General features: G+C 58.6%; 58 protein-coding genes and 2 riboswitches (2 of these 60 cut by a window edge). Of the genes, 30 read left to right on the forward strand and 28 right to left on the reverse strand.

Annotated features, from left to right (window positions below):
- Positions 1–11 carry the 3' end of a hypothetical protein gene (locus WNY39_RS09640; protein WP_342845326.1) on the forward strand. Its footprint begins 997 nt before the window's first position, so 11 of the gene's 1,008 nt are visible here — the last part of the coding sequence; its start codon lies off the left edge, out of view; the stop codon is at positions 9–11.
- 16 nt (positions 12–27) lie between these two features.
- On the forward strand, positions 28–1,590 hold the full coding sequence (locus WNY39_RS09645) for a phosphate ABC transporter substrate-binding/OmpA family protein (protein WP_342845327.1): 1,563 nt from the start codon (positions 28–30) through the stop codon (positions 1,588–1,590).
- Here the strand turns inward: WNY39_RS09645 and WNY39_RS09650 are convergent.
- From WNY39_RS09650 to dnaK, 4 genes are all read right to left on the reverse strand, one after another.
- Positions 1,587–2,174, reverse strand: coding sequence for a hemerythrin domain-containing protein (locus WNY39_RS09650; RefSeq protein ID WP_342845328.1), 588 nt, complete (start codon positions 2,172–2,174; stop codon positions 1,587–1,589). The genes WNY39_RS09645 and WNY39_RS09650 overlap by 4 nt on opposite strands.
- A 66-nt stretch (positions 2,175–2,240) precedes the next feature.
- Complete coding sequence (gene radC / locus WNY39_RS09655) at positions 2,241–3,002, reverse strand: DNA repair protein RadC (protein WP_342845329.1); 762 nt, start codon at positions 3,000–3,002, stop codon at positions 2,241–2,243.
- Between the two features lie 100 nt (positions 3,003–3,102).
- Positions 3,103–4,263 (reverse strand): molecular chaperone DnaJ, encoded by a 1,161-nt coding sequence (dnaJ, locus tag WNY39_RS09660; protein ID WP_342845330.1) that lies wholly within the window; start codon positions 4,261–4,263, stop codon positions 3,103–3,105.
- A 77-nt stretch (positions 4,264–4,340) separates the two neighbouring features.
- Positions 4,341–6,248, reverse strand: coding sequence for a molecular chaperone DnaK (gene dnaK, locus WNY39_RS09665; RefSeq protein ID WP_341232898.1), 1,908 nt, complete (start codon positions 6,246–6,248; stop codon positions 4,341–4,343).
- Between the two features lie 232 nt (positions 6,249–6,480).
- Between dnaK and WNY39_RS09670 the strand changes: the two genes are divergently transcribed.
- Positions 6,481–7,083 (forward strand): alpha-ketoglutarate-dependent dioxygenase AlkB, encoded by a 603-nt coding sequence (locus WNY39_RS09670; RefSeq protein ID WP_342845332.1) that lies wholly within the window; start codon positions 6,481–6,483, stop codon positions 7,081–7,083.
- A 1-nt stretch (position 7,084) separates the two neighbouring features.
- Here the strand turns inward: WNY39_RS09670 and WNY39_RS09675 are convergent, their stop codons facing one another.
- Entirely contained in the window at positions 7,085–7,909 is an 825-nt protein-coding gene (locus WNY39_RS09675; protein ID WP_341232900.1) for an ABC transporter permease, read from the reverse strand.
- 113 nt (positions 7,910–8,022) lie between these two features.
- Between WNY39_RS09675 and cysQ the strand changes: the two genes are divergently transcribed.
- The 9 genes from cysQ to WNY39_RS09720 all read left to right on the forward strand — a co-directional run bounded on the left by cysQ (position 8,023) and on the right by WNY39_RS09720 (position 18,255).
- Entirely contained in the window at positions 8,023–8,820 is a 798-nt protein-coding gene (gene cysQ, locus WNY39_RS09680) for a 3'(2'),5'-bisphosphate nucleotidase CysQ (RefSeq protein WP_342845333.1), read from the forward strand.
- Positions 8,820–9,620 (forward strand): manno-octulosonate cytidylyltransferase, encoded by an 801-nt coding sequence (locus WNY39_RS09685; protein ID WP_342845334.1) that lies wholly within the window; start codon positions 8,820–8,822, stop codon positions 9,618–9,620. The genes cysQ and WNY39_RS09685 overlap by 1 nt, the downstream gene beginning before the upstream one ends.
- Positions 9,617–10,849, forward strand: a complete 1,233-nt coding sequence (locus WNY39_RS09690; protein WP_342845335.1) for a glycosyltransferase — start codon at positions 9,617–9,619, stop codon at positions 10,847–10,849. Before WNY39_RS09685 ends, WNY39_RS09690 begins: the two co-directional genes overlap by 4 nt.
- Positions 10,850–10,959: 110 nt before the next feature.
- The gene (gene galU, locus WNY39_RS09695) at positions 10,960–11,853 is read left to right on the forward strand and encodes a UTP--glucose-1-phosphate uridylyltransferase GalU (protein ID WP_342845336.1); all 894 of its coding nucleotides are present in this window, start codon (positions 10,960–10,962) and stop codon (positions 11,851–11,853) included.
- Positions 11,854–11,874: 21 nt separating this feature from the next.
- Complete coding sequence (gene galE / locus WNY39_RS09700; protein WP_342845338.1) at positions 11,875–12,858, forward strand: UDP-glucose 4-epimerase GalE; 984 nt, start codon at positions 11,875–11,877, stop codon at positions 12,856–12,858.
- A gap of 1 nt (position 12,859) precedes the next feature.
- Positions 12,860–14,056, forward strand: coding sequence for a glycosyltransferase family 1 protein (locus WNY39_RS09705; RefSeq protein ID WP_342845339.1), 1,197 nt, complete (start codon positions 12,860–12,862; stop codon positions 14,054–14,056).
- Between the two features lie 64 nt (positions 14,057–14,120).
- Entirely contained in the window at positions 14,121–15,131 is a 1,011-nt protein-coding gene (locus tag WNY39_RS09710; protein ID WP_341232907.1) for a glycosyltransferase family 2 protein, read from the forward strand.
- Complete coding sequence (locus WNY39_RS09715) at positions 15,128–16,825, forward strand: beta-1,6-N-acetylglucosaminyltransferase (protein ID WP_342845340.1); 1,698 nt, start codon at positions 15,128–15,130, stop codon at positions 16,823–16,825. Before WNY39_RS09710 ends, WNY39_RS09715 begins: the two co-directional genes overlap by 4 nt.
- Before the next feature lie 2 nt (positions 16,826–16,827).
- The gene (locus WNY39_RS09720) at positions 16,828–18,255 is read left to right on the forward strand and encodes a nodulation protein NodH (protein WP_342845341.1); all 1,428 of its coding nucleotides are present in this window, start codon (positions 16,828–16,830) and stop codon (positions 18,253–18,255) included.
- Positions 18,256–18,262: 7 nt separating this feature from the next.
- Here the strand turns inward: WNY39_RS09720 and WNY39_RS09725 are convergent, their stop codons facing one another.
- The 16 genes from WNY39_RS09725 to cobO form a co-directional block, all read right to left on the reverse strand.
- The gene (locus WNY39_RS09725; RefSeq protein WP_341232910.1) at positions 18,263–18,727 is read right to left on the reverse strand and encodes a PTS sugar transporter subunit IIA; all 465 of its coding nucleotides are present in this window, start codon (positions 18,725–18,727) and stop codon (positions 18,263–18,265) included.
- 43 nt (positions 18,728–18,770) lie between these two features.
- Positions 18,771–19,337, reverse strand: coding sequence for a ribosome-associated translation inhibitor RaiA (gene raiA, locus WNY39_RS09730; protein WP_341232911.1), 567 nt, complete (start codon positions 19,335–19,337; stop codon positions 18,771–18,773).
- Positions 19,338–19,588: 251 nt separating this feature from the next.
- On the reverse strand, positions 19,589–20,347 hold the full coding sequence (gene lptB, locus WNY39_RS09735) for an LPS export ABC transporter ATP-binding protein (protein WP_341232912.1): 759 nt from the start codon (positions 20,345–20,347) through the stop codon (positions 19,589–19,591).
- Complete coding sequence (lptA, locus tag WNY39_RS09740) at positions 20,347–20,790, reverse strand: lipopolysaccharide transport periplasmic protein LptA (RefSeq protein WP_342845404.1); 444 nt, start codon at positions 20,788–20,790, stop codon at positions 20,347–20,349. The genes lptB and lptA overlap by 1 nt, the downstream gene beginning before the upstream one ends.
- Before the next feature lie 47 nt (positions 20,791–20,837).
- A complete protein-coding gene (gene lptC / locus WNY39_RS09745; protein WP_342845342.1) occupies positions 20,838–21,389 on the reverse strand; it encodes an LPS export ABC transporter periplasmic protein LptC in 552 nt (183 codons plus the stop codon).
- Between the two features lie 62 nt (positions 21,390–21,451).
- A complete protein-coding gene (locus WNY39_RS09750) occupies positions 21,452–22,414 on the reverse strand; it encodes a KpsF/GutQ family sugar-phosphate isomerase (protein WP_342845343.1) in 963 nt (320 codons plus the stop codon).
- Positions 22,411–23,025, reverse strand: coding sequence for a ribonuclease D (locus tag WNY39_RS09755; protein WP_341232915.1), 615 nt, complete (start codon positions 23,023–23,025; stop codon positions 22,411–22,413). Before WNY39_RS09755 ends, WNY39_RS09750 begins: the two co-directional genes overlap by 4 nt.
- Positions 23,026–23,080: 55 nt before the next feature.
- On the reverse strand, positions 23,081–23,851 hold the full coding sequence (locus tag WNY39_RS09760; RefSeq protein ID WP_342845344.1) for a PaaX family transcriptional regulator C-terminal domain-containing protein: 771 nt from the start codon (positions 23,849–23,851) through the stop codon (positions 23,081–23,083).
- A complete protein-coding gene (paaZ, locus tag WNY39_RS09765) occupies positions 23,841–25,865 on the reverse strand; it encodes a phenylacetic acid degradation bifunctional protein PaaZ (protein ID WP_342845345.1) in 2,025 nt (674 codons plus the stop codon). Before paaZ ends, WNY39_RS09760 begins: the two co-directional genes overlap by 11 nt.
- Positions 25,866–25,875: 10 nt before the next feature.
- A complete protein-coding gene (locus tag WNY39_RS09770; RefSeq protein ID WP_342845346.1) occupies positions 25,876–26,940 on the reverse strand; it encodes a ferredoxin--NADP reductase in 1,065 nt (354 codons plus the stop codon).
- Between the two features lie 3 nt (positions 26,941–26,943).
- Positions 26,944–27,411, reverse strand: coding sequence for a 1,2-phenylacetyl-CoA epoxidase subunit PaaD (paaD, locus tag WNY39_RS09775; protein WP_342845347.1), 468 nt, complete (start codon positions 27,409–27,411; stop codon positions 26,944–26,946).
- On the reverse strand, positions 27,405–28,127 hold the full coding sequence (gene paaC, locus WNY39_RS09780; protein WP_342845405.1) for a 1,2-phenylacetyl-CoA epoxidase subunit PaaC: 723 nt from the start codon (positions 28,125–28,127) through the stop codon (positions 27,405–27,407). Before paaC ends, paaD begins: the two co-directional genes overlap by 7 nt.
- 29 nt (positions 28,128–28,156) lie before the next feature.
- Positions 28,157–28,450, reverse strand: coding sequence for a 1,2-phenylacetyl-CoA epoxidase subunit PaaB (gene paaB, locus WNY39_RS09785; protein ID WP_342845348.1), 294 nt, complete (start codon positions 28,448–28,450; stop codon positions 28,157–28,159).
- Between the two features lie 5 nt (positions 28,451–28,455).
- Positions 28,456–29,448, reverse strand: a complete 993-nt coding sequence (gene paaA, locus WNY39_RS09790; RefSeq protein WP_342845349.1) for a 1,2-phenylacetyl-CoA epoxidase subunit PaaA — start codon at positions 29,446–29,448, stop codon at positions 28,456–28,458.
- Between the two features lie 30 nt (positions 29,449–29,478).
- Positions 29,479–30,684, reverse strand: coding sequence for a 3-oxoadipyl-CoA thiolase (gene pcaF / locus WNY39_RS09795; protein ID WP_342845350.1), 1,206 nt, complete (start codon positions 30,682–30,684; stop codon positions 29,479–29,481).
- 224 nt (positions 30,685–30,908) lie between these two features.
- Positions 30,909–31,520: a cob(I)yrinic acid a,c-diamide adenosyltransferase gene (cobO, locus tag WNY39_RS09800; protein WP_342845351.1), complete on the reverse strand. Its 612-nt coding sequence runs from the start codon at positions 31,518–31,520 to the stop codon at positions 30,909–30,911.
- Positions 31,521–31,557: 37 nt separating this feature from the next.
- A riboswitch (cobalamin riboswitch) is annotated at positions 31,558–31,765 on the forward strand.
- A gap of 93 nt (positions 31,766–31,858) precedes the next feature.
- Between cobO and WNY39_RS09805 the strand changes: the two genes are divergently transcribed.
- From WNY39_RS09805 to cobJ, 7 genes are read left to right on the forward strand one after another with little or no spacing between them, the layout of a single operon-like run.
- Entirely contained in the window at positions 31,859–32,269 is a 411-nt protein-coding gene (locus WNY39_RS09805; RefSeq protein ID WP_245764234.1) for a DUF1636 domain-containing protein, read from the forward strand.
- A gap of 1 nt (position 32,270) precedes the next feature.
- Positions 32,271–33,329 (forward strand): cobalamin biosynthesis protein CobW, encoded by a 1,059-nt coding sequence (gene cobW / locus WNY39_RS09810; RefSeq protein WP_339762060.1) that lies wholly within the window; start codon positions 32,271–32,273, stop codon positions 33,327–33,329.
- Between the two features lie 6 nt (positions 33,330–33,335).
- Positions 33,336–36,644 carry a cobaltochelatase subunit CobN gene (cobN, locus tag WNY39_RS09815; RefSeq protein ID WP_342845352.1) on the forward strand — a complete coding sequence of 1,103 codons (3,309 nt, stop codon included), beginning with the start codon at positions 33,336–33,338 and terminating at the stop codon, positions 36,642–36,644.
- A complete protein-coding gene (locus WNY39_RS09820) occupies positions 36,593–37,765 on the forward strand; it encodes a cobalamin biosynthesis protein CobG (RefSeq protein WP_342845353.1) in 1,173 nt (390 codons plus the stop codon). The genes cobN and WNY39_RS09820 overlap by 52 nt, the downstream gene beginning before the upstream one ends.
- A gap of 6 nt (positions 37,766–37,771) precedes the next feature.
- Positions 37,772–38,401, forward strand: a complete 630-nt coding sequence (locus tag WNY39_RS09825; protein WP_339762066.1) for a precorrin-8X methylmutase — start codon at positions 37,772–37,774, stop codon at positions 38,399–38,401.
- Positions 38,398–39,126 carry a precorrin-2 C(20)-methyltransferase gene (gene cobI, locus WNY39_RS09830; RefSeq protein WP_342845354.1) on the forward strand — a complete coding sequence of 243 codons (729 nt, stop codon included), beginning with the start codon at positions 38,398–38,400 and terminating at the stop codon, positions 39,124–39,126. Before WNY39_RS09825 ends, cobI begins: the two co-directional genes overlap by 4 nt.
- Positions 39,123–39,875 carry a precorrin-3B C(17)-methyltransferase gene (gene cobJ, locus WNY39_RS09835; protein WP_342845355.1) on the forward strand — a complete coding sequence of 251 codons (753 nt, stop codon included), beginning with the start codon at positions 39,123–39,125 and terminating at the stop codon, positions 39,873–39,875. The genes cobI and cobJ overlap by 4 nt, the downstream gene beginning before the upstream one ends.
- Here the strand turns inward: cobJ and WNY39_RS09840 are convergent.
- Positions 39,848–40,603, reverse strand: coding sequence for a cobalt-precorrin-6A reductase (locus WNY39_RS09840; protein ID WP_342845356.1), 756 nt, complete (start codon positions 40,601–40,603; stop codon positions 39,848–39,850). The two genes, cobJ and WNY39_RS09840, sit on opposite strands and share 28 nt — an antisense overlap.
- Between WNY39_RS09840 and cbiE the strand changes: the two genes are divergently transcribed.
- The 11 genes from cbiE to WNY39_RS09895 all read left to right on the forward strand — a co-directional run bounded on the left by cbiE (position 40,602) and on the right by WNY39_RS09895 (position 49,595).
- Positions 40,602–41,801 (forward strand): precorrin-6y C5,15-methyltransferase (decarboxylating) subunit CbiE, encoded by a 1,200-nt coding sequence (gene cbiE / locus WNY39_RS09845; RefSeq protein ID WP_342845358.1) that lies wholly within the window; start codon positions 40,602–40,604, stop codon positions 41,799–41,801. The genes WNY39_RS09840 and cbiE overlap by 2 nt on opposite strands.
- Positions 41,798–42,160: a cobalamin biosynthesis protein gene (locus tag WNY39_RS09850; protein ID WP_342845359.1), complete on the forward strand. Its 363-nt coding sequence runs from the start codon at positions 41,798–41,800 to the stop codon at positions 42,158–42,160. The genes cbiE and WNY39_RS09850 overlap by 4 nt, the downstream gene beginning before the upstream one ends.
- Complete coding sequence (gene cobM, locus WNY39_RS09855; RefSeq protein WP_342845360.1) at positions 42,157–42,951, forward strand: precorrin-4 C(11)-methyltransferase; 795 nt, start codon at positions 42,157–42,159, stop codon at positions 42,949–42,951. The genes WNY39_RS09850 and cobM overlap by 4 nt, the downstream gene beginning before the upstream one ends.
- Entirely contained in the window at positions 42,944–44,278 is a 1,335-nt protein-coding gene (locus WNY39_RS09860) for a cobyrinate a,c-diamide synthase (protein ID WP_342845361.1), read from the forward strand. The genes cobM and WNY39_RS09860 overlap by 8 nt, the downstream gene beginning before the upstream one ends.
- Positions 44,275–45,000 carry a uroporphyrinogen-III C-methyltransferase gene (gene cobA / locus WNY39_RS09865; RefSeq protein ID WP_342845362.1) on the forward strand — a complete coding sequence of 242 codons (726 nt, stop codon included), beginning with the start codon at positions 44,275–44,277 and terminating at the stop codon, positions 44,998–45,000. The genes WNY39_RS09860 and cobA overlap by 4 nt, the downstream gene beginning before the upstream one ends.
- Positions 44,997–45,770, forward strand: a complete 774-nt coding sequence (gene cobF / locus WNY39_RS09870; RefSeq protein ID WP_342845363.1) for a precorrin-6A synthase (deacetylating) — start codon at positions 44,997–44,999, stop codon at positions 45,768–45,770. Before cobA ends, cobF begins: the two co-directional genes overlap by 4 nt.
- 57 nt (positions 45,771–45,827) lie before the next feature.
- A riboswitch (cobalamin riboswitch) is annotated at positions 45,828–46,027 on the forward strand.
- A 143-nt stretch (positions 46,028–46,170) separates the two neighbouring features.
- On the forward strand, positions 46,171–46,956 hold the full coding sequence (locus WNY39_RS09875; protein ID WP_342845364.1) for a DUF4198 domain-containing protein: 786 nt from the start codon (positions 46,171–46,173) through the stop codon (positions 46,954–46,956).
- A 7-nt stretch (positions 46,957–46,963) separates the two neighbouring features.
- The gene (gene cbiM / locus WNY39_RS09880; RefSeq protein ID WP_342845365.1) at positions 46,964–47,581 is read left to right on the forward strand and encodes a cobalt transporter CbiM; all 618 of its coding nucleotides are present in this window, start codon (positions 46,964–46,966) and stop codon (positions 47,579–47,581) included.
- Complete coding sequence (locus WNY39_RS09885) at positions 47,578–48,162, forward strand: cobalt ABC transporter permease (protein WP_342845366.1); 585 nt, start codon at positions 47,578–47,580, stop codon at positions 48,160–48,162. The genes cbiM and WNY39_RS09885 overlap by 4 nt, the downstream gene beginning before the upstream one ends.
- Before the next feature lie 3 nt (positions 48,163–48,165).
- Complete coding sequence (gene cbiQ, locus WNY39_RS09890; protein ID WP_342845367.1) at positions 48,166–48,954, forward strand: cobalt ECF transporter T component CbiQ; 789 nt, start codon at positions 48,166–48,168, stop codon at positions 48,952–48,954.
- Complete coding sequence (locus WNY39_RS09895; RefSeq protein WP_342845368.1) at positions 48,945–49,595, forward strand: ABC transporter ATP-binding protein; 651 nt, start codon at positions 48,945–48,947, stop codon at positions 49,593–49,595. The genes cbiQ and WNY39_RS09895 overlap by 10 nt, the downstream gene beginning before the upstream one ends.
- A gap of 31 nt (positions 49,596–49,626) precedes the next feature.
- Here WNY39_RS09895 and cobS read toward each other — a convergent pair whose 3' ends face one another.
- The 6 genes from cobS to pqqD form a co-directional block, all read right to left on the reverse strand.
- Positions 49,627–50,376, reverse strand: a complete 750-nt coding sequence (gene cobS, locus WNY39_RS09900; protein ID WP_342845369.1) for an adenosylcobinamide-GDP ribazoletransferase — start codon at positions 50,374–50,376, stop codon at positions 49,627–49,629.
- Positions 50,373–51,383 (reverse strand): nicotinate-nucleotide--dimethylbenzimidazole phosphoribosyltransferase, encoded by a 1,011-nt coding sequence (gene cobT / locus WNY39_RS09905; RefSeq protein ID WP_342845370.1) that lies wholly within the window; start codon positions 51,381–51,383, stop codon positions 50,373–50,375. Before cobT ends, cobS begins: the two co-directional genes overlap by 4 nt.
- Positions 51,383–51,892, reverse strand: coding sequence for a bifunctional adenosylcobinamide kinase/adenosylcobinamide-phosphate guanylyltransferase (cobU, locus tag WNY39_RS09910; protein WP_342845371.1), 510 nt, complete (start codon positions 51,890–51,892; stop codon positions 51,383–51,385). Before cobU ends, cobT begins: the two co-directional genes overlap by 1 nt.
- 80 nt (positions 51,893–51,972) lie before the next feature.
- A complete protein-coding gene (locus WNY39_RS09915) occupies positions 51,973–53,907 on the reverse strand; it encodes an ATP-binding protein (RefSeq protein WP_342845372.1) in 1,935 nt (644 codons plus the stop codon).
- A gap of 437 nt (positions 53,908–54,344) precedes the next feature.
- Positions 54,345–55,451: a pyrroloquinoline quinone biosynthesis protein PqqE gene (gene pqqE / locus WNY39_RS09920; protein ID WP_342845373.1), complete on the reverse strand. Its 1,107-nt coding sequence runs from the start codon at positions 55,449–55,451 to the stop codon at positions 54,345–54,347.
- Positions 55,448–55,686, reverse strand: the 3' portion of a protein-coding gene (gene pqqD / locus WNY39_RS09925) for a pyrroloquinoline quinone biosynthesis peptide chaperone PqqD (protein ID WP_342845374.1). The gene runs 37 nt beyond the window's last position; the window shows 239 of its 276 coding nt (coding positions 38–276); its start codon lies off the right edge, out of view — the gene reads right to left on this strand; the stop codon is at positions 55,448–55,450. The genes pqqE and pqqD overlap by 4 nt, the downstream gene beginning before the upstream one ends.

The raw sequence follows: 55,686 nt of genomic DNA on the forward strand, positions 1-55,686 counted from the left end.
CCAGCAACTAAATAAAGCTGAGGTCACATGCTCACTTCTCTACGTGCGGCGGCTTTCGCCGCACTCTTCTTGTCTGGCTGGGCGATACAACTGGCGGCGCAAGATGTTGCGCTTACCTCACGTGATGGCAAGATCGAGCTGAGCGGTACCTTGCTCGGCTTTGACGGTGAGTTTTATCGGGTTGAGACGGAATATGGCGAACTGACCATCGATGGGTCGGGTGTTCAATGCGCGGGGCCAGGCTGCCCGAACCTAGATAAATACGTGGCAGAGCTGCGATTGTCCGGATCAGCGACCATGGGGCAGGTGTTGATGCCCGCGTTGATCGATGCCTTTGCAAAGCGCAGCGGGTACCGCGCGCTGCGCCAGGACGGTGAAGGCACCCATTTTACCTATAAGCTGAGAGACCAGAAAACCGACGATCTGGTCGGCCGCTTTAGCTTTCATGCCAGCAATTCTGACGAAGGTTTCGCGGATTTATTGGCAGATGAGGCCGATATCGTGATGTCGCTACGCGAGATGCGTCCGCAAGAACGGCAGCGTGCTCGGGAGGCAGGGCTTGGCGATATGACGGGTCTGAACCGCAGCCGTGTGCTGGCCTTGGATGCGGTTGTGCCTGTCGTGTCGCCCTCTAACCCGATCACATCAATTTCGCCGGCTATATTGGCGCAGGTGTTCGCGGGCGAGATTACAAACTGGGAAAAGCTGGGCGGGCCGGATGCGCCGATTGATCTGCATCTGCCCAGCGACAGCAGCGGGTTGGCGCAGGCGATTACAGATCAGGTTTTGCGCCCCGCCGGATTGGAACTGACAGCTGATATCACGCGACATGCCCTGCCCGAAGATCTGGCGAAGGCGGTGACCGCCGATACTTTTGCCTTGGGGATCACCAGCTATGCCGAGCGGCGCAACACCGATGTGCTGACGCTTACGGGAAGCTGCGGTTTTGCGCTGGACGTGTCCCGCCGCACAGTCAAAACCGAGGATTACCCCCTGACCGCGCCGATGTTTTTATACTTTCCGGCACGGCGCTTGCCACAGTTGGCGCGGGATTTTCTATCTTTCACCCGCAGCCCCACGGCGCAGATCGTGATCCGCCGGGCCGGATTTGTGGACCAAACCCCCGAAGAAATCGCGATTGATGATCAGGGCAACCGTTTTGCCAATGCCATCAGCGTGGCGGGGCCGGAAACCTCGTTAGAGGAATTGCAGCGCATGACCACGACGTTGACCCCGATGGCGCGGCTTTCCACCACGTTCCGATTTGAGGCGGGATCGGTGCGGTTGGATGCGCAATCGCGGTCAAATGTGCAGCAACTGGCCCGTGCGCTGGAGCTGGGCCAATATGATGCGCGGCGTTTGCTGTTTGTCGGGTTCAGCGATGGCGAAGGGGTCGCGCGCGGAAACCGTGAAATCGCCCTGCGCCGCGCAGAGGCAGTGCGCCGTGCTGTCACAACTGCCGCGGTTACGGTTAATCTGGAACGCGTCACACTGGATGTTGATGCCTTTGGTGAGGCGATGCCAATGGCCTGTGATGACAGTTCTTGGGGCCGTCAGTCAAACCGGCGGGTCGAGGTGTGGGTGCGTTAGCGGAATTGTGGCGGATCGTATTTCAGCAGAACCGGCACAACCAATTCTTCCTCGTCCGTCAGATGACGGTTCAGCATCGGACGAAAAGCATCAAGCTGCCCCTTTAGCGCCGCCGTCGCATCGATAAACCCATCCGTCGCGCCGTCATGTTGCAAGACAGCATTCGCACTGTTTGCGAGGTCTGACAGGATACCATCAAGGCTGTGATGGTCGGCATCTAGAATATCAAATCCCCGCTCTGCCGTTTTCTCGAGCTTTGCCATGATGGGGAAATACTGGGCGTCTTCGATCTGGTGATGCCCGTGCAGTTCGTTGATCAGCATCCCGCCAAATCGGTGCAGCTTGCGCTTGTATTGGTCTGGCGCTTCAAGCCCGTCTAGCGCCGATTTTGCATCGCCGTCCAATTGATCCAACAGGCGGCGGAACATGAGGTGCCGGTCCAGCCAAAAGGCGATCAACTGCGAATAATTGGGATTCTGGACCCATCCGGCGCGGGGATATGCCTCGATCAGGCTGCGCAGTGCATCGGGCAGGCCGCTGCGTTGCGACAGGGACAAGTCATCGGGAATGGGCATATCAATCATGGTTAACGTCATATCCGGCGCAGGCTATGCCGTAAATTCCACAATTCCGAACAGGTCAGCCGCAGTCTACAGATACCCTTCGGATCGAAAACTAAGCTCGGTTGATTTTCCGATGATCAAATGGTCATGCAGGGTCATCCCGAGGGCCGCGCAGGCGGCCAGAACCTGCCCTGTCATGTCGATGTCAGCTTGTGACGGGGTTGGGTCGCCTGATGGATGATTGTGTACCAAAATCAACGCGCTGGCGTTCAGTTCAAGCGCGCGTTTTGCAACCTCGCGCGGGTATACGGGCACATGGTCAACCGTTCCCTTGGCCTGTTCTTCGTCAGCTATGATCACATTCTTGCGGTCCAGATACAGCACACGAAACTGTTCGGTTTCGCGGTGGGCCATCACGGTGTGGCAGTAATCCAAAAGAGCATCCCAGCTGGACACCACATGTTGCTGCATGATCTTTGACCGGGCCATGCGGTGGGCGGCAGCCTCGATAATCTTGAGCTCTACGATTACAGCGTCCCCCACGCCTGTAATGTCACGCAAGCGGGCCTCTGGCGCGGTGACGACGCGGTTAAAGTCGCCAAACTGTTCCATCAGTGCATTTGCCAGCGGTTTGACATCGCGGCGCGGAATGGCCCGGAACAACACCAGTTCCAGCAGTTCATAATCTGGCAGGGGATCCGCCCCACCTTGCATGAAGCGCGCGCGTAGCCGTTGGCGGTGATTGGCGATGTAGGAAGGTTGCTTGACCGGCGCAGCCGCCGTCTGCGCGGCCTCGTCCCGCAAAAACGGGAACACGGGATCAGCAAAAGAGGATGTATTTTTCCGCATACCAGCACCATTTCGCAATGGTGGTTAGGATTGCGTTAATTTGCGCGAATCGTGGCGCACGGGGCAGGTCAGGTGGGGCAGTAGTTGCCCCACCTTGGTGTTAGCCCTTCATCGTATCCCAAAAGGATTTCACCGAGGAAAAGAAGCTGCTGGATTCCGGGTTGTTATTCTCGGATTCCTTTTCAAACTCTTGCAGCAGTTCTTTTTGGCGGCTGGTCAGGTTCACGGGTGTTTCGACAGCCAGTTCGATAATCATATCGCCTGCGCCACCGCCGCGCAGGGGCGGCATGCCCTTGCTGCGCAACCGCATTTGACGGCCCGATTGGCTGCCTGCCGGGATTTGCACGCGTCCACGGCCGCCATCGATGGTGGGTACCTCGATACTGCCGCCCAAGGCTGCCGTGCTCATCGATACGGGAACGCGGCAGAACAGGTTTGGACCGTCGCGTTCAAACAGCTCGTGATCCTGCACTTCGATAAAGATGTACAAATCACCTGACGGCCCGCCACGCATCCCAGCCTCGCCTTCGCCAGCAAGGCGGATGCGCGTACCGGTTTCGACACCGGCAGGAATGTTCACAGACAGCGCACGGTCTTTTTCAACGCGCCCCGCACCCCGGCAAGATTTGCACGGATTCTTGACGATCTGACCCATGCCGGAACAGGTTGGGCAGGTACGTTCAACGGTAAAGAAACCCTGCTGCGCCCGTACCTTACCCATACCTGAACAGGTAGGGCAGGTTGTGGGTTCAGCGCCACCTTCGGCACCTGACCCGTTACAGGAATTACAGGCAACCGACGTGGGGACATTGATCGATTTTTGCATCCCCTTGAATGCTTCTTCGAGGGTGATGCCAAGGTTGTACCGCAGGTCAGCACCGCGCGCGGCACGACGTCCGCCGCCCCCGCTACCACGTTGGCCCATAAAGTCGCCGAACAGGTCGTCAAACACGTCGGAAAAGGCAGACGAGAAATCGCCCTGACCACCGCCGCCGCCGAAACCACCGGGCCGCTGGCCACCGCCACCCATGCCACCTTCGAATGCGGCGTGACCATAACGGTCATAGGCCGCTTTTTTCTCGGCGCTTTTCAGAACCTCATAGGCTTCGTTCGCTTCTTTGAACTGGGCCTCGGCCTTGGGGTTGTCGGCATTGCGGTCGGGGTGCAATTCCTTGGCTTTGGTACGATAGCCTTTTTTGATCTCTTCGGCGGATGCCCCTTTGGCAACGCCTAGTATCTCGTAATAATCACGTTTGGCCATGTATTAGCTCCTACGCTGAAACGTGACGGGCCGGCCCAGCAATCGGACCGGCCCCATCAGTGGTTTCAATGGCACACTTACGTGCGCTTGTTGTCGTCCAGATCTTCGAAGTCGGCATCAACGATGTCGTCATCACCGTGGGGCGCATCAGCCGCCTCGGCCACGTCTTCGTTGCTGTCCTGAGCGTTCTTATAGATCGCTTCGCCCAGTTTCATCGCTGCTTCGGTGACGTTCTGAATGCCCGACTTGATCTTATCGACGTTGTCGGTTTCCAGTTCATCGTTCAGGGCCGCGATGGCCAGTTCGATGGCTTCGACGGTGGTTGGGTCAACCTTGTCAGAATGCTCTTCCAGCGACTTTTCGGTCGAGTGGATCAGCGATTCCGCTTGGTTTTTCGCTTCGATCAGCGCGCGACGCTCTTTGTCTGCATCGGCGTTTTCTTCGGCGTCTTTCACCATCTGTTCGATATCCGCATCGGACAAACCACCAGAAGCCTGGATGGTGATCTTTTGCTCTTTGCCTGTGCCCTTATCCAGCGCGCCAACAGCCACGATACCGTTCGCGTCGATGTCAAAGGTCACTTCGATCTGGGGCATACCGCGTGGTGCTGGCGGGATGTTTTCCAGGTTAAAGGCACCAAGAATCTTGTTGTCCGCAGCCATTTCGCGTTCGCCTTGGAACACGCGGATGGTCACAGCATTCTGGTTGTCTTCGGCAGTCGAAAAGACCTGAGACTTTTTGGTTGGGATCGTGGTGTTACGATCGATCAGACGGGTGAACACGCCGCCCAATGTTTCGATACCCAGCGACAATGGTGTGACGTCAAGCAGAACAACGTCTTTCACGTCGCCTTGCAGAACACCGGCTTGAATGGCCGCACCCATGGCAACAACCTCGTCAGGGTTCACACCCTTGTGCGGCTCTTTGCCAAAGAATTTGGTCACTTCTTCGATGACGCGCGGCATGCGGGTCATACCACCAACCAAAACGACTTCGTCGATGTCGGATGCCGAGATGCCCGCGTCTTTCAACGCAGCGGCGCATGGCTTCATCGATGCTTTGATCAGATCGCCAACCAACTGTTCCAGCTTGGAGCGTGTCAGTTTCATCACCATGTGCAACGGCGAGCCGTCTTTGCCCATCGAGATGAACGGTTGGTTGATCTCTGTCTGGCTTGCGCTGGACAATTCGATCTTGGCTTTTTCTGCCGCTTCTTTCAGGCGCTGAAGCGCCATCTTGTCTTTGGTCAGATCAACGCCGTTGGATTTTTTGAATTCATCCGCAAGGTAGTTCACGATGCGCATGTCAAAGTCTTCACCGCCCAGGAACGTGTCCCCGTTGGTGGATTTCACTTCGAACAGACCGTCGTCGATTTCCAGGATGGTTACGTCGAATGTACCACCACCAAGGTCATAGACCGCGATTGTTTGCGTTTCTTTTTTGTCCAGACCATAGGCCAAAGCCGCCGCTGTCGGTTCGTTGATGATCCGCAGCACTTCAAGGCCGGCAATCTTGCCCGCGTCCTTGGTGGCCTGACGCTGGGCGTCGTTGAAGTATGCAGGCACAGTGATAACCGCTTGGTTAACTTCTTCGCCCAGATACGATTCAGCTGTTTCTTTCATCTTACCAAGGATGAACGCCGAGATTTGCGAAGGGGAGTATTTCTCGCCTTTGGCTTCGACCCATGCGTCGCCGTTGCCGCCGTCGATGACTTTGAACGGCAGGTTCTTTTTGTCCTTGGCCAGATCCGGGTCATCATTGCGACGACCGATCAGGCGCTTAACGCCGAAAATTGTGTTTTCTGGGTTTGTGACCGCTTGCCGTTTGGCAGGCTGGCCGACCAGACGTTCATCGTCGGTAAAGGCGACGATGGATGGTGTTGTACGTGCACCTTCCGCGTTTTCAATTACGCGAGGCTGGCTGCCGTCCATAATGGCGATACAGCTGTTGGTGGTTCCTAGGTCGATACCAATTACTTTGGCCATGATTTGATCCCTCATTGAGTTAAGGCGATGACACGGGACTAGGGCCCATTGTGGCACCCACGCCCCGATCTTTGTACGCTAAAGGCCGGATGCCTTCAGCGGTTCGATGGGTATATAAGGAGCAGTTCTGGACCCTGCAACCGTTGCATGAGAAAGGAATAGGAGAATCTGTGTGGATTTTTCCGTATTCGGGCTATGAGAGGCAAATATTCGGGCTATGAGAGGCAAATAAATGACGGTTTTGCGTTTACGTGGCTTTGAAATCCACAAAGCGTTGCTTGATCCCGATGCGCAGCGGGCTGTGCTGGACGATGTGCGCACGGTTGTAAAAGCGGCCCCGTTCTTTCGTCCTGTCACCCCCGGCGGGCAGAAAATGTCGGTCCGTATGACGTCGGCTGGTAAATACGGCTGGATGACTGACGCAGATGGGTACCGATATGCAGAGGCGCATCCAAACGGTCAGGTCTGGCCTGCGATCCCCGACCGGGTCATGGCCATTTGGGACTGTCTAACAGGCCTTGATCGCAAGCCTGAATGTTGCTTGATCAACTATTATGCGGCGGACGCCAAAATGGGCATGCACCAAGACCGCGACGAGGCCGATTTCAGATGGCCGGTCGTATCGGTTTCCTTGGGGGACGAGGCGTTGTTTCGCATCGGCGGCCAAAAACGGGGCGGCAAGACCGACAGCGTCTGGCTGCAATCGGGGGATGTTGTGGTGATGGGCGGCGAGGCGCGGTTGAACCACCATGGTGTTGATCGCATCCGCGCAGGGTCATCCAAGCTGCTGCCCAAGGGGGGCCGCATCAATCTGACGCTGCGTGTGGTGGAATAACCTAGCGGCGGGCGTTCCAACTGGCCGAGGCATGCTTGCGCGTATAAAATTCGCCCATCAGGCCAATCACCATCAAAACCACGCCGACCCAGACGGCATATTCCCAATTGCTGTAGCGCGGGTTGTAATTGATAAACGCAAAGCCGCGCGCCTGATCAATGATGTGAAACAGCGGGTTCCAGTCAAACATCGCCAGCATGAAGGTGGGCAATGTATTGGCCAAAAACATCTTGCCTGACGCAATCATGTTCGCCCGCTGGTACAGCGACGTGAAAATGGTCGTGAATGAAGGGGCCCAGGGTTTGATCGCCAGCAAAACCATGCCCACGGCCACGCCGGTAAACCATGCCACCATCATCATACCAAACACGCCGGACCAGTCGTAGATATCCACCGGATTAAACGCGAGGTGATATACCGACATGATCATCACCAGCGAAAGCATCTGAATATAAAGCGACCCTAATGCGGATGCTGCCAGTGCGATCATGGTTGTCATGGGCGCGTGTTGCATCATGGCGCTTGCCGGTCCTTCGGACCCGACCACGGCTGTCACCGTTTTGGTGTGCATCATATACAGGAAAATGCCGCTCATGATGTAGATAACGAAATCACCCCGGATGGCCGAACCGCGCATCCCAAGGACCGTAAACATCACGTAAAAGACGCCGACGAACATGACCGCCTGAAAGATATTGATCCCGATCGCGGCAAAGGCGTTATTGTGCTGCTTACGCACCTGCCGGACAACGGAATGGTACACCAGCTCTGCCATAGACAGGGCGCTTGCCAATGGCCCTTTGGCCGCACGTCGGTGTTGGAACATCTCAAAAGCCTCTATGCTTTAGGTGTTAGCACGGAATTCTTGCTGTTCCGTCAATCTGTAATCATAAGGGGTTTGCTTACAGTAATCAACGAAACTCAGGGGACCGCGTCATTATGGATTATCAAAAGCTGGTGACAGTTATGCGGCGTTTGTCGCTTGAGGCTGGCGACAAGATCATGGAGATCTACGGTGCCGATGATTTCGAGGTTAAAACCAAGTCTGACGAAAGCCCGGTCACCATCGCCGATGAAGCCGCAGACAAGATTATCTCGGACGGTTTGCGCGCCGCATTTCCGGACGTGATGCTGGTGACAGAAGAACAATCCGAAACCCATTCCGCGCGTGGCGATACCTTTTTGATCGTCGATCCGCTGGACGGAACCAAAGAGTTCATCAACCGTCGCGGTGATTTCACCGTGAACATCGCCCTTGTCGAAGGGGGCGTGCCGACCCGTGGCGTCGTCTATGCGCCTGCGCGCGAACGCATGTTCTTTACCTTGGCAGATGGCAGCGCGGTCGAAGAAACCGGTGATTTCCCCAAGGGTGAAATGGGCCCGGTCACGCCGATAACAGTCTCTATCCCGGATAATGCGGCGCTGATGGTGGTTGCGTCAAAATCCCACCGCGATCAGGCGACCGATGATTACATCGCCAAGTATAACGTGCGCGACATGACAAGCGCGGGATCGTCGCTTAAGTTTTGTTTGATCGCGACGGGCGAGGCTGATTTGTACCCCCGCGTGGGCCGCACGATGGAATGGGACACGGCCGCAGGTCACGCGGTGCTGAACGGTGCGGGCGGGGCGGTTGTCCGCTTTGATGATCTGACGCCCCTGAAATACGGAAAGGCTGATTTCGCCAACCCGTTCTTTATCGCCCACGCGCCCGGCGTTGAGCTTAAGGCGTCCTGATGTCCGTTCTTATTGTCATTCCCGCCCGCTATGCATCGACCCGCTATCCGGCCAAACCTTTGGCGATGCTCAAGGGGGCAAGTGGGACATCGCGCAGCCTGATCGAACGCAGCTGGCGCGCCGCCTGCGAGGTGCAAGGCGTTGATAAGGTCGTTGTCGCAACCGATGACGACCGGATCAAAATTGCCGCCGAAGCTTTTGGTGTCGAGGTCGTCATGACCTCGGTCGATTGCGCTAATGGAACAGAGCGCTGTGCCGAGGCGCACGCGGTTTTGGGCGGTGGGTATGACATCGTCGTAAACCTTCAGGGCGATGCGCCCCTGACGCCGCATTGGTTCGTCGAAAGCCTTGTACAGGGTCTAATAAACGCCCCCAAGGCGGGCATTGCGACCCCTGTGCTGCGCTGCGATGGTGCCGCTTTGAACAGCCTGCTGGCCGACCGCAAAGCGGGCCGCGTGGGGGGCACAACATCGGTTTTTGCCGCAGATCATAGCGCGCTGTATTTTTCGAAAGAGGTGGTGCCCTTCACTTCAAAAACCTATGGCGACGCCGATCTGACGCCGGTTTTTCACCATGTTGGTGTCTATGCTTACCGCCCTGATGCATTGGCCGCATACCCGTCGTGGCCCGCCGGCCCGCTGGAACAGCTCGAAGGGTTGGAGCAGCTTCGGTTTATGGAAAACAGCCACACGGTTTTGTGCGTTGAGGTTGAGGCCAAAGGCCGCCAGTTCTGGGAGCTGAACAACCCCGAAGACGTGCCCAAGATCGAGGCGATGATGGCGCAGATGGGTTTGGAATGACCGATCTGCCTGTCAGCGTTGTGATCGTCAGCCGTGGACGCCCACAGTCGCTGGCACGCACGCTGACGGGCATTTCCCAACTGCAATACTGGAACTTTGAGGTCGTCGTTGTCGCTGACCCCGCCGGGATCGCCTCTGCGGCTGCTTTGCCTTTTGCTGATGCGCTAAAGCTGGTGCCCTTCGATGAGCCCAATATCTCGGCTGCGCGCAATCTGGGGATTGGCCATGCCGCTGGCGAAGTCATTGCTTTCGTTGACGATGATGCCGTGCCCGAACCGATGTGGCTGCGCCATCTGGTGGCACCCGCCAGCCAAAGTGACGTTGCCGCGATGGGCGGCTATGTCCGGGGCCGTAACGGGATTTCCTTTCAATGGAAGGCGGCCAGCCTTGATCACCACGGGCTGTCCCACCCCCTGACATTGGACACGGATCAAGCAACCGTTTTACACCCGACCGAAACCCGCGCCATCAAAACCGAAGGCACTAATATGGCGTTTAGGCGCGATGTGCTGGTTGATCTGGGTGGGTTCGATCCGGCCTTTCACTATTTTCTGGATGAAACCGATCTGAACATGCGGTTGGCAAAGGCGGGTCATGCCACGGCGATTGTTCCCTTGGCTGAGGTGCATCATGGATACGCCGAGAACCGGATGCGGACAGCGGCGCGGGTGCCGACTGATCTGTATGACATCGGGGCAAGCTGGGCGATCTTCCAACGTAAACATGTGCCCCAGGATGCAAGGACTGCCCAATGGCGCAGCCTGCGCGATGAACAGCGTAAGAGGGTGCTTAGGTTTCTACAATCCGGCCAGCTTGAACCACGCGACTTTACGCACCTGATGAAGCGGCTGGATCTGGGATATGCTGAGGGACAGAACCGAAAAGAGGCACCAACCACGCTACCCAAACATGGGATTGACCCGTTCCGGCGGTTTCCCGCTGTACCCAGACCGGCCAAGATGATCGTAAGCAGGCCGCTTACCGCTGCCGCCGATCGCAATCGCGCGTTGAACGAACTGGCTGCGGGCCACATCGTGACGTTGCTGATAATTTCACCAACTGCGGTATTTCACCAACTTTCCTTTGCCGATGACGGATTGTGGGTGCAAAGGGGTGGGCTGTTCGGTAAGGTCGAGCGCACTGATAAGTTGATTAGTCTTTCGTCCAGGGCCAAGAAGGCAAAGCGCGAAAAGCGCCGGGTTGCCGTGCAAAGAGGGTTTAGTCATTAGACGAAAAGAAGATCCGGACTATATTAACGCCAAGCTATTCAAACCAAACGGATATAGTGCTTTGCTGTTTTGCAGGGCAAAACCGATAACGCACAAAAAAGGCTGCTGCTATGCGTAAGAAGGTAACAAAAGCAATTTTCCCTGTGGCTGGGATGGGCACGCGGTTTTTACCGGCGACCAAATCGGTGCCAAAGGAAATCATGACCTTGGTCGACCGCCCCTTGGTCCAATACGCAATTGATGAGGCCCGCGCGGCAGGCATCAAGGAATTCATCTTTGTCACCTCGCGGGGCAAAGGCGCTTTGGAAGATTACTTTGACCACTCTCCTGTGCTCGAGCAGGAGCTCCGCTCAAAGGGTAAGACCGAGCTGTTGGAGATTTTGAAGAACACCAACATGGACAGCGGCGCGATTGCCTATATTCGCCAGCACAAGGCGCTTGGGCTGGGCCACGCGGTTTGGTGCGCACGCCGTTTGATTGGCGACGAACCTTTTGCTGTGATGCTGCCGGACGATGTGATCGCTGCCGACAAACCCTGCCTGCAACAAATGGTCGAGGCGTATAATGAAACCGGCGGCAACATGGTCGCCGCGATGGAGGTCGCCCCCGACCGCGTGTCATCTTACGGTGTGCTGGATGTGGCTGACGATCAGGGCGAACTGGTCAAAATCCGCGGGATGGTGGAAAAACCCAAACCCGAGGACGCGCCATCGAACCTCGCCGTCATCGGGCGCTACATCCTGTCGCCCAACGTGCTGCGCAATCTTAACCAGTTGAAATCCGGTTCGGGCGGTGAGATCCAGCTGACCGATGCGATTGCGGCCGAGCTGACGCAGGGCAACGATGTCTATGGCTACAGGTTCAAGGGGAAACGTTTTGACTGCGGGTCCAAATCTGGTTTCTTGCAGGCAACGGTATCCTTTGGTCTGGCCCGTGCTGATCTGCGCGATGATCTGCATGGATATTTGCAAGATATCATGGGCGTCGATAAAACGGCTAACTAAGGGTCTAGCAAAGGCACACTGATGGAAAATGTATTGGTAACAGGCGGCGCGGGCTATATCGGCTCGCACGCTTGCAAGGCGCTTGCCGCTGCCGGGTTCACGCCGGTGACCTTTGATAACTTTGTCACCGGTTGGCGTGATGCGGTCAAATTCGGCCCGATGGTTGAGGGTGACCTGCTGAACCGCGCCGAAATTGACGCGGCTTTTGCTGAATACAAACCTGTGGCCGTGATGCATTTTGCAGCGCTTAGCCAAGTGGGCGATAGCATGGTGCAGCCGGGTCTTTATTGGCGCAACAACGTTCAAGGGTCGCTGAACCTGATCGAGGCGGCCGTCGCGGCCAATTGCAAAAACTTCGTATTTTCATCTACTTGTGCCACTTATGGCGATCACGACAATGTTGTGCTGGATGAGAATACCGTGCAACTGCCCATCAACGCATACGGCGCATCGAAACGCGCAATCGAAGATATCCTGCGCGATTTCGAGGTCGCACATGGCCTGAAAAACGTGATCTTTCGCTACTTCAATGTGGCCGGGGCTGATCCGGATGGCGAGGTGGGTGAATTCCACCAGCCCGAGACCCATCTTGTGCCACTGATGCTGGATGCCATTGATGGCAAACGGGACGCGTTAACCATATTTGGCACCGATTATGACACACCTGACGGCACCTGTATTCGTGACTATGTGCATGTGTGCGATCTGATTGATGCGCATGTTCTGGGGCTGAATTGGCTGCTGGATGGCAAACCCAGCCGCGTCTTTAACCTTGGCACGGGTACGGGTTTTTCGGTGCGCGAGGTAATTGATCGCAGTCGCGAGGTCACCAATCGTGCGGTCCCCATCAAGGAAGGCGCGCGACGCCCCGGCGATTGCACCAAGCTGGTTTCAGGATCAACCCGTGCGGCGGCGGAACTGGGATGGGCACCAAAGCGGTCGACCATGTCGCAAATGATTTCTGACGCGTGGAGATGGCATCAAACTGGCCACTACAATTCATAATATGCCCGCCGCACGCTTGCTGGATGTCACGCGGACCTTGCGCCGCGCCGGACGTATGGCGACAGGTGTGGATCGGGTCGAACAGGCGTATCTGGCGCAATTTCTGTCAGATGATACCCCGTGCTTTGGCCTTGCGCGCACGCCGCTTGGCTATCTGTTGCTGGACCGCGCAGGCTTGCAGGGCATTCAGGACCGCATTGAAGGGCGCATTGATTGGGGCACGCCTGACGGACTGTCGCGGCTCCGGCGCGGCAGGGCGATGGAGGTAAGGCGCGCCGAGGCGGATTTCAGGCACCTTGCCATCGCGCGTGCTGCTGTTTGGCGACTGCCACGACTGATGGGAAAACTGCCCGACCCCTGCCAGTATTTCAATGTGGGTCACAGCAATCTTTCGCGGCGCGTGTTATCGACCCTTAGCAAACATGGGCTCGATATTAATGTTCTTATTCATGATGTTATCCCGCTTGAATACCCGCAATATCAGCGTCCCGGTTCCGTTGAACCGTTCAGGGCCAAATTGAAAAACGTACAAAAATGGGCTGATCGGGTTATTTATAATTCGGCAGATACCAGAACACGCGCCGAGGCGCAGATGGCGGCGTGGGGCGAAATACCAGCTGGCATTGTCGCACATCTGGGAACAGTTTCACCGAAACCCGACCCGTCTGAACTGCCGCATGGCCTGCCCCTGGCAGAGCCGTATTTCGTCACTGTCGGCACCATTGAGCCGCGCAAAAACCATAAGTTTCTGCTGGATATATGGGATGAAATGGGCCCTGACGCGCCGCTTTTGCTGATCTGTGGGGGCCGTGGTTGGAACAACGACGCGGTGTTTGCGCGCCTTGACAGGCTCGGCCCCGACAGCCGGGTGCGTGAAGTTTCAAACCTGTCTGATCCGGCCCTTGCGGCGCTTGTGCAATCGGCCTCTGGCAGTCTTTTCCCCAGTCTTGCCGAGGGCTTTGGCCTACCGCCGCTTGAGGCGCTGATGCTGAAAACACCGGTTTTATGTAACGATCTGGACGTTTTGCACGAGTTTTTGGGTGACATCCCTGTTTACGCAAGCGTTTCCGATCACTATCAGTGGATAAGGATCATAAAAAACTGGGCGAACACAGCTGAAATGCAAGAAACCCCGAGGGGGCTCCAAGGGCCGACGTGGAAAAAACATTTCAACATAGTGTTAAGTCCGAGAGCATAGGCTGTCCGCGCGTGGGCAACTTTGGTAAGGGCGGCAAGCACACCCCGAGAATGAAGGGCAGTTTTTGGGTATAATTCAGTCATATCGGCTTAGGCTGCAGCGCAAGAGATGGCGCATTCGCGCGTTTCGGAAACGCCGCGAGCTAAAGCAGATCGTGAACCGTACCAACCAGATCAAGCCTGATGATATCTTGCTGTTTTGCACCCAACGAAACGAGCAAATCCGCCTGCCGTATTTTCTGGATTACTACCGCAAAATGGGCGTCGGCCATTTCTTTATCGTGGACAATGACAGCGACGATGGATCGGCTGAATATCTGGCACAGCAACCCGATGTATCGGTATGGGGTGCGCGGGCCAGTTATAAACGTGCACGGTTTGGTGCCGACTGGCTGAACTGGTTGCAGATGAAATACGCACATGGGCATTGGACGCTGACGGTCGATCCGGATGAATTTCTGATCTATCCGTTTTGCGATACACGCCCCCTGCGTGCGCTGACCGATTGGCTGGATGCGTCGTCGATCAAATCCTTTTCTGCGATGCTGCTTGATATGTATCCAAAGGGGCGTCTGGACGAACAGCCCTATCAATCCGGCCAGAACCCGATGGAAATTGCATCGTGGTTCGACAGCGGAAACTATTCAATGTTCCGCAATTTCAGTTTTGGAAATCTGTGGATTCAGGGCGGGCCGCGCGCGCGGGTGTTCTTTAAAGACGATCCTGAAAAGGCACCTGCCTTGAACAAGGTGCCGTTGGTCAAATGGGACCGGCGCTATGTCTATGTCAGTTCGACCCATATGCTGCTGCCACGTGGTTTGAACCAGGTCTATGATGAATGGGGCGGGGAAAAAGCATCGGGCGTGCTGCTGCATGCCAAATTCCTTGATACCTTCAGCGCCAAAGCGCTTGAGGAGCTTGAGCGCGGCCAGCATTACGCGGGGTCGGTCGAATACAAGGCCTATGCCGATAATCTGCAAACGGATCCCCAGCTTTGGTGCAAATGGTCCGAACGCTATATCAACTGGCGCCAGCTCGAGATTTTGGGCCTCATGTCCAAGGGGAACTGGGCATGACGGTCGGTGTCGTCATGTTGGTGCACACGGCCCTTGGCCGTGCGGAGCAAGTCGCCCGCCATTGGTCGGCCGCCGGCTGCCCCGTTGTGATCCATGTGGACAAAAGCGTGCCGCGCAAGGTTTACGAAAACTTTGTAAGCAGCCTGTCGGATGTGCCGGATTTGGCGTTTTGCAAACGCTTCCGCTGCGAATGGGGGACGTGGGGCATCGTCCAGGCTTCGCAAGCCGGGTCAGAGATGATGCTGGCAAAGTTCGAAGACGTGCGCCACGTGTACCTTGCATCAGGTTCCTGCCTGCCGCTGCGCCCGGTCAAGGAACTGATTAACTATCTTGCCGCACGTCCAAGAACCGACTTTATCGAAAGCGCCACAACCGCGGACGTTCCATGGACCGTCGGTGGCTTGGACGAAGAACGGTTTACCATGCATTTCCCATTCTCATGGAAACGGCAGCGGTTTTTGTTCGATAAATCCGTCGCCATCCAGCGTGGCCTGAACCTGAAACGGAAGATGCCGAACGGGGTTGTCCCGCATATGGGGTCGCAATGGTGGTGTCTGACCCGCCAGACGCTGTCGGCCATTCTGCAAGACCCTGATCGCAAGGCATATGACACCTATTTCCGACGTGTCTGGATCCCCGACGAAAGCTATTTCCAGACCCTGTCGCGGCTGTATTCGACCAAAGTTGAAAGCCGGTCGCTGACCCTGTCCAAGTTCGACTTTCAGGGAAAGCCGCATATTTTCTATGATGATCACCTGCAGCTTTTGCGCCGCTCGGATTGCTTTGTCGCGCGCAAGGTCTGGCCCTATGCAGATCGCCTGTACAACGCGTTCCTGACGGACGAGGATAACGCGCTGAGCAAGACCGAACCGAACCCCGGCAAGATCGACCGGATTTTTGCCAAAGCGGTCGAGCGCCGGACGCGTGGGCGTTCGGGCCTGTATATGCAAAGCCGCTTTCCCAACGAAGACTGGGAAAATGGCGTGACCGCCGCGCCCTATTCCGTGTTTCAGGGGTTTTCTGAACTGTTCGAGAATTTCGAGCCTTGGCTGGCGAAATCCACGGGGTCGCGGGTGCATGGCCATCTGTTCGCGCCGGATCGGGTCCACTATGCCGACAATCAAACCGCGATCAACGGCGCGCTAAGCGACAGTGCGACGGTACGCGATTACAATGCCAAGGCGTTTCTGACCAATCTGATCTGGAACACACGTGGCGAACGGCAGTGTTTTCAGTTCGGGCCGGGCGATAATCAGGATGTCTGCTGGCGGATCGCAAAAGACCCCAATGCGCAGGTTTCTGTGATCACCGGTGCGTGGTCTGTGCCCCTGTTCCGGTCAAACAAGGATTTTTTGGTCATCCGTCGCACCGCCGCCGCGTTGCAAAAGATTGAAAACGAACACATGAATATCCTTCGCTCGCCCTATACCAAGGCACGGGTGCGGATCTGGAACATGGCCGAATTTATCGAGGCCCCGATGGAGCCGCTTCAGGGGATATTGGACGAGATTGGCCACGCAAAGCTGAAACGCATCTCAGAAGTGCCTAAAATGGTTGATCTTTCCGGGTTCGGGCAATTCTTGCAGAACCTCAAGAACCAAGGGATGCACCCGCATCTGATGGGGGATTTCCCGGTTGAACGGGGTGTTGCAGCTACTCAACCGTCGCCGCGCAAGCCCTATCTGGTGAAATAACCATGGCACCCAAATTCGAAAGCTTTGTCGTTTTTGCCGAAATGCGGACCGGTTCGAATTTTTTGGAGGCGAACCTGAATGCATTCGAGGATATCAGCTGCCATGGCGAGGCGTTTAACCCGCATTTTATCGGCTATCCGAACGCCACTGACATTTTGGGCGTCGATCAGGAAACACGCGACACCGACCCTACTGTGTTGCTGTCTGCCATTCGCAGTAAATCAACGGGGGTGGGCGGTTTTCGCTATTTTCACGACCATGACCCGCGTGTGCTGAACACGCTGTTGAATGACGACAGCTGCGCCAAGGTTATTCTGACGCGTAATCCCGTCGACAGCTATGTCAGCTGGAAGATTGCCCGCGCCACCGGCCAGTGGAAACTGACCGATATGAAGGCGCATAAAGCGGGCCAAGCCGTATTTGACGAGGCAGAGTTTTCCGCCCATCTTGAGGCATTGCAGGCGTTTCAATTGCTGTTGCTGAACCGTCTTCAGACCTTGGGGCAAACGGCGTTCTACATCGCCTATGAAGACCTGCAAAATGTCGAGGTGATGAACGGGCTGGCACGGTTTCTGGGCGTGGACGAGGTGTTGGAAGGCTTGGACAAAAGCCTGAAAAAACAAAATCCTGATCATATCTCGACCAAGGTCAGCAATTACGATGATATGCTGGCGGCGCTTGGGCGGCTTGACCGTTTCGATCTGACGCGCACCCCGAATTTTGAACCGCGCCGTGGGCCGGTGGTGCCGTCCTATGTCGCGGCGGCCGAGGCACCTTTGCTGTATCTGCCCCTGCGCAGCGGGCCCGAACCACAAGTGTTGGATTGGTTGGCTGCGGTCGATGGCGTTGGCCGCGACGATTTGCGCAGCAAGATGAACCAAAAGGACCTGCGCCAATGGAAACGGCGCAATGTGGGCCATCGCAGCTTTACCGTGCTGCGGCATCCGGTGGACCGCGCCCATGATGCGTTTTGCCGCCACATCGTCACGACCGGCAAGGGCAGCTATACCCAGCTGCGCGCCAACCTGATCCGCCGCTATAAACTGCCCCTGCCCGAGGGGGAGCCTGATGCAAGCTATGACGTCGACGCGCATCGTTCGGCGTTTAAGGCGTTCTTGGTTTTCCTCAAGGGGAACCTGAACGGGCAGACCGCCATTCGTGTCGATCAGACGTGGTGTAGCCAAGCGCAGGCGTTGCAAGGCTTTGGCGAATTTGCGCTACCTGACCGGATCATGCGCGAGGCGGATCTTGCGCATGAACTGGCTGCGCTGGCCAAGGACGTGGGTTTATCGACGTCACCAGCGATCACGCCACGCCCGGCAACCACCCCGTTTGCGCTGTCAGACATCTATGATGCCGAGGTCGAGAAGCTCGCCTCGGACGCATATCAGCGCGATTACATGATGTTCGGGTTCGACAGCTGGCAATGACGCGGGGCTAGGCCGCTTGCGTGGCCTGCGATTCGGTCAAAATGGTGTACAGCGTCGCAGGCTCAGGGTTGGCCCGCAGCTTGGAACAGACAGACGGGTCGCGCAGGGTCCGCGATACCAGCGCCAACGCCTTGAGATGTTCAACACCGGCATTTTCCGGCGCGAACAGCGCAAATGCGATATCAACCGGCTGGCGGTCGACAGCGTTGAAATCGATCGGTTTGTCCAGCAGCACAAATGCACCCAGAACAGAATCCAACCCTTCCAGCCGCGCGTGCGGCAGCGCAACCCCATGGCCGACACCTGTCGGACCAAGGGATTCGCGCGTTTGCAGCGCCTCGATTACGGCACCGGAATCCATACCATAGGCATGAAACGCCAGCTCACCAATATCATGGAGCAGGCGCTTCTTGCTTGATGCAGACGTCAGGACTTTTACAGCCCCCGGCTTTAGGAGTGTCGCAAAATTCATTCTGCTCGCTCAGTTCTGGGCCGCCTTCGTGCGATCCGTTGTGTTAGGACGGGTCGATCCAGCCGATGTTTCCGTCATCACGACGGTAAACAACGTTTATGCCTTCTTTACCCTCTTTGCGAAACACGACGACAGGTGATCCTGAAATCTCCATCTGCATCACGGCTTCTCCGACAGACAAGTTTGCGATTTTTGTCTGCATTTCGGCAATGATCATCGGTTGGAGGGACTCGGGTTCCTGCGCATCTGAATCGCTTTCTGAGGCGAGGATATACGAGGATGCGCCGAAAAGTTCAACAGGGTCCGACCGCTCTCTGTGGTGATCTTTCAACCGACGCTTGTAGCGACGAAGTTGCTTCTCCATTTTGGCTGCGCAGGAATCAAAAGATCCATAAATATCAGTAGCATGAGCTTTGGCCGAAGCGGTCAGCCCAGTCGAGAGATGCACGGTTGCTTCGCAAACGAATTCATGTCCGGACTTGGAAAAGACGACATTCGCATCCGTTGGACGCTCTGCGTATTTTTTCACCGCTTCGCCCAGTTCCGTTTTCACATGAGTCTGCAGGGCTTCGCCGATGTCGATCTGTTTGCCACTGATTTGGTACCGCATATACTCTCCTTATTCATATCGTTCTGAACAGCGTCACAAACCGCGAAATTCGCGGCGTGGGGCGGGGTCAGATGCGGGTGAATGACGATCTGTTCAGATTGAATGCCATCGGCCCTTTGTTGAAAGGGTCAGATAGGACAAACATGGAACGCAGTGTCGCCATATCCCTATTGAGCGCCCGAATGACACTGATTGTCAAATGAATCTGGTAGGTAATTGTGCGAAAATCAGCTGAGCAATTTCATCAAAAATTAAGAAATGCGGAAATTGTCACCCAGATAGACGCGCCGCACGTTTTCGTTCTGGACGACTTCGGACGGGGTGCCTGACATCAGAACCTTGCCTTCGTGCAGGATATAAGCGCGGTCCACGATCTCGAGGGTTTCGCGTACATTGTGATCGGTAATCAGCACACCAATGCCGCGTTTCTTCAGATCAGCGACCAGATGCCGGATGTCATCAACCGAAATCGGATCGACCCCGGCAAAGGGTTCATCAAGCAGAAGGTATTTAGGATCAGCGGCCAGACAGCGCGCGATTTCAACGCGGCGACGTTCGCCACCCGACAGCGCCAGCGCGGGGGCGCGGCGCAGGTGTTCGATGGAAAACTCGGACAGCAAAGCCTCAAGCCGTTCACGGCGCTTGCGCACGTCCGGCACCGAAATGTCCAAAATGGCCGAGATATTGTCCTGCACGCTTAGGCCGCGAAAAATGCTCATCTCTTGGGGCAGATATCCGATGCCCAGTTGCGCACGGCGATACATGGGCAGTGTGGTAACGTCTTTGCCATCGATGGTGACAGTGCCACCTTCGGGCATGACCAATCCGGCCACCGCATAAAATGTCGTCGTTTTGCCCGATCCGTTGGGGCCAAGCAGCGCCACGACCTCGCCCCGGTCCAGATGCATCGAAAAATCGCGGATTACGGTTTTCTTGCGATAGGACTTGCGCAGATGTTCGATCCGCAACCCGCCGCCGCCTTGTTCTATCGTCAATGGGGGCGTTGGCATCAGTTGTCGTTACCTGTTTGCAGGACCGTTTTAACGCGCCCCGTCATTTGCGCCGTGCCGTCAGACAGATTTACGCTCATCTTGTCAGAGCTTAGCGCGTTGCGTCCTTGAACCAGTAAAACATTGCCGGACATCACGATGGTTCCGGTGTCGATATTATAATCCGCACGCTCCGATTCGGCGGCATCTTGGCCAGACACCAGCGTGACGCCGCCTGTCGCCTCAAGCCGTGCGATACCTTCGGATTCAGCGCGGTAAACGACCAGAACACGCGCCGCCGTCAGCCGCATTTCACCCTGACCGATCAATACATTTCCTGTGAAAATCGCTGTGTCTGTGGTCTGATCGACCGACAGGTTATCGGCCGTAATCTCGACCGGCAGGCTGGTGTCCTGGCGGATCGATCCAAAGGCGACATTGGCCCCTTGAGCCGCCACAGACATGGCGGTGAACAACAAAAATAGCGGCAGCAGAAGGTATTTCACGCAGGTTACTCTATTAAAGGTTTCGGTTTATATATCAGCTTCACCCGATTTGTGAAAAACAATTGGGTGGTACCGCCGTTTTCTGATTGTTCGACTGTCATTGAACCCGCCTCAAGCACACCTTCGGGCGTTGTGCCGTAGACGGGGCCGGGGGAATCGATGCTAAGTGACGACAGGCCCGACGTCATGAAATCGCTTGTCATGCGATACCCGTTCGAGGTCATGATAATCACATCATTGGTCAGTTGCGCGGCATTGCGGCTCAGGTCGATCTCGGCCTCGCCAGACTGCAGTCGATAGGTGCTGCCTTGCGCCGTTTTAATGGTCACGCGGATATTTTCCGCTTTGTTTGCGCCAATCTTTCCTTCTGGCGTGGTCAGGACGTCAGCATAGAACGTCAGCTCGTCACCTTGTGCGGTAGAACCGGTAAAGAAGGGCGCGGTGATCTGTTGGTCGCGCAGCCGTTCCTGAATTTCTTTTTCCGCGAACGGAATCGCCTCGCCGGGGTCGATGGCGCGCGACAGCAGGAACAAGGTCGACAGCAGCGCCAGGGCCATGAGCGGGAACAGCACCTTTAGCCAGGAGACTGTTCTGGTGTAGCGGTCCCCCTGCACTTTGGTTATCCCAGTCCGACGCGCAGGCAGTCGTGAATGTGGATCAAGCCGGCGGGGATGTTCTTGCCATCCGGTTCAACGACCAACAGGCAGGTGATCTTGCGCGCATTCATCATCGCAACGGCCTTTTCAGCCAGCGCATCTGGGGCGATTGTGACGGGTGTTGCGGTCATGACATCGCGCGTGGTCTTGGACATCAACCCGTCCAGATGACGGCCCAAATCGCCGCTGGTGATGATCCCGGCAAGGGTGCCCGCGGCATCGGTAACGATAACCACGCCGAATGATTTACTGCTCATCATCATCAGTGCGTCAGACATCGGCGCGTCGTCTTTGACCATAGGCAGGGCATCGCCTGTGTGCATCAGATCGGCCACACGGCTTAGCCGCGCGCCCAGTTTGCCGCCCGGATGGAATTCGCGGAAATGTTCGGCAGTGAACGACCGGTTTTCCATCAGCGCAATCGCGACCGCATCGCCCATGGCCAATGTCATGGTGGTGGATGTCGATGGCACCACGCCGGTGCCGCAGGCCTCGGGCAGTTGGGGCAGCAACAAAACCACATCGCATTGCGCGCCAAGGCTGCTGCCCTCGCGGCTGGTGATGCCGATCAGCGGAATGGAAAAGCGCCGCGAATAGGTGATCAGGTTGGCCAGTTCGGGGGCCTCGCCGGAATTCGATATCGCCAGCACTACATCGTCGCCGGTGATCATGCCCAGATCGCCGTGGCTTGCCTCGGCAGGGTGGACGAATTGCGCAGGCGTACCGGTGCTGGCCAGCGTCGCCGCGATTTTCTTGGCGATGTGGCCGGATTTGCCGATGCCGGTGACGATCACACGGCCACGGGTTGCAACCAGGACGTCAATCGCTTGACGAAACCGATCATCCAGACTGTCAGCCAAAGCCGTCAGCGCGTCAGCCTCGGTGCGGATCACGCGCCGGGCGGTATCTAGGAATGGGGTGTTCATACGTGTGCAAAAATATCCGTGTCGGGCCAGCCTGCCAGATCTAGTTGGGCACGGGTGGGAAGAAAATCAAAACACGCTTGCGCGATGTCCATACGGTCTTCGCGCAAGAGCATCACGTTCAGTGCATCGCGCAGCTTGTGCAGGTGCAAAACATCTGACGCGGCATAATCAATTTGCGCTTTGGTCAGCTTTTCCGCACCCCAATCGCTGGATTGTTGTTGCTTGGAAATATCGACGCTCAGCAATTCTTGGCACAGCTTTGCCAGCCCGTGACGGTCGGTATAGGTGCGCACAAGGCGGCTGGCAATTTTGGTGCAATAGACGGGTGCTGCCTTGGCCCCGAACCGGTTCAGCATCGCGGCGATGTCAAAGCGGCCAAAGTGAAACAGCTTGAGCACGTCAGGGTTTTCCAGCAGCGCACATAGGTTGGGCGCGGTGGTCTGGTCCTTGGCGATCTGCACCAGATGCGCGCGGCCATCCCCACCAGAAAGCTGCACAACGCACAGGCGGTCGCGGTGCGGATGCAAGCCCATCGTCTCGCAATCAATCGCGACGATTGCACCCAGATCAAGGCCGTCTGGCAGGTCGTTTTGGTGTACTTTATGTGTCATGCCTTCCCTATATCGCCCCCGCGCGCTTTGGGAAAGCACCGCTTTTTAACTAGGGTTAAGCGGTGGCAATCTGTGTCGGGTCAGGCCTTGGATAGCGCGTCAGCAGATCAGCGACCAGAACATGGGCCTTAAACCCGACCCAATCGTCCCTGATCAGCGGTTTTGGCAAGGCCGGATGCTTGAGCGCCAGCCGCCGCCAGTTATGCACGATCAAACAGCGCAGCGTTGCGATTTCAAGCGGGGTCAGTGCGTCTGGGGCTGGCAGGTTTTGGGTCGCATGGGTCAATGCCATGTGCAACTGGGTGTAGCTTTCGGTCAAGGTTTGCGGCTCTAACTCGGCCTTAAGCCAATCAGGCGCGTCCGTACCGGCAGTCGCATAGGCATCCTTGGGCGGTACGATATTTGCCGGGCCGACAAAGACGCGCGGTTCCACTTGGGTGAACTCCTCGAGACCCACGCTGTCGGTATCTGGGGATTTCAGCAACAGCATTTGCCAGTTCGGGCACAGATCATCCGGGGGCGTGTAAATACGCGCGCTTGCAGCGTCCGCTTGGGCGCGACCATCGGGGGTCAGGCTGTGCAGGCTGATGCGCCCTTGTTTTTCAGACGCGATCCAATTGTCCTTGCGCAGCCGGTGCAGTGCGACGCGGGCGGCCTCGGGCCGGACGTCCATCGCGGCCATGATCGCAGATAACACAGGCCCGTCGATCACATCGCCCTCGCGCCGCGCAAGGTCGCCGAACAGGCTGATCATCAGGGACCAGACCCGCTGGCCGCCAAGTTTTTTCAGCGCAGAGGTCGCATGGGCGAAATCATCAGTAAGCATTCATCGTCAGCAGTTCATATTCGGCCACGGCGGCATCATCCTGATTGGTCAGGGTCACATGCCAGCGTACCTCACCATATTCCTCATTGCGAGGGGTCTTTGCCTTGACGCTTAGCCGCACCTTGATGCTGTCGCCCGCCTGAACAGGGGCCATAAAGCGCAGGTTATCCAAGCCGGTGTTCGCCAAGACGGGGCCGGGATCGGGCTGCACGAACAGACCCGCGGCAAAGCTTAGCAGCAGATAGCCATGGGCAACACGGCTGGGGAAGAAAGGGTTCGCCTTGGCGGCATCTTCGTCCATATGGGCGTAAAACGTATCGCCGGTGAAATGCGCAAAGGTTTCGATATCGTCCAGCGTGATGGTGCGGCTGGCGGAATTGAATGTCTCGCCCAGGTCCAGATCGCCAAAGACGCGTGTAAATGGATGATCGCGGTCGGATATTTCGGTCGCACCCGGTACCCATTGTTTGCCGATGGCGGTCAGAATATCGGGGCTGCCCTGAATGGCGGTGCGCTGCATGTAATGCATGACCCCACGAATGCCGCCCAATTCTTCGCCACCGCCCGCACGGCCCGGCCCGCCATGCACCATATGGGGCAGGGGGGCGCCGTGGCCTGTCGCCTCGGCCATGGATGTGCGGTTGTTGAAATAGAGCCGCCCGTGGAACGCACCGGCACCCATCGCCATCTGTCGCGCGATGTCACCGTCGTTGGTGATGACAGAGGCGACGAGCGATCCCTTGCCCTTGTTCAGCAATTCAATGGCATGCGCGGTGTCGCGGTAGGGCATGATCGTTGAAACGGGGCCAAATGCCTCGGTATCGTGGACGCGGATGGCAGCGTCAGGATCGGCACAATAGAACAGCATCGGCGGCACGAACGCCCCTTTTTCGCGGTCGGCACCATCGACGGTAAAACTGTCAGGGTCACCAAAGACACGCTCCGCCTCCGCCCCGATCAGCGCGGCCTTTTCCAGCACATCGCGACGTTGAGATTGCGAGACTAACGCGCCCATTTTTGTGGTTTCCAGCCGTGGATCACCGATGGTCACCTTGGCCAGCCGTGCGGAAATTGCGGCGATTGTTGCATCGACATGCGTCTCCGGCACCATGATCCGGCGAATGGCGGTACATTTCTGACCAGCCTTTGCGGTCATCTCGCGCTGGACCTCTTTGACGAATAGATCGAATTCGGGTGTTCCGGGGCCCGCATCAGACCCTAACACGGACGCATTCAGGCTATCTTGCTCGGATGCAAACCGGACAGAGCGTTTCAACAACGCGGGATTGCTGCGCAGTTTATTGGCGGTTTCGGCTGATCCGGTAAAGCTGACCACATCCTGACAATCCAGATGATCCAGCATGTCGCCCAAACCACCTGTCACCAGCTGGATCGCGCCGTCGGGCAGGATACCGGATTTGATCATCAACCGAAAACACGCCTCGGTCACATAACAGGTCGCGGTGGCTGGTTTCACGATAGCGGGCACACCTGCCAGCAGGGTCGGGGCGAGCTTTTCCAGCATCCCCCAGACCGGAAAGTTGAACGCGTTGATATGGACGGCGACACCTTGCAGGGGCGTGCAAATATGCCGTCCCATAAACTGACCCGATCGACCCAATTGTTCGGGCGGGCCGTCCAGAAACACCTGATCATCGGGCATTTCACGACGGCCTTTGGCGGCGTAAATCTGCATGGTGCCAATGCCGCCATCCACGTCGATCATGTGATCGGATTGGGTGCCGCCCGTGTCGAAACTCAGGTCATATAGGCTCTGTTTATGGTCTTTTAGATAGGCGGCTAGCACCTTGAGCATCTTGGCGCGATCATGAAACGTCAGTTTGCGTAGGGCCGGACCGCCCACATCATGGGCGTAGGCCAGCATTGCCTGAATATCCAAAGCATCATTGCCCGCCTGCGCGATCACATCGCCGGTAATGGCGCTGGCGATGCTGCGCGAACCGGCCCCCGGATTGATCCACTGACCGGCGGCAAAGCTTTGAATGTCGCGCATGATAGGCTCCTTAGTGATGATCGTAATCGATGGAGAGTTTGTCGCTGACCGGATAACTTTGGCAGCTCAAACGATAGCCGCGTTCCACCTCGTAATCCTCAAGCGCGTGGTTCGACAGCATCTCAACCTCGCCCTCGGTGACCTTGCACATACAGGTCGAACAGACGCCCGCCTTGCAGGCAAACGGCGCATCCAGATTGTTTTCCAGCGCGGCCTCAAGCACGGATTGGCCTTTGGTCATGGTGAAACTATGGGCGGCACCGTCGATGGTTACGGTCACTTGCGTAAGGGCGTGATCTTCGCTGCGCTTGGCCATTTCCTGCTTGGCCAGACGCCCCTGCTGGCTTTCGCTGAACAGTTCGAATTTGATCTGATCAGGCTCTAACCCGTGGGTTTTTAGCGCTTCTGCGATGGCCAGCATCATCGGTTCCGGCCCGCAGATAAACGCGGTATCTATGTTTTTGATGTCGATCCAGGTCTTGAACAAGGCATCGCATTTCGCTTGATCGACGCGGCCTGTAAACAGATCAATGTCTTGGCCTGACTCAAGCATATGGATCACACTCAGCCGCCCCATAAAGCGGTTCTTGAGGTCTTCGAGCTCCTCCCGGAACATGATCGTGTTCACGGCGCGGTTGGCATAGACCAGCGTAAAGGTCGATTGGGGCTCGCGGATCAAAACCGTTTTCAGGATGGACAGCACCGGCGTGATGCCAGACCCGCCTGCAAATCCAAGGTAGTTTTTGGCCTGATTAGGCTCTAATTCCGTGAAGAACTTTCCCTGCGGCGGCATTGCATGCAGCGTATCCCCGACCTTGAGCGTTTCATTCGCAAAGGTAGAAAAGGCCCCGCCATCAACGCGCTTGATCCCGACCTGCAACACGCCATCATCCAATCCGGCACAGATCGAATAGTTGCGACGCAACTCGGTGCCGTCGAAATCTTGCTTGAACGTCAGGTACTGACCTTGGGTGAAATCAAATGCGCCGGGGTCTTCGGGCCGAAGTGTCAGCACCACAGCGTCGCGGATCGTGTGGTGAATATCAGTCACTAATAAGGGGAGAAATTGATTCATAGGTCAGATGCACTTGAAATAATCAAAGGGTTCCAGGCAGTCGGTGCAGCGCCATTGCGCCTTGCAGGGGGTCGATCCGAACTGGCTGATCTTTTCCACATGCGTGGATTTGCAGCGGGGGCAATGTTGCGGGCCGCCGGCGGGTTGGGGCGGGGCGATGCCGTAGCCTTCAAGCTTGGCGCGGCCGCTATCCGTCATCCAATCCGACGTCCAAGCAGGCGAAAGTTGCCGCTTTAGAGCCAGTTTTTCGATCCCATGCCCGCGTAGGGCGGTTTCGATATCAAGGTTGATGATCGTCGTGGCAGGACAGCCGGTATAGGTGGGCGTTACTGTCACCTCAAGCGTATCATCCTGCCATTGGACATCGCGTATAATCCCCAGATCGGTCAGGGATATGACAGGGATTTCTGGGTCTGGCACAGCGTCAAGCCACCGCCAAACAGTCTCTAACGTGGGTCTTTCGACTACCATGTGGCATCCGGATAGGCGCGTTGCAGCCATTGCATCTGCGTCAGCATATGACCCAGATGCTCGGAATGCCGCTTGCCTGATTTACCACCCTGATGCCCAAAGTCATCCTGCGGCTTGGCCAGCGTGGCGGCGGTGAACACATCGTCCAGCAGCGCGTCATAGGCAGGGCGCAAAGACGTCGGATCAGGCGCAATGCCCGCATCAACCATCGCGGTATCCACATCGTCTGAGGTGAACATTTCCCCGACATAGGGCCACAATTTATCCAATGCGGCCTGCATCCGGTTGTGGCTTTCCTCGGTTCCGTCGCCCAGACCAATCACCGTGTCGGTGGCGCGCTCAAGGTGGTAGGTTACCTCTTTCGATGACTTCTCGGCGATGGCGGCGATCTGCGTATTGCTGCTGTCCATGAGCGCGTGCAGTTGCGACAGATGCCACGCGTCAAACAGGAACTGGCGCATCATGGTCTGGCCGAAATCCCCGTTGGGCTGTTCGACCAGCAACAGATTGCGAAAATCCCAAACATCGCGGTGAAAGGCCAGCTTGTCGGCGTCACGACCTGCGTCCTCAACCTCTCCGGCTAGGTTCAGCCACAGGGTCGTTTGCCCGATCAGATCAAGCGCGGTATTGGCCAGCGCGATGTCTTCCTCAAGCACCGGCGCATGGCCGCACCATTCCGACACGCGGTGGCCCAGCACCAAGGTGTTGTCGCCCATGCGGCACAGGTATTCGAAAAGGGGGTCGCTCACATTGCACCCACTTCATCGGGGATGTCGAAAAACGTCGGGTGGCGGTACACTTTGGCGTTGGCAGGCTCGTAAAGCGACCCTTTTTCCTCGGGTGAGGAGGCAGCGATATCAGAAGCTTGAACGACCCAAATGCTGACCCCTTCGTTGCGGCGGGTATAGACATCGCGGGCGTTCTTGATCGCCATTTCGGCGTCAGGTGCGTGCAGCGATCCGACGTGGCGGTGGCTTAGCCCGTGTTGACCGCGAATGAAAATTTCGAACAGGGGCCATTCTTGTGTGGGGTTGGTCATGTGATTTACTCCGCTGCCAGTTTCGCTGCGCGCTTTTTCGCGGCGTGGGCCATCAACCCGTCGCGCACCCATGCGCCGTCATCCCACGCCTTGTTGCGCGCGGCCAAGCGTTCCTTGTTGCACGGGCCGTTGCCGCGCAGCACGTCAAAGAATTCATCCCAATCGGGCTGGGTGAAATCGTAATGGCCGCGTTCCTTGTTCCATTTCAGATCGGGGTCGGGGACGGTCAGGCCCAGATATTCGGCCTGCGGGACGCATTCATCGACGAATTTCTGACGCAGTTCGTCATTGGAGTTCATCTTGATCTTCCACGCCATGGATTGCGCCGAATGGACCGAGTTTTCGTCAGACGGACCGAACATCATCAGCGCGGGCCCCCAGAAACGGTTCAACGCGTCCTGCGCCATCTTTTTCTGCGCTTGGGTGCCATTCGCCATCTTCATCATGATGTCGTAGCCTTGGCGCTGGTGGAAAGATTCCTCTTTGCAGATGCGGACCATCGCGCGGGCATAGGGGCCGTAGGATGTACGCTGCAACGGCACCTGATTCATGATCGCGGCACCGTCAACCAACCAGCCCACAGCGCCCATATCGGCCCATGTTAGGGTCGGATAATTGAAGATGGAGGAGTATTTCATCTTGCCCGACAGCAAGTCGCGGGTCAGTTGGTCGCGGGTGACGCCAAGGGTCTCGGCGGCACAATAAAGATACAAACCGTGGCCTGCTTCATCCTGTACCTTCGCCAGTAGGATCGCCTTGCGTTCCAGCGTGGGCGCGCGGGTGATCCAGTTGCCCTCGGGCAGTTGGCCGACGATTTCAGAGTGGGCATGTTGGCCGATCTGCCGGATCAGGTTCTTGCGATACCCGTCCGGCATCCAGTCTTTCGGTTCAATCTTGCCGCCTGCGTTAATCCGTTCCTGAAAGGCGCGTTCTTGCGGATCCATTTCGTCGAGGGATTTGACGCCTTCGCCGGTGGATTTGATCATCTGTGCATACATCGTTCAGATCCTTTCAGGTGGGATTAACAGTTAGCTTGCGCGTTCCAGAATGATGGCGACCCCTTGGCCCACACCAACGCACATGGTGCACAGGGCATAGCGGCCGCCTGTGCGTTTCAGTTGCAGCGCGGCAGTCATGACCAACCGTGCGCCGGACATGCCCAGCGGGTGGCCAATGGCAATCGCGCCGCCATTTGCGTTCACATGCGGTGCGTCGTCCGCAACACCGAGGGCGCGCAGGGTGGCGATGCCTTGGCTGGCGAATGCCTCGTTCAGTTCGATCACGTCCATCTGGTCGATGGTCAGACCGGCGCGGGCCAGAACCTTTTGGCTGGCGGGCACCGGGCCAATACCCATGACGCGCGGTTCAACACCGGCGGCTGAAATACCCACGACGCGGGCAATCGGGGTCAGGCCGTGCTGGTTGGCAGCGGCCTCGGACGCCATCAGCATCGCGGCGGCACCGTCGTTTACACCCGACGCATTGCCCGCTGTGACTGCCAGATCAGGGCCGTTGATCGGGCGCAGTTTGGTCAGCGCTTCCATCGTTGTGCCGGGCCGGGGGTGTTCATCGCGGTCAAAGACAATCGGATCGCCCTTGCGCTGTGGGATTGTCACGGGCGCGATCTCGTCTGCGAAAATGCCAGCCTTGTCTGCGGCATCCCAACGATCCTGGCTGCGCTTGGCAAATGCATCCTGATCGGCGCGGCTGACGTCATAGTCGGTCGCCACGTTATCGCCGGTTTCAGGCATCGATTCGACGCCATATTGCGCCTTCATCTTAGGGTTCACGAACCGCCAGCCGATGGTGGTGTCATAGACGGCATTGTTGCGTGAAAACGCAGTTTCGGCCTTGGGCATGACAAACGGCGCGCGGGTCATGCTTTCAACGCCGCCAGCAATCGCCAGATCCATATCGCCTGCCTTGATCGCGCGGGCGGCGGCACCGACGGCATCCATGCCCGAGGCGCACAAACGGTTGATTGTGGCACCCGGTACATCCACCGGCAGACCAGCAAGCAATGCGGCCATACGCGCCACGTTACGGTTATCTTCGCCCGCTTGGTTGGCACAGCCAAAGATCACATCGTCCACCTTTGACCAATCCAGGTCAGGGTGGCGCGCCATCAGCGCAGCGATTGGCACAGCGGCCAGATCATCGGCCCGAACCGATGACAAAGCCCCGCCAAAACGGCCAATGGGTGTGCGCTGTGCGTCACAAATGAAAGCGTCCATGAAAGTCTCCCTTGATTAATGAGCCTAGGGATAGTCGCGATTCGCTGCAACTTAAATGTTACTTAAATGAAGAATAATTTGACAATGTGTAACATGATTAAGACGTCGCTAAACAGCAGTAAACACGCGGTGCCGAAGGGGCGAGACCACGCGTTCAGGGCCGCCGTAAGCGACGTAACTATATGAAAGAAAGCAAGATAGACGCAGCGGCGTAGTACTGCGGCTTACATCTCAACGCCGTTTTGCGCTTTGATACCGTCGCGGAACGGATGCTTGACCAAGGTCATCTCGGTGACCAGATCGGCCGCTTCGATCAGCTCGGGCTTGGCATTTCGGCCGGTCAGGCAAACATGGGTCATCGCGGGTTTCTGGTGCAGCAGGAAATCCACCACCTCATCGATATCCAGATAATCATAGCGCAGGGCGATGTTGATCTCGTCCAGCAGAACGAACTGAATTTCGGTGTCCAGGATCTGTTCCTTGGCCATTTTCCATCCGTTTTGCGCGGCGGCGATGTCACGTTCGCGGTCTTGGGTTTCCCAAGTGAACCCTTCGCCGGACACGAAGAACCGGCATTCATCGGCAAAGCGTTCGGTCAGGAACTTGCGCTCTCCGGTGACCCAATTGCCCTTGATGAACTGCACCACTGCGCAGGGCATGCCATGGGCAATGCAGCGCATGATCATACCAAAGCCCGAGGATGATTTCCCCTTGCCTGCACCGGTGTGCACGATGATCAGACCCTTTTCGTCGGTCTTGGTCTGCATCATCTTATCGCGCGCAGCCTTAATCTTGCGCATCTTTTCGGTATGGCGGGCGTTGATGTCCTCGGTCATTGGGGTTCCTCGTTCTTGACAAGTCTCGTGGATTAGGACCATCTGCCCTTATGCTGGTTCCTGTGTAAACAGGTGAAAAGGGAATGTGTATCCGGTTTTATATCGGTAAATACAGCCGCCCCCGCGACCGTGAACGGATTGAGGAGGATCAACGCCACTGGCCAAAGGCTGGGAAGGCAGATCCACCGTGGGCCAACGCCCGACAACCGTGAGCCGGGAGACCTGCCAGCAAGAGATGCCAAGACCGGACGGGGTGTTCCGGTGTCGGGGTTTGTTCCGTGTGTCGGTTCGCCTCGTCATCAGACCCGCGTTCCATTTACCAGATGGGACCGAGGACCATGAAAGATACAGAACAAAACGCCACCGGCGGCGGGCAACCAACACAGCTTTTGGTTTGCGTGAAATGTCGTCGTGGCCAAGAAACGCCAGAAGATGACCGGCGGCCGGGCCAAGCGCTCTATGACCGGATCGTCGCACTTGATCTGCCCGATGGGGTGCAGGTGGCCCCGGTTGAATGTCTGCAAAACTGCGACCACGGGTGCACCGTTGCACTGCGCGGGGATAGTGACAAATGGACCTATGTTTTCGCCAATGTAGACGAGGGCGACCACCCCGAGATGATCCTGGACGGGGCCGCGCGCTATCATGCGACCCGCGATGGTTTGATCCCTTGGCGCGAACGCCCTGAACACTTCAAACGCAATTGCGTTGCCCGCATTCCCCCTCTTTCTCAACCGCTGGAGTCCTGAGATGACTGATTTCGCAAAATTGCCTGTAACCGTGATCACCGGCTTTCTGGGGTCTGGTAAAACAACGCTGATCCGCAACCTGATGCAAAACCCCGGCGGCAAACGTTTGGCGATTATCGTCAACGAATTTGGCGATGTGGGTGTTGATGGTGATATCCTGAAAAGCTGCGCCATCCCCGATTGCCCCGAGGAAAACATTCTGGAACTGGCGAATGGCTGCATTTGCTGCACGGTTGCCGATGATTTCATTCCCACGATCGAGGCATTGATGGCGCTGAACCCGCGCCCCGACCACATCTTGATCGAAACCTCTGGTCTGGCGCTGCCCAAGCCGCTTTTGAAAGCGTTTGATTGGCCTGATATCCGGTCGAAGATCACTGTGGATGGCGTTATTGCGCTGGCCGATGCCGAAGCCGTCGCAGCAGGACGGTTCGCGCCCAATGTCGCAGCGGTTGATGCGCAGCGTCTGGCGGACGAAAGCATTGATCATGAAACGCCATTGTCCGAAGTGTTCGAAGATCAGATTTCCTGCGCCGATATCATTTTGCTGACCAAGCCTGATCTGGCCGGTCCCGAGGGCGTTGCCAAAGCCAAAGCATTGATCAATGCAGAAACGCCGCGCCCTCTGCCCATTATCGAAGTGGCCGAAGGTGTGGTTGATCCGCGGATTATTCTGGGGCTTGAGGCTGCGGCAGAGGACGACATGGACGCCCGGCCCAGCCATCACGATGGCCATGATGATCACGAACATGACGATTTTGAATCAATTGTCGTTGATATTCCTGAACAGACTGACCCTGCCGCCTTGGTCGCCGCCATCGAAGGGTTGGCACGCGATCACAACATACTGCGGATCAAAGGCTATGCCGCTGTGACAGGCAAGCCCATGCGCCTGTTGGTGCAGGCGGTCGGTGCGCGTGTGCGGCATCAATATGACCGGCCTTGGGGCGCTGATGAGGCCCGCCAGGGGCGTCTGGTTGTGATCGCAGAGCATGATGATATCGCCCCCGATGTGATCCGCGCCGCCTTGGGTGCTGTGCAAAGCCAGGCTGCCGAGTAACCTGATATGCATGTCATATTTCGGGAAAGCCATGGGTTGGAGGAGACCGACACACCAACAGATCTGGGGCAGGACGCCGCAGATCTGGTGGTGCTTTCGCTATCTGATTCCGATCTGGGGGCCTTTGCCGAAGCATGGCATCGGGGCGGCGGGGCCGAGGGGCGTCTGCCGTCTTTGCGGTTGGCGAATATCGCCGCGTTAAAGCATCCGCTGTCTGTCGATACCTATGTGGAAAACACGTTGTCTGGCGCGCGCGGCATCTTGATCCGGCTAATTGGCGGCGTGCCCTATTGGCCCTACGGGCTGCAACAAATCCGCGCGCTGGCCCAATCGCGCGGGATTGCTTTTGCGGTTTTGCCTGCCGATGGCCGCCCCGATAGCCGTCTTGATGATATGTCGACATTGCCCGTCTCGACCCTGCGCAGGTTATCGCATCTGTGCACGACGGGCGGGGTGGTGGCCGCGCAGGCCGCGCTGGCACAGCTGGCGCTGGCGGCGGGGCTATATGCAGGGCCTGTGCAGGGGGCCAAAGGGTTGCCATCCGTCGGCGCATGGACCCCCGAAACCGGACCGGCCTGCCCGGTGGTGGCAATGGGGCACCCTCCCGCTTTGGCTGGTCGGGCGCGGATCGTAATCGTTTTCTACCGCTCCTATTTGGTGGCAGCTGATCTTGCGCCGATCACGGCGCTGTTCGACGCATTCCGCCAGCGCGGGTGTGATGCCATCGCGTTGTTTGCCCCCTCGCTCAAGGCTCCTGAGGCGGCGGGCTGGCTGCGCAGGCAGATCACCCAACTGGCCCCCAGTGCCATCGTGAATGCCACTGCATTTTCGGGCAAGGGCGACGATGGCAGTTCGCCCCTTGATGCCGCCGGTGTGCCGGTGTTTCAGGTGGCGCTGGCCACATCCACCCGCGACGCGTGGAGTGAGGCCGAGCGTGGTTTATCCCCGGCCGACCTTGCGATGCATGTTGTCCTGCCCGAGGTCGACGGCCGTATTATGGCTGGCGTTGCGTCGTTCAAACAACCGGGCACGCGCGATGATCATCTGCAGTTTTCCCGCTACGCCCATCAGCCCGACCCCAGCCGGATCACCGCAATTGTCGGGCGGGTTATGGGCTGGCTTGATCTGGCGGCCAAGGCACCGCAGGCGCGACATGTGGCGCTGGTGCTGTCGACCTATCCGGGCAAGGATTGGAACATGGGCCATGCGGTTGGTCTGGATGCCCCGCAATCGGCCACCGCTATTCTTGAGGATTTAACTGCCGCCGGATATCAGACCGGATCGCCCTCTGACCTGCCCCTGCAAGACGCCCTGCTGGCCCGCAGCGCCCGCTGGCCGCTCAGCGCATACAAAGCCGCGTTGGCCCGCCTGCCGCAGCAATTGATCGATGATCTTGACGAAGCTTGGGGTGCCCCCGAGACGGATACAGACGTTGAAGACGGCGCATTTTGCTTTGCCGCCGTTCAGCGTGGCTATGTTATGACCGCACTGCAACCCGAACGCGGCACACCGCAGGGGCGCGAGGACAGTTATCATGATTTGTCGCGGGTGCCGCGCCATGCCTATGTCGCCTTTTATTTGTGGCTGCAGCAGGAATGCGATGCGCTGGTTCATATCGGTGCCCATGGCACGCTGGAATGGCTACCGGGTAAGTCTGTTGCTTTGTCCGAGGCCTGTTGGCCCGAGGCGCTGACCGGAAGCCTGCCGGTGATCTATCCGTTTATTGTCAATGATCCGGGCGAGGCCGCGCAGGCAAAACGGCGCATTGGCGCGGTGACGTTGGGCCATATCCCGCCGCCGATGCAAGTCAGCGAAACACCGGATCGTTTGGCGCGGCTTGAGGCGTTGTTGGATGAATTTTCGAACGCGGACGGGCTGGACCCGCGCCGCCGTGACCGGCTTCAGGGGGATATCCGCGCCGAAGCACAGGCGCAGGGCGTCGAAGCCGATCTGGGTCTGGATGACGCGTCATGCAGCGCCGAGGCGATTGGCCGGATTGACCGGTTTGTCTGTGACATCAAGGAAAGCCAGTTCGGCGTTGGTCTGCACATCTGGGGCCGCCCGCCTGCAAGTGGTACGGCGTTTGCGACCGAAAGCTCGGTTCAAGGGGAACGCCGCGCGCTTTTGGACGCACTTGACGGGCGGCGCATTGCACCCGGCCCGTCCGGTTCACCCTATCGCGGGCGGCGCGATGTGTTGCCCACGGGTCGCAATCTGTTCACGACTGATCCGCGCGCGGTGCCAACGCGAGCGGCCTATGCGCAAGGTGTGGTGCTGGCGCAGGAACTGGTGCGGCGGCATTTACAGGACGAAGGCGACTGGCCGCGCGGCGTGATCGTTGATCTGTGGGGGTCCGCCACCATGCGCACCGCAGGCGAGGAATTCGCCATGGCGCTGGCGCTGCTGGGCGTGCGCCCGGTCTGGGACGCGGGGTCAGAGCGTGTTTCGGGCATCGAGGTGCTGCCGATCGCCGAGCTGGACCGCCCCCGTGTTGATGTGACCTTGCGGGTGTCTGGTCTGTTCCGCGATGTATTCCCGACCTTGTCCGCACTTTATGCGCAGGCGGTGCGCGCCCTTGCTGCGCGTGAAGAGGCACCGGATTGGAACCCGTTCGCCGGACGTGCGGAACTTGCCCGTGTCTACGGGCCTGCGCCGGGGCAGTTCGGTTTTGGCATGGGGGCCGCGTTGGAAACCTATGACGATGCAAGTCGACGTGCGGCGGGAGAGGCTTGGCTGAAGGCGAGCAGTTGGGCGCTGGACGGTGACGCCGCCGTGCAAGATCCCAAAGGGATCGCCAACCGCGTCGCCAGTGCCGACAGTTTTGTCCACCTTCAGGATTTACCGGAAACCGATCTGTTGCTTGCCAGCGATTATGCCACCCACGAGGCAGGATTTGCCGCCGCACAGCGGGTCACGGGCGGGCAGGCCAAGCTGTACCATCTGGACAATACCGATCCCGATCACCCCCGCGCACGGGGCCTTACCGAAGAAATTGCCCGCGTCGTTCATGCCCGCGCGGCGCATCCGGGCTGGATTGCAGGCATGAAACAGCATGGATTTCGTGGCGCGGCCGAGATGGCGGCGACCTTGGATCACATGGCCAGCTTTGCCCATCTGGCAGGTGCCGTGCCGCCGCATTTGTTCGATTTGTACCACGATGCCACCTTGGGCGACCCTGAAACCGATGATTTCTTGCGCGACGCAAACCCGCAGGCCCATGCGGCGATGCAGGCCCGCTTTGCGGCGTTGTTGCAGGCCGGGCTATGGCAAACGCGGCGCAATTCGGTGCTGGCGGGACTGGAGGCGTTGTCGTGACCCAAGCGCCCATGGTCAAAGGCTGGTGCCCCGGTGCATATCAGCCGATGATGGCGGCCGATGGGTTGGTCATGCGGGTGCGGCCCAAATTGGCGCGGCTCACGGTGGATCAGGCGCGTGGGCTTTGCGACATCGCCCTGCGTTTCGGGTCGGGTCATATTGATCTCACCAACCGCGCAAACTTGCAAATACGCGGTGTAACCGAGGCCGATCATGACGCCGTTTTGATGGGGCTGGGCGGGCTTGGCCTGTTGGACGAAGACCCCGCGATGGAACGTCGCCGAAATATCCTTGTCGCGCCTTTCTGGACCGCCGACGATATGACGGCGACCCTGACCGCACAGCTTTTGGCGCGTTTGGATGATCTGCCAGATTTGCCAACCAAGGTGGGTTTCGCCGTTGATTGCGACCCCGCTGGCCCGCTGTTGACGAACGATCCTGCGGATATCCGGTTGGAGCAGGGCGAGGGCGGCCTGATCCTGCGGGCAGATGGCTGTGCCACTGGCCGCCCCGTGACCCAGCACACCGCAATCCCTGCCTTGATCGAAATGGCGATCTGGTTGGCGGATCACGTCACGCCACAGGCGCGGCGCATGGCGGCTGTGGTCGCTGATACCCCCTTGCCCGAGGCTTGGACGGTTAAGCCCCCGTTGCTACCGCAGCCACACCCGCAATTGGGCAGTACTTTCGGCGGCCCCTTAATCGGCGCGCCTTTTGGGCAAATTGATGCGCGTGCGTTGCTGCGCGCGCTTAGCGATGCGCAGGGGCTGCGGGTCACGCCATGGCGGTCCGTTGTGCTTGAGGGGGCAGCAACGCCTGACGATCCCGCATTTGTCACCACCGCAGATGATCCGTTGATGCGCGTCGATGCCTGCCCCGGTGCGCCGCTTTGTGCCTCGGCCAGAGTGGAAACCCGCGATCTTGCGCGGCGATTGGCACCGATGGTCACGGGCAGTCTGCATGTGTCGGGCTGTAGCAAAGGCTGCGCACGGGCGCGGCCAGCTGACCTTACCCTCGTCGGACGAGACGGGACATTTGATCTTGTGCGGGGGGGCCGCGCAGGTGATACCCCCCTTAAAACAGGGCTGCGCCCTGATAAACTGCTGACCGGAGAATTCTGAAACCTCATGTCTTACAGCTATGAAATGGATGGCGCGGCCATCTACAAACAATCCTTTGCCATGATCCGTGCCGAGGCCGATCTGGACGCGTTTTCGCCGCAAGAGGAACCCATCGTCGTGCGCATGATCCATGCCTGCGGGATGGTCGGGCTGGAAAAACACGTGCGCCTGTCGCCGGGTTTTGCCGATGCGGCACGGGCGGCTTTGGCGAATGGCGCACCGATCCTGTGCGATGCGCGTATGGTGTCCGAAGGGGTGACCCGCACCCGCCTGCCCGCAGACAATCAGGTGATTTGCACGCTGCACGACAGTGCCGTGAAGGACATGGCCGCGCAAATGGGCAACACCCGCTCTGCCGCCGCGCTTGAACTGTGGCGGCCCCATCTGGCGGGCGCGCTGGTGGCGATTGGCAATGCGCCCACGGCGCTGTTTCATCTGTTGAATATGCTGGAAGACCCCGATTGCCCGCGTCCGGCGGCGATCATCGGCTGCCCTGTCGGCTTTGTCGGGGCGCGCGAAAGCAAGGATGCCCTGTGGGCGGATCAACCCGTGCCCAGTTGCATTGTCGAAGGGCGTTTGGGTGGCAGTGCCATCACCGTCGCAGCGGTCAATGCAATCGCGAGCTATGCCGAATGACCGTCGGCACGGTTCATGGTGTCGGCCTTGGCCCCGGCGATCCGGATTTGATGAGCCTGCGCGCCCATCGTTTGCTGACTGGAGCGCGCCATGTGGCGTTTTTCCGCAAGGCGGGGCGTGACGGGCAGGCGCGCAAGATCATCAACGGGTTGCTGCGCCCCGATGTGGTCGAATTCGCCATGGAATATCCGGTTACCACGGAAATCCCCCTGACCGACCCGCGCTATAATGAAATTCTGTCCAGCTTTTATGCCGACTGTGCCGCGCATCTGCGCGGGCTGGCAGAGGGCGGCGAAGACGTGGTTGTGCTCAGTGAGGGCGACCCCTTCTTTTATGGATCATTCATGCATGTCTATACGCGGTTGCGCGATCACGTGCCGGTTCAGGTCGTGCCTGCCATCACCGGCATGTCTGCCGCTTGGACAGCCACCGGCGCGCCGATCACTTGGGGCGATGATATCCTGACTGTGCTGATGGGCACCTTGAACGCCCAAGAGCTGACAGCGCGGATGAAAACCACCGATGCGTTGGTGGTGATGAAGATCGGGCGTAACATCGACAAGGTCCGCGATGCTCTAAAGGCGGCGGGCAAGTATGACGATGCGTGGTTGGTTGAATATGCCAGCATGCCCGGCCAGACCGTTCAGCGCCTGTCTGATGCCGAAGACCGCGTAACGCCGTATTTTTCGATTATTGTCGTACACGGACAGGGACGGCGGCCATGACGGGTTGGGTCAAAATCGTTGGGCTTGGCCCCGGGGCGGAAAATCTGGTCACCCCGCAAGTGTCGGATGCCTTGGCCCAGGCCACCGATGTGATCGGCTATATCCCCTATGTCGCACGTGTTTCTGCGCGCCCGGGCCTCACCCTGCATCCTAGCGACAACCGGGTCGAGCTGGACAGGGCGGCCCATGCGCTGACCTTGGCAGCGGACGGGCAGCGGGTTGTTGTGGTGTCCTCGGGTGATCCGGGGGTGTTCGCCATGGCCTCGGCCGTTTTCGAGGCGCTTGAGGACGGACCCGCAGAATGGCGCGATCAGAAAATCGACGTGCTGCCGGGGATCACCGCAATGCTGGCCGCCGCCGCGCGGGCAGGTGCGCCACTGGGCCATGATTTCTGCGCCATCAACCTAAGTGACAACCTTAAACCATGGGCGTTGATCGAAAAGCGTCTACGGTTGGCGGTCGAGGGCGATTTCGCCATGGCGTTTTATAACCCGCGGTCGAAATCACGGCCAGATGGTTTTGTCCGCACGCTCGAGGTGTTGAACGAAGCCTGCGGCGATGCGCGGCCCATCATCTTTGCGCGGGCAGTCTCGACCCCAGACGAACATATCCGCGTTGTGGCGTTGCCCGACGCTCGGCCTGAGATGGCAGATATGCGTACGGTCGTTATTGTTGGCGCGTCAAACACGCGGGTGATCGAAGGGGCGGATGGCCCTATCGTCTATACCCCCAGATCGGTCCTGCCATGATTGATCCAATCCAGAACCGCAGCCACATCATGGGCCTCGGGGCGGCTGGGCAATGCGGGTCGGTCGATCATGATCATAGGGAGTCCAAGGGTACGGGCGGCCAACAGCTTGGCCTGCGCGCCGGTTCCGCCAGAGTTTTTAGAGACGCCGCGCGTGATCCCGTGGCTGCGCATCAGCGCCAGATCACCATCGGCGGTGAACGGGCCGCGATCCAGCACGATCTTATGATCGGGAAACGGCAATGGCCCGTCGGGCGCATCAATCAGGCGCAGCAGATAGTAATGCTGCGGGTTGGGCGCGAATTCGGCCAGATGCATCCGGCCAACGGCCAAAAAGATACGCTCGGGCGGCCCGTTCAGCGCGGCAACGGCACCTTTGATGTCGGGCACATGGGTCCAGTTGTCCTCCGCGGTGGCCTGCCACGGCGCACGGGTCAGCGCGATCAGCGGCGTGCCGGTTTGCTGGGTGGCGATAACGGCGTTGTGGCTCATCTGCGCGGCAAAGGGGTGCGTCGCGTCAATCACATGCGTGATGTTGTTATCGCTGATGTAGCGCGCCAACCCATCGGCCCCGCCAAATCCGCCACTGCGTTGCGGCAGCGGTTGGCGGATCGGTCTGGCCACACGACCTGCCAGCGATACGGTGCCGGACAGCCCCGCGCGGTGCATTGCGTTGCACAGCGCTGTGGCCTCGGTCGTGCCGCCCAGGATCAGGGGATTGATGTGCATGGCTGACTCGCTTTGGTTGACCATCATTGGACTGGGCGAAGATGGCGCAGATGGCCTTGGCTCTGCAAGCCTTGCGGCATTGGCCGAGGCAGAAATCGTCATGGGGGCGGCGCGTCATCTGGATTTGCTGCCCGAGGTGCAAGCCGAACGGATCGTTTGGCCGGTACCCTTTGCCGATGGGATTGATAAATTGCTGGCGCTGCGCGGTCGGCGGGTTGTGATGCTGGCCTCGGGTGATCCGTTCTGGTTCGGGGCGGGGACCAGCATGATGCGCCACCTCGCACCGGAAGAATGGCGCGCCTTGCCGGGGGTATCGACGTTTTCACTGGCAGCGAGCGCGATGGGTTGGCCGCTCGAGGCGACAAAATGTTTCGGCCTGCACGCGGCCCCGTTGACCCGGCTGCGCCCGACCCTTGCCCAAGGGGTGCGTCTGATCGTGCTGTTACGCGATGGGGCTGCGGTTACGGCGCTGGGGCAATATCTGACAACACAGGGTTGGGGAAATTCACAGGTAAGGGTTCTTGAGGCGCTGGGCGGACCACGTGCGCGTCGCAGTGCTCTGACCGCAGCCGATTTGGGCGGCACTGAGTTCGGGCATCCTGTCTGTGCCGCTGTGCAGGTTGCGGGGGATGGTCTTCCGCTGCCGCTGGCCAGCGGTCGCCCTGATGAATTCTTTGACAGCGACGGCACCATGACAAAGCGCCCGGTGCGCGCGTTGACCTTGTCGGCGCTGGCCCCGCGCCCGTTTCAGCATTTGTGGGATATTGGCAGCGGCTCTGGTTCCATCGCGATTGAATGGCTGCTGAGCGATCCAAGCCTAAGCGCCACAGCGATCGAGATGGACTCCATTCGCGCGGCGCGAATTGTGCCAAACGCCGCCGCGCTTGGGGTGGACCGGTTGCACGTGGTCGAGGGCGCTGCACCGGATGCTTTGGCGACACTCCCCATGCCCGATACGGTTTTCGTGGGCGGTGGTTTGTCGGCGTCGTTGCTGGGGTGGATTTATGACACTGTACCATCCGGCACGCGGCTGGTGGCAAATGCCGTGACGTTGGAAAGCGAAACGCTGTTGATGCAGGCGCAATCGGCCCGTGGTGGTGATCTGCTGCGGATTGAGCTGGCCCAAGCAGCACCGCTGGGCACAAGACGCGGCTGGAAATCCAGCTACCCCATTGTGCAATGGAGCGTGACACTATGATCGTCGCGGGTTTCGGATTTCGCAAATCGGCTGACGTAAGCAGCCTGCGCAGTGCCCTTGCGTTGCACGACGTTGCACCCGACCTGATCGCCACGGCTGCGGCGAAAGCGGGCGATAAACCCTTTGCCGATCTCGAGCGGGCGCTTGGTGTGCCTGCCGATGCTGTGCCGCCTGAGCACCTGATGGCGCAACCGGTGCTGACCAGTTCGACCGCATCGCAGAAAACCTATGGCACCGGCAGCGTCGCCGAAGCGGCGGCCCTTGCGGCGGCCGGACCGGGCGCACGTTTGCTAGGCCCCCGCCTGATTTCACCTGACACGTTGGCAACCTGCGCCATCGCTATTGGAGACCCAACATGACCATTCACTTCATTGGCGCTGGCCCCGGCGCGCCTGACCTGCTGACCCTGCGCGGGCGCGATATTATCGCTTCCTGCCCCGTGTGCCTATATGCCGGATCGCTGGTGCCCGAGGCGATTTTGGATCACTGCCCCAAGGGTGCGACCATCATCAACACAGCGGCGCTGGATCTGGATGCGATCATCGCACATATGCAAACCGCCCATGCCGCAGGGCAGGATGTGGCGCGGCTGCATTCGGGGGATTTGTCGGTTTGGTCTGCCATGGGTGAACAGATGCGCCGGTTGCGCGCGCTGGATATTCCGGTTTCGGTGACGCCGGGTGTGCCGTCCTTTGCTGCCGCTGCTGCGGCCCTTGGGACGGAACTGACCCTACCGGGGCTCGCGCAGTCGGTTGTGCTGACCCGCACACCGGGCCGTGCATCCAGCATGCCCAAGGGCGAGACGCTGACCAACTTTGCAGCAACCGGCGCGACGCTGGCCATTCACCTTTCGGTGCAAAATATCGCATCTGTCACCGCCGATTTAACCCCGGCCTATGGCGCAGATTGCCCGGTTGCGGTGGTCTACCGCGCCAGTTGGCCGGATCAGCAGATTATTCGTGGTACGCTGGCCGATATCGGTGGGCGGCTTGGCGCGGATATTACCCGCACGGCGCTGATCCTTGTCGGGCCTGCGCTGGCGGGCGAAGGGTTCGACGAAAGCTGCCTGTATTCGGTGGATTACGACCGCCGCTATCGCCCGCAAACGGCAGACAGCCCATGGGCCGGCTGGAGCGAAGGCGATGACTGATACCGCAGGTTTCACGCCCGGCCTTATGATATCGGCCCCGTCATCGGGGACGGGAAAAACAACCGTGATGCTGGGCCTTTTGCGCGCCTTGTCCGAGGACGGGCTGACCGTGCAGCCCTATAAATCCGGCCCAGATTATATCGACCCCGCGTTCCACCGTGCCGCCTGCGGGCGGGCGTCGTTTAATATGGACACTTGGGCCATGGGGCCGAATTTGCTGGGTGCGGTTGCGGCGCAATCCCAAGGTGCAGATATCTGTATCGCCGAAGGGTCCATGGGCCTGTATGACGGTGTCGCAACGCGCGGGCAGATCGGATTTGGCAGCAGTTCCGAAACCGCCGCGCGCATGGGCTGGCCGGTTATTCTGGTGGTTGACGTCAGTGGGCAGGCGCAATCGGCTGCGGCAACGGCATTGGGGTTCAAGGCCTATATGCCCGATTTGCCCTTTGCTGGCGTGATTTTGAACCGGGTCGCGTCGCCGCGACACGAACGGTTGGCGCGCCTAGGGATGGAGAAAGCAGGCCTGACGGTATTGGGGTCTTTGCCCCGGCGCGGTGATCTTGCCCTGCCCGAACGGCATCTGGGCCTGATCCAAGCGGTCGAACATCCCGATCTTGAGGAAGCAATCAGAGGTTACGCCAATTTCCTGCGTGATCATATTGATCTTGCTGCGATCCGCGCTGCGGCTACTGGACAACCGGCCCAAGCAGGCACGTTCAACCTGCCCAAACCACCCGCGCAACGCATTGCCTTGGCCCAAGACGCGGCGTTTTCATTCACCTATCCGCACCTGTTGGAAGGGTGGCGCGCTGCAGGGGCCGAAATATTGCCCTTCTCGCCCTTGGCTGACGAAGCGCCTGATGCCAGTGCCGATCTGGTCTGGCTGCCGGGCGGGTACCCCGAATTGCACGCCGGACGTTTGGCCAACGCCGACCGTTTTCGCGCGGGGCTGGTAAAGCACGCGCAAGACCGCCCCATTCATGGGGAATGCGGTGGCTATATGGCGCTTGGCGCTGCGTTGATCGACAAAGATGGGATATCGCACCAGATGGCCGGGCTTTTGGGGCTGGTGACCAGCTATGAAAAGCGCAAGTTCCACTTGGGCTATCGTCGGGTTGAGCTGGTGACCGGGATGCCCGGATTTGACGCAGGGGACAAGCTGTTCGGGCATGAATTCCACTATTCGACGATCCTTGAACAACCCGATGCGCCGCTGGCCAAAGTGTCGGATGCCGATGGCAACCCCGTGCCCGAAACCGGATCGCAAAACGGGCATGTGACCGGGACGTTCTTCCACCTCATTACGCCACAAGAGGCCCCAAAATGACCGGATTTGTCAGCTTTGTCGGGTCGGGTCCGGGGGATCCTGAGCTGTTGACGTTAAAGGCCGTCGACCGGTTGAAACGCGCCGACGCGGTTTTGTTTGATGATCTTAGCGCCGGGCCGATCCTTGAATATGCGCGCAACGGTGCTGACCTGATCGGTGTTGGTAAACGCGCCGGTCGGGCATCGCCCAAACAGGATCACGTTAGCCGTCTTTTGGTGGATTACGCACAGATTGACCAACGGGTCGTGCGGCTGAAATCCGGCGATGGCGGGCTGTTTGGCCGTCTTGAGGAAGAACTGGTCGCCTTGAGGGCCGCTGGCATTCCTTATGAGATCATCCCCGGTATTCCATCCGCGGTGGCTGCTGCGGCGGCAATCGGCATTCCGCTGACCCGCCGGTTAACGGCGCGGCGCGTGCAGTTTGTGACGGGGCATGACGTGACGGGTAAATTGCCAGGGGATGTGAACCTGCTGGCGCTTGCCGATCCTGCCGCATCAACAGTGGTCTTTATGGGCAAACGTACGTTTCCGGCGCTGCTGGAAAAGCTGCTGGCGCACGGCTTGCCCGCCGACACCCCTGCCATTCTGGCCGAGGACGTCAGCCGCCCCGAGCAGCGCATCACACGGGCCACGGTCAGCGATCTGGCCGAGCAACTGGCGCTTGAGGTCGGCAATAGCGCGGCGTTGATCCTGTACGGCCCCTTGGCGCACGAGCTGCCATGACCGCCGCACCGCATCATACAATCGAAGACCTTTGGCTGATTGGCATTGGTACCGGCAGCCCCGCCCATGTCACGGGCGAAGGCATGCAGGCGTTGCGCGATGCGGCGGTGATCCTTGTGCCGGACAAGGGCGACGACAAGGGCGACCTGTTGGCCCTGCGCCACGCCATTTTGGCGCAAAGCGGCACGGCGGCGCAGGTCATCCGGTTTGAATATCCGGTGCGCGACCCCGCGTTGCCCTATCAGGACCGCGTCGCGCAGTGGCACGATGAAATCGCGCGCCGTTGGCAGGCCGCCATGGCCGAGGCTGACCGCGCAGGCCCCGTCGCGCTGTTGGTGTGGGGCGATCCGTCGCTGTATGACAGCACCTTGCGCATTGCGGGCCGGCTTGTCCCCGCACCGCGTTTGCGGGTCGTGCCCGGGATCACGGCCATTCAGGCGCTGACGGCGGCGCATGCCTTGCCCCTGAACACGGTCAATGGCCCGGTCACGATCACCACCGGTCGCCGCCTGCGCGATCACGGCTGGCCGCAAGGGGCCGAAACAGTGGTTGTGATGCTGGACGGCGACTGCACCTTTCAGGCTTTGCCCGCCGATACGCTGATCTGGTGGGGCGCGTTTTTGGGCATGCCAGAGCAAATTCTGGATCACGGGCGCATTGGCGATGTGGCAGACCGGATCGTCCAGACAAGGGCCGATGCCCGGGCACAGCATGGCTGGATCATGGATACCTATCTTTTGCGCAAGGATGCTGACGGTTCTGGCGAATAGGCTGGCCCGCAGGTTTCGGCGCAGCTTTAGTGATTGACGTTGCCCGCACCGATCTGCCAAGACTGAATTATGACCGGTCCCGATCTTTTTCGGGCGAAAGAGGGAATGTAGTGCGGCGCATCGGCGTCAAATCTACAGCTGCCCCCGCAACTGTCAGCGGCGAGCAGGGCCAAATACGTCACTGGAGCAATCCGGGAAGGCTGGCCCAACGCATTGACCCGCAAGCCAGGAGACCTGCCGGACACGCGCCCCATGGTAAACGGGGTGCATTCACTGGGCGCCGGGGTGTGCGTTTGGCCGTGGCAACCGCGCGCCAGTTTGGGTGTGTCGTCCCGGTCCAACCATATCCTTGGCGGTCGAATTTATACGTGCCGGGTGTGGCGCCAAGATGAGACTACTGATGAAAAAACTACTGCTCGCCAGTGCCGTTGTGCTGACACTGCCTGCGATGGCTTCGGCGCATTTCTTGTTGGAATATACCACCGATACCATGATCGACCGGCCCGGTGATGTGCCGGTCAAGCTGATCTTTTGGCATCCGATGGAAAATAGCCATGTGATGAACCTCGAGCGCCCGCAAGAATTTTACATGATTCACAATGGCGACAAGACCGATCTGATGGACAGCCTAGAGCCTGTGCAATTCACCGGCGGTCAAAACACCGGTGCCGCGTTCAAAGGCCATGTGCCTGTGAAACGGTCGGGCGATTACGTTTTGGTCACGGTACCCACGCCGTATTACGAAGAGGCCGAGGATATTTATATCCAGCAGATCGCCAAGGCATTCCTGAACCGCAACCAGTTGCCCACAGACTGGATGAACCCGGTTGGCCTGCCCACGGAAATCGTGCCCCTGAACAAACCCTATAACATCATCGCCGGATCGACATTTACCGGACAGGTTTTGGCAGACGGCCAACCTGTTGCAGGCGCACAGGTTGAGATTGAGTATATGGCGGCAGAGCCGGACATGAACAGCGCATCGTCCAGCATGCCGGTTGTCAGCGCCATGCCGGGCGGCGCGATTGTCGCGGTATCTGATATGAACGGGTATTTTTCCTTTGGGGTGCCACGGGCGGGCTATTGGGGCTTTGCCGCGCTTGGGTCTGGACCCGTCACAGAACATGAAGGTAAGGAACTGAGCCAAGACGCCGTGATCTGGATCCGCGCGTGGGACATGGAGTGATACGCGCATGCATATCGTAGACGGAGCGCTGTCCAATACTGTTGTGATCGCTGGTGCAGTTGCTGCGGCGGGCGGCATCGCGATGGGTCTGCGCAGCCTGACGTTGGAGCGTATTCCGACGGCGGGCGTGCTGTCGGCCAGCTTTTTCGTGGCGTCGTTGATCTATGTGCCTGTTGGGCCGTCTTCGGTGCACCTGATTATGAACGGTCTGGCCGGAATTTTGCTGGGCTGGGCCGCCTTTCCCGCGCTGTTTGTCGGGCTTGTGCTGCAGGCGATATTCTTTGGCTTTGGCGGGCTTACTGTTTTGGGCGTCAACACTGTCAACATTGCCCTTCCGGCGGTTGTGGTTGGGTTGATGATGCGCCGGCTTGTGGCATCTGGCACGCCGACGGCGGGGGCAATCTGGGCCGGGATTGGTGGCGCGTTGGCAATCGCGCTGACAACCGGCGTCGTGGCCATTTCGCTGGCGGCATCGGGCGATGAATTCATTCCGGCGGCCAAGCTGGTGTTCTTTGCCCATATTCCTGTCATGGTCATCGAAGGGTTGTTAACCGGCTTTGCCATTCTGCTGGCCCGCAAGGTGAAACCGGAATTGTTTGACACCGCCAAGGGGGTACATGCATGAAACGCTTTGTCCTGCTCTTGCTGCTATGTGCGGCCCCGATCCCCGCGATGGCGCATAAGGTTTTGCTTTCGGTTTTTCCGTCCGGTGACGTGATTGAGGGCGAGGTCGGGTTTTCAAACGGGACCATGGCGGTTGATCAGTTGATTACCGTGAGGGCCCCTGATGGCACCGTGCTGGGTGAAACAACAACAGATTCCGACGGATTTTTCCTGTTCAAGCCGGTATTGCCCGTCGCCCACATCTTTCGCGGCAATCTGGGGGCGGGGCACGTTGCCGAGGTTAAGATGCCTGCCCAAGAGGTCGCCGCGATTTTGGGTAAGCCGGTGCAAACCTTTGACACGGCAACCACGTCTGGCGCGGGTCTCCCTGCTGACGGCACTATGTCAACGGGGCCGCTGTCATCCCAGCAGCGTGCGGCGATCGCCGAAATTATGCGCGATGAAATCCGCCCGCTGCGCCGCGAGATGGCGGCGACACGGGAGCACCGTGATTTGCAATCTATCTTGGGCGGCATCGGGTATATCGTTGGTCTGTTCGGCCTAGGGTTCTATTTGGCGGCGCGCCGCAAGCTGGCGGCTTAGACCTTGGCGCATGTACTAGAGCAAGGGGACACGACGCTGACCGAAACCGGTGCGGCGCAGGTGTCGGGCCTGATCGGCGGCTTGGACCCGCGGGTGCGTATTCTGGCGGCCATCGGCTTTGGTATTGTGGTGGTTGGCCTGTCATCGCTAACCGCGCTTGGCACCGCGATGGTGCTGTCAGCCGCTTTGCTTTGGGCGTCTCGCTTGCCCCTAAGGCCCACCTTGAAACGCATGGCGATGATGGATGGCTTTATCATTTTTATGCTGGTGCTCTTGCCGTTTTCCATTCCCGGCGACCCGATCTTTACCATCTGGGGGATTGCCGCCAGTTGGCAGGGGCTTTGGCGTGCGGTGGAAATTGCGCTGACGGCCAATGCGGTAATCCTTGCGCTGATGACGCTCGTAGGCACGATGGAGCCTGTGACCCTGGGCCATGCGCTTTATAAGATGCGGGTGCCGGAAATCTTGGTGCATCTGTTGATGTTCACCATCCGCTATATCGAGGTGCTGCGCGAAGAATACCTGCGGCTGCGCGGCGCGATGAAGGTGCGCGGTTTTCGCCCCGGTACCAATTGGCACACCTATCGCAGCTTCGGATATCTGGTCGGCATGATGCTGGTGCGCGCGATTGAACGATCCGAACGCATTCTGGGCGCGATGAAATGTCGGGGGTTTTCCGGGCGCATCTATCTGTTGCAGAATTTTGCCCTGACGCCAGCCGACAGGCGCTTTTCCCTTTTGTTCGTGATAGCCATGGGCCTGCTGATTTTTCTGGAGCTGGCATGGCGCTGATCGAGCTTGATGATATCCATTTTTCCTACCACGGGCAGCCGCCGATTCTGTCGGGGGCGTCTTTGCGGCTGATGCCCGGGCAACGGCTGTCGCTCACCGGGCCAAACGGGTCTGGCAAATCGACGCTTTTGCGGGTGATCCTTGGCCTGCAAACCCCGCAACACGGAACCGTGCGGGCCTTTGGCACCGAGCGCAGCCAAGAGGCCGATTTTCACGAGGTCAGACGCCGTATCGGGCTGGTCTTTCAGGATGCCGACGACCAGTTGTTTTGCCCCACCGTGGCCGAGGATATCGCCTTTGGCCCGCTGAACCTTGGTAAATCCAAGGACGAGGCGATTGAAATCGTGGACCGTCTGTTAGAGCAGTTGCGCCTATCGCATCTGCGCGACCGGATCACGCACAAGCTGTCGGGGGGCGAAAAACGTCTTGTGACCTTGGCGACGGTCTTGGCGATGGAGCCTGAGGTGCTGCTGCTGGACGAGCCGACAAACGCGCTTGATACGCAAAATGAAGCGCGGCTGGTCGAGATTTTGCAAGATTTGCCACAGGCGATTTTACTGGTGAGCCATTCCGCTGAATTTCGTAGCCAGATCACACAGGAGAAGGTCGAAATCCGCGCAGGTCAAATTTTCGCGGCCTAAGCCAGCGCCGCCGTGCCCATGAATCAGATGATCAACCAGCCAGCATTGCAAGCGTTGCCCATGCGCTGGTCTCGGATAGAAACTGGACCGCCCCCAACACGTCACCGGTTTGCCCCCCGATGCGGCGGCGGGCAATCGCGGCCACAAGGGTCGCAACCAAGGTGACGACAGCCAACACAATCACCCCATGCCAGCCCAGCATGAGAATGGCGACAAACGCCAACCCCGCCCAAAGCATCCAGCTTGTATCGCCGCCGCTGGAGAGCACGCCCAGACCATCAGTTCTGGCCAAGGGCATCGTTGCCGAACAGACGGTCATCGCGATGCGGCTAAGAACGCCGACGGCCAGAAAGCTAAGCATGCCAGCCTGCCCGCCAAGCTGTGTCAGGGCAGCAACCCAGACCGCACAGCACAGGATAAGCGCCAGCACGCCATAGCTGCCGATTGCGCTGTCGCGCATGATTTCAAGGCGGCGCGCCTTGTCATGGCCGCCCCAAATGCCATCGGCAAAATCGGCCAGCCCGTCCTGATGCATCGCACCAGTGGTCAGTATCACGGAGCCCAGCGTTAGGACCGCAGCAAGGGTAGGACTGGCCCCGAGCCACAGGCTTAGGCCGTGGACACCCCATGCGATCAGCCCTACGATCAGGCCCACCAGTGGATAGGCCCACCGTGCCTTGGCCAGTGAGGGTGCGGGGTCTTGCAGATGGCTGACGGGCAGACGCGTGAGCATCATGACCGCCAGCCGTACCTCGGCAAGTCGCCCCGCGAAATCGGTCATCCGCCGGAAACTCCGGCCTGGGCAAAGGTCGCCATACCGTTGTGGCATTCCAATGCGGCGCGCAAAACGCCAAGCGCCAAGGCAGCACCGGACCCTTCGCCAAGGGCCATGTTCATCGACAGGATCGGCGTCTTTTGCATCGCGTCGACCATCAGCTTGTGACCCGGTTCGGCGCTGGCATGGCCAACAAGGCAATGATCCAGCAGCGCAGGCGCGGTATCGTAAAGCGGCGCAACCGCTGCGGTGCAGATGTAGCCATCTAGGATGACGGGGATCGAATGCGCCCGTGCGGCAAGGACCGCACCGCAAATCGCTGCCTGTTCACGCCCGCCCAATGCGGCCAGCATCGCCATGCCGCGTGCCGCGCTGTGCAGCGCAACGCCGGTTGCGACAACCCGCGCCTTGAGCTTTTGACCATCGCTGTCTGACCCGGTGCCGCGTCCGACCCATTGCGCTGCACCCCCGCCAAAAGTGGCACAGGCCAAGGCGGCGGCGATTGTCGAATTGCCAATCCCCATCTCGCCCAAGATCAATACCGATGCGTCAGGATCAACGGCGTCTGCCCCGGTTTGCAGCGCTTTGATTGTCTCGGCCTCGGTCATTGCGGGGCCTTGGGTGAAATCCTGTGTGGGCTGATCCAGATCCAACGCAACAACCGACAAATCCGCCCCGCTGGCGCGGCACAGCTGGTTGATCGCGGCACCGCCCGCCTCGAAATTCGCGACCATTTGCACGGTGACTTCTTGAGGAAACGGGTTGACCCCTTGCGCACAAATGCCGTGGTTGCCCGCAAAGACCAAGGCCTGCGCCTTTTTGATCACTGGCATTTCACTGCGCTGCCATCCCGCCATAAAGATCGCCAGTTCCTCAAGCCGGCCCAGCGATCCGGGCGGCTTGGTCAGGGTGTTCTGGCGTTCGGATGCGGCGGTCGCAGCGGCCTGATCGGTTTCAGGAAGAACCAGTTTGGCAATATCATCAAGGGACGTCAGATCAGACAGGATGGTCATTAGTTTTTTACTTTCATTGGATAGCCCGCAACACACAGCACAACAGAACTGCACGCCCGCGCAATAGTTTGATTGACCCAGCCAGCTGCATCACGGAAATCGCGGGCCAGTTTGTTTTCAGGAACGATACCGCCGCCGACCTCGTTTGTGACGAAAATCACCGGGGCGGATTGGGCCGCGATTGTCTCAACAAGGGTTTCGGTTTCCGCGCGCCAGTCCTTGTCCGATAGCATAAGATTGGTCAGCCACAGCGTGAGGCAATCCACCAGACGCGGGTCGCCGCCATCCGATTGTTTAAGAGCATTAGCCAGATCAAAGGGGGCTTGAACGGTTGTCCATTCAGGGCCGCGCCGTTTTTGATGTTCAGCGATGCGCGCTTCCATTTCGCTGTCATGTGCTTGGGCGGTTGCGATGTAAATCGCCTTGCCGGTCGGCTCCAAGGCATAGCCCTCTGCCAGTGCAGATTTGCCTGAACGCGCGCCGCCTGTAATCAATAAAGACTGTCCCATGGATAAGGGAAAAAGCAGGTTTCAGCACGAAAGGGAAGCCGAAAGGCCACGCAAACCGCGCCAAAAACCACTGCGTCGTTTCAGGCACCGCCCTTGTTGCTGTCTGCGTCCAGCGCGCCCTTGATTGCGGCCAACAAATCGCGGCGCATCACCGGCTTCATCAGCCGGATATCTTCGGGGCGCAGGCCGTTGCCATGTACCGTCGCCTCTGACGCGTAGCCGGACATAAAGACCACCGGCAAGGTGCCTCTGATCTCGCGCAGTTCTTTGGCAAGGCCGGTGCCCTGAAGACGGCCGGGCATCACAATGTCGGTCAGCAACAGATCATATGTCGGGTCAGCTTCAAAAATCTCTTTGGCCTGATCGCCGGATTGGGCAGGTTGAACCGCATAGCCAGACGCCTGCAACATGGCTGTCAGAACCGCGCGCACCTCTTCTTCGTCTTCGGCCAGCAGTATCCGTTTGCCTTGCGGTTTCGGGTCCAGCTCGTCGGGATGCTCCAATACTGTGCTTGGCTGATCTGAGGTTTCTGCGGGGAAATACAGCTTGAACGTGGTGCCAACGCCGATCTCGGAATAGACTTGGACCGTGCCGCCCGATTGGCCCATGAAACCCATAACCATCGGAAGGCCCAAGCCCGACCCGTGGCTGACCGATTTGGTGCTGAAAAACGGGGTGAAAATCTTCTCAAGGTCTTCGTCCGCGATCCCGTGTCCGGTGTCGGACACAGCGACCAAGACATATCTTCCGGCCTCCAGCTTTTCGTCGCGGCCATCAATATAACCGGCCTCGATCCTGACATTCGAGGTTTCAATGGTAAGCCTGCCACCGTCCGGCATCGCGTCGCGGGCGTTCAGAATAAGGTTCAAAAGCGCGCTTTCCGCGGCGACCGGATCGGCTTTGACCTTCCACAATCGGGCAAGAAGCGAGGTCTCGATCTCGACATTCGAGGGGAGCGTGCGCCCGGCCCAGTTCTTGGTGTCGAGGACCAGCTTGTTCATATCCATGATTTTGGGCTGTAGCGGGGCGCGGCGTGAATAGCTCAGCATATTCCGGGTCAGCTCCGCCCCGCGCAGGGTTGCGTCGATGCAGGGCTGGATCATCACGCGCAGCTCCTCGTCGGTGCATTCTTCCTGCATCAGTTCCAAATTGCCGAGAATGACGGCCAGCAGGTTGTTGAAATCATGGGCCACGCCGCCAGTAAGTTGCCCGATCGTTTCAAGCCTCTGGGACGCGGCCAGTTGCGATTGCAATTCCTCGCGGTGCTTTTGATCGGCCAACCGTTTGGTAATGTCGGAAATATTGGCGCGGATCAGGGTCTTGTCGTAGGGCGGTACCCGCAACAGGGTGACCTCGCAGTGAAACTCTTTCTTGTTCACATCAATATGGGTCCAGTCGAATGTGGGATGCCCGCCCGCAATCGCGTCTTGCAGATATTTTGCTGCCAGTTCTTCACTGCGTGCGCCAGATGGCTGAAATTCTGGGGTGAACTCGGCCATCGTACGGCCGTATAACAGTTTTTCCCGTGGCACCCCGAACAATCGTTCGGCTTGGGCGTTGACGGAAACCAGATACCCTTTTTCCATATCATAGGTCATGATTCCGCTGGGCGCATATTCGACAAGCGTTTCAAACCTTCTGTGGTTCTCTTCAACCTCCTCCGAGGCTTTTTCCCAAAACTCGCTGATGTTGCGAATGAGGACGATCATCAAGGCACTGGCCAAACAGTTGCTGCCGATGGCGACCATCCAATTTCGCGGGTTTTGGTTCCACTGGGTGACGGCATCATTTGGATGCTCCAAGGCCCCTGAAACAAACAGATAGGCAAGCACCACAAGTGCAATGGTCAAACCGGCCAATGCAAAATAGGCGAACCGCCGGGTATAGAATGTGGCGAGCACCGCCAGAACACAGGGAAAACCATACAAGGCCGCAGCGGCAAGGCCCAAATTGGCGACGGCCGAAAACATGGCGAGGCTGATACCGGTTAGGGTTAGCAAACCTCTTGTTTTCAAGTGTTTTTCTGCCCTTAGAAACAGCATCGGTAAGACGCTAAATATAAGGAGCATAGCGATCGTCGGGAGATAAATACTCCCGAACTGAGAGGCACGAAGCAGCGTGAGCAATAGCGCGACGACGACGACCAATGAAACGAAATCAAGTATCCCGCGGAGCGCTTTTTGTAATCCGGTATCGAATACTTTTGTGGGTTGGATTTCGTCTCTGTTAGGCATCAAGTTTCCTTATTCCCCCCACGACTTGCCCTTGCTACCACAATATTTACTCAAAATCGTAGTTTTTTCGACGACCCCTTTTGGGGCGACGCGCAAAACTAAGCGGGGCCATAATTTGGGGCAATTAGGCGAAGAACCATCAAAGGGTCAATGATGTCATTGGGGGTTGTCGCGGGCTTTGATCAACGCGTCGATACTGTTTCGTGCGACAGGCAGTCTTATTCAGCCGGTTCGGATGTTTTGGCGGGGCCGTCGCGATACACAAGAGGGGCGTCATCGCGCCCTGAAAATACATCAGCTTGGGTTTGCAAATCTTTGTGGTGGGGCGATTTGATGCACACCGGATCGGTGGCGGATGCATCGCCAACCACGGCCATTGCCTGACAGCGGCAGCCGCCGAAATCGATGGTCTTGCGGTCGCAATCACTGCACGGGTCCTGCATCCAATCGGTGCCGCGATAGGCATTAAAGGCGGCCCCGTTGTGCCAGATGTCGGCAAGCGGTTTATCTTGGACGCGGTCGAACGTCAGCTGCGGAATGGTTTGCGCCGCGTGGCAGGGCAGCACCAATCCGTTCGGTGTGACGTTCAGACCGGTGGTGCCCCATCCGCCCATGCAGCGTTTGGGATAACTTTCGTGATAATCTGCGGGCACATAGTCGATCACCAACCGTCCCTTGAGCCGTGTGCGGGCTGCAATAACGATTTGCGTCGCCTCTTGGGCCTGTTCGCGGGTTGGCATCAGGGCGTCGCGGTTCTTTAACGCCCAGCCGTGGAATTGCACGGTTGCGACCTCGATCCGGCGGGCCCCCATTTCCTCGGCCATTTCGATTGCGCGGGGCAGTTGATGCAGATTGCGCCGGTGCAAAACGGCATTCAGGGTCAGCGGGAAACCGATTTTACCGATCCATTCCGCGACCTGCATTTTACGGGCAAAGCCCCCGCGATATCCGCCGATTTCGTCGGCCATTTCCGGGCTGGTACCTTGAAGGGACAGCTGCACGTGATCAAGACCGGCGTCATCCAGCTGCCTCAGCCGCTTTTCGGTCAGGCCAATGCCGGAGGTGATCAGGTTGGTATAAAGCCCGGCTTCGCGGGCGGCGGTCACCAGCTCTGTCAGATCACGCCGGGATGCGGGTTCGCCCCCGGACAGATGTAGTTGCAGCACCCCCATGTCTGCAGCCTCGCGAAACACACGTGCCCAGGTTTCGGTGTCCAACTCGCTGTCTATGGCGGCCATTTGAACGGGGTTCGAACAATATGGGCAGGCCAGCGGGCAGCGATAGGTCAGCTCTGCCAGCATGGCGATGGGGGCTGGCGCAGTCATTGGGATACATCCAGAAAACGACGGCTGCGCAGCGCATCCAGAAAACCGGAGCTGTCCTTGCGAATTTCATCGACGGGCGCGCTATAGCGTTCGGCCAGCGCGCCGGTGATTTCGCCAAAGCTGCGGGTGCCGTCGACCTCGGTCAGGATGGCATGTCCCACCGCATCCAGCGTGATCGCCCGTTCCGGCGCCAGCAGCACCCACGTACCACGGACCTTGTCGTGATGCAGCCTTA

This window comes from Sulfitobacter sp. AS59 (assembly GCF_038899995.1).
In the GTDB taxonomy this organism is placed as follows: domain Bacteria; phylum Pseudomonadota; class Alphaproteobacteria; order Rhodobacterales; family Rhodobacteraceae; genus Sulfitobacter.

Excerpts from the sequence above, each read along its gene's own strand:
- WNY39_RS09645 (WP_342845327.1), top strand. The coding sequence starts at position 28 with ATGCTCACTTCTCTACGTGCGGCGGCTTTCGCCGCACTCTTCTTGTCT.
- WNY39_RS09650 (WP_342845328.1), bottom strand. The coding sequence starts at position 2,174 with ATGATTGATATGCCCATTCCCGATGACTTGTCCCTGTCGCAACGCAGC.
- radC (WP_342845329.1), bottom strand. The coding sequence starts at position 3,002 with ATGCGGAAAAATACATCCTCTTTTGCTGATCCCGTGTTCCCGTTTTTG.
- dnaJ (WP_342845330.1), bottom strand. The coding sequence starts at position 4,263 with ATGGCCAAACGTGATTATTACGAGATACTAGGCGTTGCCAAAGGGGCA.
- dnaK (WP_341232898.1), bottom strand. The coding sequence starts at position 6,248 with ATGGCCAAAGTAATTGGTATCGACCTAGGAACCACCAACAGCTGTATC.
- WNY39_RS09670 (WP_342845332.1), top strand. The coding sequence starts at position 6,481 with ATGACGGTTTTGCGTTTACGTGGCTTTGAAATCCACAAAGCGTTGCTT.
- WNY39_RS09675 (WP_341232900.1), bottom strand. The coding sequence starts at position 7,909 with ATGTTCCAACACCGACGTGCGGCCAAAGGGCCATTGGCAAGCGCCCTG.
- cysQ (WP_342845333.1), top strand. The coding sequence starts at position 8,023 with ATGGATTATCAAAAGCTGGTGACAGTTATGCGGCGTTTGTCGCTTGAG.
- WNY39_RS09685 (WP_342845334.1), top strand. The coding sequence starts at position 8,820 with ATGTCCGTTCTTATTGTCATTCCCGCCCGCTATGCATCGACCCGCTAT.
- WNY39_RS09690 (WP_342845335.1), top strand. The coding sequence starts at position 9,617 with ATGACCGATCTGCCTGTCAGCGTTGTGATCGTCAGCCGTGGACGCCCA.
- galU (WP_342845336.1), top strand. The coding sequence starts at position 10,960 with ATGCGTAAGAAGGTAACAAAAGCAATTTTCCCTGTGGCTGGGATGGGC.
- galE (WP_342845338.1), top strand. The coding sequence starts at position 11,875 with ATGGAAAATGTATTGGTAACAGGCGGCGCGGGCTATATCGGCTCGCAC.
- WNY39_RS09705 (WP_342845339.1), top strand. The coding sequence starts at position 12,860 with ATGCCCGCCGCACGCTTGCTGGATGTCACGCGGACCTTGCGCCGCGCC.
- WNY39_RS09715 (WP_342845340.1), top strand. The coding sequence starts at position 15,128 with ATGACGGTCGGTGTCGTCATGTTGGTGCACACGGCCCTTGGCCGTGCG.
- WNY39_RS09720 (WP_342845341.1), top strand. The coding sequence starts at position 16,828 with ATGGCACCCAAATTCGAAAGCTTTGTCGTTTTTGCCGAAATGCGGACC.
- WNY39_RS09725 (WP_341232910.1), bottom strand. The coding sequence starts at position 18,727 with ATGAATTTTGCGACACTCCTAAAGCCGGGGGCTGTAAAAGTCCTGACG.
- raiA (WP_341232911.1), bottom strand. The coding sequence starts at position 19,337 with ATGCGGTACCAAATCAGTGGCAAACAGATCGACATCGGCGAAGCCCTG.
- lptB (WP_341232912.1), bottom strand. The coding sequence starts at position 20,347 with ATGCCAACGCCCCCATTGACGATAGAACAAGGCGGCGGCGGGTTGCGG.
- lptA (WP_342845404.1), bottom strand. The coding sequence starts at position 20,790 with ATGTCTGTGGCGGCTCAAGGGGCCAATGTCGCCTTTGGATCGATCCGC.
- lptC (WP_342845342.1), bottom strand. The coding sequence starts at position 21,389 with ATGGCCCTGGCGCTGCTGTCGACCTTGTTCCTGCTGTCGCGCGCCATC.
- WNY39_RS09750 (WP_342845343.1), bottom strand. The coding sequence starts at position 22,414 with ATGAACACCCCATTCCTAGATACCGCCCGGCGCGTGATCCGCACCGAG.
- WNY39_RS09755 (WP_341232915.1), bottom strand. The coding sequence starts at position 23,025 with ATGACACATAAAGTACACCAAAACGACCTGCCAGACGGCCTTGATCTG.
- WNY39_RS09760 (WP_342845344.1), bottom strand. The coding sequence starts at position 23,851 with ATGCTTACTGATGATTTCGCCCATGCGACCTCTGCGCTGAAAAAACTT.
- paaZ (WP_342845345.1), bottom strand. The coding sequence starts at position 25,865 with ATGCGCGACATTCAAAGCTTTGCCGCCGGTCAGTGGATCAATCCGGGG.
- WNY39_RS09770 (WP_342845346.1), bottom strand. The coding sequence starts at position 26,940 with ATGAATCAATTTCTCCCCTTATTAGTGACTGATATTCACCACACGATC.
- paaD (WP_342845347.1), bottom strand. The coding sequence starts at position 27,411 with ATGGTAGTCGAAAGACCCACGTTAGAGACTGTTTGGCGGTGGCTTGAC.
- paaC (WP_342845405.1), bottom strand. The coding sequence starts at position 28,127 with ATGGGCGACAACACCTTGGTGCTGGGCCACCGCGTGTCGGAATGGTGC.
- paaB (WP_342845348.1), bottom strand. The coding sequence starts at position 28,450 with ATGACCAACCCCACACAAGAATGGCCCCTGTTCGAAATTTTCATTCGC.
- paaA (WP_342845349.1), bottom strand. The coding sequence starts at position 29,448 with ATGTATGCACAGATGATCAAATCCACCGGCGAAGGCGTCAAATCCCTC.
- pcaF (WP_342845350.1), bottom strand. The coding sequence starts at position 30,684 with ATGGACGCTTTCATTTGTGACGCACAGCGCACACCCATTGGCCGTTTT.
- cobO (WP_342845351.1), bottom strand. The coding sequence starts at position 31,520 with ATGACCGAGGACATCAACGCCCGCCATACCGAAAAGATGCGCAAGATT.
- WNY39_RS09805 (WP_245764234.1), top strand. The coding sequence starts at position 31,859 with ATGAAAGATACAGAACAAAACGCCACCGGCGGCGGGCAACCAACACAG.
- cobW (WP_339762060.1), top strand. The coding sequence starts at position 32,271 with ATGACTGATTTCGCAAAATTGCCTGTAACCGTGATCACCGGCTTTCTG.
- cobN (WP_342845352.1), top strand. The coding sequence starts at position 33,336 with ATGCATGTCATATTTCGGGAAAGCCATGGGTTGGAGGAGACCGACACA.
- WNY39_RS09820 (WP_342845353.1), top strand. The coding sequence starts at position 36,593 with ATGGCAAACGCGGCGCAATTCGGTGCTGGCGGGACTGGAGGCGTTGTC.
- WNY39_RS09825 (WP_339762066.1), top strand. The coding sequence starts at position 37,772 with ATGTCTTACAGCTATGAAATGGATGGCGCGGCCATCTACAAACAATCC.
- cobI (WP_342845354.1), top strand. The coding sequence starts at position 38,398 with ATGACCGTCGGCACGGTTCATGGTGTCGGCCTTGGCCCCGGCGATCCG.
- cobJ (WP_342845355.1), top strand. The coding sequence starts at position 39,123 with ATGACGGGTTGGGTCAAAATCGTTGGGCTTGGCCCCGGGGCGGAAAAT.
- cbiE (WP_342845358.1), top strand. The coding sequence starts at position 40,602 with ATGGCTGACTCGCTTTGGTTGACCATCATTGGACTGGGCGAAGATGGC.
- WNY39_RS09840 (WP_342845356.1), bottom strand. The coding sequence starts at position 40,603 with ATGCACATCAATCCCCTGATCCTGGGCGGCACGACCGAGGCCACAGCG.
- WNY39_RS09850 (WP_342845359.1), top strand. The coding sequence starts at position 41,798 with ATGATCGTCGCGGGTTTCGGATTTCGCAAATCGGCTGACGTAAGCAGC.
- cobM (WP_342845360.1), top strand. The coding sequence starts at position 42,157 with ATGACCATTCACTTCATTGGCGCTGGCCCCGGCGCGCCTGACCTGCTG.
- WNY39_RS09860 (WP_342845361.1), top strand. The coding sequence starts at position 42,944 with ATGACTGATACCGCAGGTTTCACGCCCGGCCTTATGATATCGGCCCCG.
- cobA (WP_342845362.1), top strand. The coding sequence starts at position 44,275 with ATGACCGGATTTGTCAGCTTTGTCGGGTCGGGTCCGGGGGATCCTGAG.
- cobF (WP_342845363.1), top strand. The coding sequence starts at position 44,997 with ATGACCGCCGCACCGCATCATACAATCGAAGACCTTTGGCTGATTGGC.
- WNY39_RS09875 (WP_342845364.1), top strand. The coding sequence starts at position 46,171 with ATGAAAAAACTACTGCTCGCCAGTGCCGTTGTGCTGACACTGCCTGCG.
- cbiM (WP_342845365.1), top strand. The coding sequence starts at position 46,964 with ATGCATATCGTAGACGGAGCGCTGTCCAATACTGTTGTGATCGCTGGT.
- WNY39_RS09885 (WP_342845366.1), top strand. The coding sequence starts at position 47,578 with ATGAAACGCTTTGTCCTGCTCTTGCTGCTATGTGCGGCCCCGATCCCC.
- WNY39_RS09895 (WP_342845368.1), top strand. The coding sequence starts at position 48,945 with ATGGCGCTGATCGAGCTTGATGATATCCATTTTTCCTACCACGGGCAG.
- cobS (WP_342845369.1), bottom strand. The coding sequence starts at position 50,376 with ATGACCGATTTCGCGGGGCGACTTGCCGAGGTACGGCTGGCGGTCATG.
- cobT (WP_342845370.1), bottom strand. The coding sequence starts at position 51,383 with ATGACCATCCTGTCTGATCTGACGTCCCTTGATGATATTGCCAAACTG.
- cobU (WP_342845371.1), bottom strand. The coding sequence starts at position 51,892 with ATGGGACAGTCTTTATTGATTACAGGCGGCGCGCGTTCAGGCAAATCT.
- pqqE (WP_342845373.1), bottom strand. The coding sequence starts at position 55,451 with ATGACTGCGCCAGCCCCCATCGCCATGCTGGCAGAGCTGACCTATCGC.